Raw genomic sequence first — 56,756 nt, 5'->3', positions numbered from 1 at the left:
TCCTGCACCATCCCGGCATACAGACCGGACATCAGCGCCGGTACCCGATTGGCCGCGCTGAGAATGGCGGCGCACAGTACCGGATTACGTTTATGCGGCATGGTTGAGGAGCCGCCGCGCCCTGCCGCCTGAGGTTCGCTGATCTCCCCTACCTCGCTCTGCATCAGCAGCGACATATCCCGCGCCAGCTTGCCCAGCGTCCCGGTCAGGCCGGCATACCAGCCTGCCAGCTCGGTAAGCCTGTCGCGCTGAGCATGCCATGGCGTGGCGCTACGCGGCAAATTCAGCGCCTCGGACAGTGCCTGCTCGACCTGCTCGCCTTTATCGCCCAGCGAGGCCAGCGTGCCTGCCGCCCCGCCAAACTGCAGCGCCAGTACCCGCGTCTGCATCGCCCTGAGGCGTTGTCGATCGCGTACCAGGGCGTCCAGCGTGCCTGCCAGCTTCAGCCCAAGGGTAACGGGCAAGGCATGTTGCAACCACGTGCGTCCGACCATCAGCGTTTTGCTGTGCCGTTCGCACTGCGCGCTCAGCACGGCAATCAGCCGATCCAACAGCGTAGCCGTACCGCTGAGCGCCGCGCGCAGTTGCAGCATCAGTCCGCTGTCGATTGCGTCCTGGCTGGTTGCGCCCCAGTGGACATAGCGCGCCGCCTCGGGCGATCGGGCAGCCACCAAAGCGGTCAATTGTTTGACGAGGGGAATCGCCAGGTTGCCGGCCAGCCCTGCGGCCTGGGTCAGCGCAGCGGCATCGATCGCGTCGGCACGGCAGCAGTCCTGAATGATCTGCGCAGATTCGCGGTCCATCAGCCCCGCACTGGCAAGCGCCTGTGCCAGGCCAGCTTCAAAATCCAGCATCCCCTGCAGCAGCGCCGTATCGCTGAAGCCCTCACTGAGAGGAGAAGCCATAAACATGGCGCGGTAAAGAGACATTAATTATACCCGTTCCAGAATAAGTGCGATTCCCTGCCCGACACCGACGCACATGGTGCAGAGTGCGTAACGTCCTCCGGTGCGCCGCAGGTGATAGGCCGCGGTCATGGTCAGCCTGCCACCGGATGCGCCGAGCGGATGGCCCAGCGCTATTGCGCCGCCGTTAGGGTTCACCTGCGCGGCATCGTCGGCCAGCCCGAGCGCCCGCGTCACGGCCAGCGCCTGGGCAGCAAACGCTTCATTTAATTCGATTACGTCCATTTGTGCCAGCGTCAGGCCACTCTGGGCCAGCACTTTGCGTACCGCAGGTACGGGACCATAACCCATGATACGCGGTTCAACGCCGCAGGCAGCCATCGCGACCACACGCACCAGCGGCGTGAGGCCGTGGGCGGCAACCGCGTTTTCACTGGCGAGTAATAAGGCGCAGGCCCCGTCATTGATGCCCGAGGCGTTGCCTGCCGTCACGCTGCCGTCCGGCGTCACGACGCCTTTTAATCCCGCCAGCGCCGCCAGGGAGGTACTGCGCGGATGCTCATCGCAGGCAACAGTGATAGCTTCACCTTTGCGCTGCGGGAGAGTGACGGTCATCAGCTCGTCACTGAACAGGCCCATCTCCTGCGCACGCGCGGTACGAAGCTGGCTGCGTAACGCAAAGGCATCCTGATCGGCGCGGCTGATAGCAAAATCGCGTGCCACGTTTTCCGCCGTTTCCGGCATGGTTTCAACGCCAAAGCGGGCGCGCATCTGCGGGTTGATGAAACGCCATCCCATGGTGGTGTCTTCCATTTTCAGGCTGCGACTAAACGCGCTTTCTGCTTTCCCGGTCACGAAGGGCGCGCGCGACATACTCTCTACGCCGCCTGCGATCATGACCTCGGCTTCGCCGCATTTTATTGCCCTGGCCGCCATGCCGATGGCATCCAGCCCCGAACCGCAAAGACGATTGATCGTCGTGCCAGGCACGCTGGACGGCAGCCCGGCCAGTAACAGGGCCATACGCGCCACGTTACGATTGTCTTCGCCTGCCTGATTGGCGCAGCCATAGATCACATCATCGATCGCCTGCGCGACAGAAGCAGGCTGACGGGCAAGCAGCGCCGCCAGCGGTAAGGCCGCCAAATCGTCTGCCCGAATTCCCGCGAGCGCGCCGCCATAACGGCCAAATGGCGTGCGGAGCGCATCACAAATAAAAGCCTGTTGCATTCGCGGTTCCTCAGGCGGTGGTCGCCAGTTCAGGTTGCAGTAAACGCACCGGCGTGACCGCCTGGAGCGCCTCGAAACTCAGCCCGGGGCAGCACTCGACCACCAGCGGACCGTCCGGCGTAATATCAATCACGGCCATATCCGTATAGATCCGGCTGACGCACCCCAGCCCGGTGAGCGGATAGCTGCACTGCTTCACCAGCTTGCATTCCCCTTTTTTCGTCAGGTAGTCCATCATCACGTAAACCTTGCGCGCGCCAATGGCGAGATCCATGGCGCCGCCGACAGCAGGAATTGCATCCTGCGCACCGGTACTCCAGTTCGCCAGATCGCCGCTGACGGATACCTGGTACGCGCCCATGACGCAGATATCCAGATGCCCGCCACGCATCATGGCAAAGGAGTCGCCATGATGGAAAAAGCAGCCGCCCGGCAGCAGGGTTACCAGCTCTTTCCCGGCATTGATCAGCTCCGGATCGGCGTCTTCCGGCGCAGGCGCTGGCCCCATGCCGAGCAGTCCGTTTTCGCTGTGCAAAAAGATTTCTTTGTCCGCAGGCAGATAGTTCGCAATGCGGGTCGGCAGGCCAATCCCCAGGTTAACGTAAGCCCCTTCCGGAATATCGCGCGCCACGCGCTGTGCCAGTTGGTCACGGGTGAGTTTTTGCATTGCCGACTCCTCAGGCTGAAACGGTCAGGGTAACGGGATGGGGAACGCACACCAGGCGCTGGACAAAAATGCCCGGCGTGACGACGTTTTCAGGATCGAGCTGGCCCAGCGGCACCAGCTCTGCTACCTGGGCAATGGTCGTGGTGGCGGCCATCGCCATCACGGGGCCAAAATTCCGCGCCGCTTTGCGGTACACCAGGTTGCCCCAGCGGTCGCCCTGATGAGCTTTGATAAGCGCGAAATCGGCTTTGAGCGGTTTTTCGAACACGTAATGGCGGCCATCGATTTCCCGCGTTTCCTTGCCTTCCGCCAGCGGCGTGCCAAAGGCGGTGGGGGTGAAAATGCCGCCTAAACCGCTGCCAGCGGCCTGCATCCTGGCGGCAAGGTTGCCCTGCGGCACCAGCTCCAGTTCAATCTCTCCACGACGATAGCGCTCATCGAACACCCAGGAGTCAACCTGACGCGGAAATGAACAAATCATTTTATCAACGCGGCCTGCCTTAAGCAGCGCGGCCAGGCCGCTGTCACCGTTGCCAGCGTTATTGCTGATCACCGTCAGCCCGCGAGCGCCGCTTTCGATCAACGCATCGATCAGTTCCAGCGGCTGACCGGCAGGTCCAAATCCGCCAATCATGATGCTGGCCCCGTCCGGGATGACCGCCACGGCCTCTGCCAGTGTTGCCACACTTTTATTGATCATTAGCTGTTCCTTTAGACCGGCATCAGCCGGTTAGTAGTGAATAGCCAAAAAGTAGATCGCTCTGTGAGTGCAAACAATACCGGTTATCGAAATAGTGTGCGATTATCGGTCACTGGCAAAACCAAATGGCACAATGTGATCGTTCGCACAGTTGCAGGACGATCCTGTTAATCTCGGGAGAAAAGCATGATGGATGACGATCAGACGCTGCGCGGCAGCAGCGATCCCTGGAAAGGGGATCCGAACTTTATGGCTTCACTGGCGCGTGGGCTGGAGGTCTTGCAGGCATTCACCCCACAGCGACGCGTGATGTCCGTGTCGCAAATCAGTCAGCGCACCGGTATTCCGCGCGCAGCCGTGCGGCGCTGTCTGTACACCCTGAGTAAGCTGGGTTTTGTCTACGCCGAAGATGGTAAAAACTTTGAACTGCGTCCGCGCGTGCTCACTCTGGGTCATAACTGGCTGGGCGCCACGCCGCTCGCCAGCGCCTCACAGCCGGTTTTACGCCAGCTGAGCCAGACGCTGAACGAGTCCTGCTCAATGGCGGTGCTGGACGGGGATGACATTCTCTATATCGCCCGCGCGTCCGCGTCGCGCATCATGACGATCGACCTGCATATCGGCAGTCGTCTGCCCGCCAGTACCACCTCCATGGGCAGAGTGCTGCTGAGTGGGCTTGCCGCTGAGCCATTGAACGACTATCTGGCGCGGCTGACCCAGTTGCGTTATACCAGCCACACGCTGGTCAGCAGCAGCGCACTGCGTGAAGAACTGACCCGCGTCCGGCAGCAGGGTTACGCCATTAACGATCAGGAACTGGAAATCGGTCTGCGTTCGCTTGCCGTGCCGCTTTGTGGCGCGGACGGACGCATCGTGGCCGCTCTGAACGTCGGCGTCCATGCCGGACAGGTTTCTGCGGATACGCTGCGTCAACACCATTTGCCGCTACTGCAGGAGGCCGCACGGGAAATCTCCCTGTTGCTGCGCGAATAATCTGTTTTGCCCCTCAACGTCATCGCCGAATTCGTGCTAACGTGAAGGCTCAGGTGCAAGCGGCAAGGCAGGGAGTTCATGACCACAAAAAAAATTGATACCACACTCGTCAGCGCAGGACGCGATAAACGTTATACCCAGGGTTCGGTGAATGCGGTCATTCAGCGAGCCTCGTCGCTGGTTTTCGATACCGTTGCGGAGAAAAAACGCGCGACCGCAGGGCGGGCAAAGGGCGAACTGTTTTATGGTCGTCGTGGCACGCTGACCCACTTTGCCTTGCAGGACGCCATGACAGAGCTGGAAGGCGGCGCGGGCTGTGTGCTGTATCCTTGCGGCGCCGCAGCGGTCTCTAACGCTATTCTGGCGTTTGTTGAAGCAGGCGATCATGTGCTGATGAGCGGCGCGGTGTATGAACCAACCCAGGATTTCTGCACCAAAATCCTTGCTAAACTTCAGGTCTCCACCACCTGGTTTGATCACGGCATCGGCGATGCGATCGCCACCCTGATTCAGCCCAACACGCGCGTGGTGTTCCTGGAGTCGCCCGCCTCCATCACAATGGAAGTGCAGGACGTCCCCGCCATTGTGGCGGCGGTGCGCGCAAAAGCACCGGACGCGATTATTATGATCGACAACACCTGGGCGGCGGGCGTGCTGTTTCGTCCTCTTGCGCTGGGCGTGGATATTTCGATTCAGGCTGGCACCAAATACCTGATTGGTCACAGCGATGCCATGATTGGGACCGCCGTCGCCAATGCCCGCTGCTGGGATCAACTGCGCGAGAACAGCTACCTGATGGGGCAGATGGTGGATGCCGATACCGCCTACATGGCCAGCCGGGGGTTACGTACGCTGGGCGTACGTCTGCGGCAGCATGAAGAAAGTGCACTTCAGGTCGCGGAATGGCTGGCCGCCCGCCCGGAGGTCGCCAGAGTGAATCATCCGGCGCTGCCCTCATGCCCCGGTCACGCCTTCTGGCAACGCGACTTCAGCGGCAGCAGCGGATTATTTTCGTTTGTGCTGAAGGAAAAACTGAGCCGCGAGCAGTTAGCGATGTATCTTGATCATTTTCAGCACTTTAGCATGGCGTACTCATGGGGCGGTTATGAGTCGCTGATTTTAGCCAGTCAACCCGAAGAGCTGGCGGCTATTCGCCCGGCGGGCGGCGTTGATTTCAGCGGTACGCTGGTACGGCTGCACATCGGTCTGGAACATGTGGATGATTTACTGGTTGATCTTGAAGCGGGTTTTACACGCCTGACGCGCTAAAAGAGTAAACCTGATATAAACCAGATACAGACCCGTGTGATATATCGACAGGCCACAGCCAGATAGATGTTAAAATTCTCTTAATATAAAAGTGTTCAGCGAGCAGAAGAACCCCCGCAGGTTAAGGTTGTCGCCCACTCTGGGGCAGGCGACAACCAAGAGGTCAGGCCGATCTGAACACTATAATTCAGCATGATTGTGACGTAATGGGATAGCTAATGGGTGTTTTACATGAGATTGTGCACGCGCTTTGGCATCAAGACTTCGCCGCGCTGGCCAATCCGGAAGTGGTATGGATCGTCTACAGCGTGATGTTTATGACGCTATTCCTGGAAAATGGTTTACTGCCCGCCTCTTTTCTGCCCGGCGACAGTCTGCTGCTGCTGGCTGGCGCGATGGTAGCCAAAGGCGTGATGGATTTTTTCCCCACGCTTTTGATCCTGACCACCGCCGCCAGTCTGGGCTGCTGGCTCAGTTACCTGCAAGGCCGCTGGCTGGGTAATACCCGACTGGTTAAGAGCTGGCTGATGCAGCTTCCGGCACAATATCACCAACGCGCATGGAATATGTTTAATCGTCATGGCCTGATGGCGCTGCTGGTGGGACGTTTTCTGGCCTTTATTCGTACCATTTTGCCAACAATGGCGGGCATTTCCGGCCTGAAGAACAGCCGTTTTCAGCTGTTTAACTGGCTGAGCGGTCTGCTGTGGGTGGGCATTGTGGTGACGCTGGGTTACGGCATCAGCCAGGTGCCGTTTATTAAACGGCACGAAGATCAGGTCATGGCTGTCCTGATGGTATTACCGATGGTGCTGCTGGTCGTCGGGCTGGTTGGCAGTATCGTGGTTATCTGGAAAAAACGTCGTCAAAGAGCCTGACCACGCGTGCGTCAGGCGGGCGGTTCGGCCACCGTCTGACGCACCCGATTCACTTCCTCACCCGGCGTCACGCCAAAGTAGCGCTTAAACTCCCGCGAAAACTGCGACGGACTCTCATAACCGACGCGCACCGCCGCGACGCTGGCTTTCAGGCCATCCTGCAGCATCAGTAAACGCGCCTGATGCAGGCGATAACGCTTGAGATACTGCAGCGGCGACGTCTGCGTCACCGCTTTGAAATTATGATGAAACGCTGAGACACTCATGTTCACCTCTGCCGCCAGCGTGTCCACGCTGAGGTTGTCGGCATAGTGATTCTCTATACGGCGCAGTGCCCGGGCAATCTGGCTGAACTGCGTCTGACGACTCACCAGTGACAGCAGTGCCCCCCCAATCGGCCCGGTCAGCACATAGTAAAGAATTTCCCGCACAATCTGTGGCCCCAGCACCCTTGCATCACGAGGCTGGGTCATCACATCCAGCAGGCGTTCTGCCGCACACAGCATCGGCTCCGTGAGAAAGGCAGAGTGAATGCCCGAGGTCAACGGCTGAGGCTGAAACCCTTCGTCATCACCGATGTCCATCAGCAAATCCTGCAGGCTGGCCGTATCCACGCGCAGGCACATCCCGGCCAGAGGCTGCTCGGGTGACGCCCAGGTTTCACATTCGACCGGGAGCGGCACGGTGAGCATCAGGTATTTTGTGGCGTCGTACTGAAAAACCGTACTGCCCAGGTAACCGGTTTTGCTGCCCTGAAACAAAATGACAATGCCGGGCTGATACATAATGGGCTCACGCGGTCGGTGCTGCCCCGCATAAATCAGTGAGACATTTTCCACCGGACACAGCTGTTCGCGTCCGTTCGTCATCAGCGTGACCACCTGTTGAGCCAGCCGCTGACACAGTAAGTCGTGGGGCATCATCACTCCTGAAAATAAAAAGCGCAGTTTGCCGCGCGCCAGGTTAAATCGCCAGCAAAATGGAGAATCAGGCAAGAAGTTTACAGGATCAGGCAGGGTTATCCTCGCCTATTCGCAGGCAGCCTGAAAATTGTTAGCTAGACTTAAGCACAGCGAAGATTCCCTGGTTTACTGCAAATGTAAGGAGCAGGATATGGCAGACCAACCTATTATCAAACTGCACGACGGTAACATGATGCCACAGCTTGGACTTGGCGTGTGGCAAGCCAGCATGGAAGATGCGCGCAACGCCGTGCTGAAAGCGCTGGACGTTGGCTATCGTTCAATTGATACCGCCGCCGCGTACAAAAACGAAGAAGCGATTGGTCAGGCGTTACAGGAAACCGATGTCGCGCGTGAGGATATTTTTATCACCACTAAACTGTGGAATGCTGACCAGCAAAATGTCCAGCAGGCACTGGAAACCAGTCTGCAAAAACTGAAGCTGGAGCAGGTAGATCTGTATCTGATGCACTGGCCGTGCCCGGAGAAAGATCAGTATGTTGACGCCTGGAAGAACATGATTGCGATGCAGCAACAAGGCTTGGTCAAAAGCATCGGCGTCTGTAACTTCAACCAGCCGCACCTGAAACGTCTGCTGGAAGAAACCGGTGTAACCCCGGTGATCAACCAGATCGAGCTGCATCCGATGCTGCAACAGCGCACGCTGCATGCCTGGAACGCCATGCACCAGATTCAGACCGAGTCCTGGAGTCCCCTGGCTCAGGGCGGCGAAGGCGTATTCGATCAGGAAATCATCAAGTCTCTGGCCAAAAAATACGGTAAGACGCCGGCGCAAATCGTTATCCGCTGGCATCTGGACAGCGGGCTGGTGGTTATCCCGAAATCCGTCACGCCGGCACGCATCGAAGAAAACTTCAATGTGTTCGATTTCCGCCTGGATAAGGCAGAAATGAGTGAGATTGCCCAGCTTGATACCGGTAAGCGTTTAGGTCCTGACCCGGATACGTTTAACGGCTAATACGGGCGCATCGGACCCGATGCACGCCTCGTGCAGGCCTCTCCTCCGGGAGGGGCTTTTTTACGGTTAGCGCCCACGCAAAATGTTAAACGTCCTTAAAATGTATGACAAAACGCATAATAATTACGCAACGCCTTTCTGGGCAGTGCGCGGCGCCGGGCAAAAAAACCCTTTCCTGACCGAAATCCCCCTGTCTTTCCGCTCTGTTAAATCAAATTTTTTGCGCTGAACGCTGACACCTTAATCCCGCCCTGCATTTTGTCTTTTAAATCAAAAACTTAAAATTCTAATCACCTCACCTTACCTTGTTATAACAGGTAAAATTTTGCAACACACCGAAGCCGCTCCGCTTTTGTGAAAACGACGTTGTGCAGGTAATACTGTTTTCTGTCACACCTGTCGCGTGATCCCGGCTACCACCATTGAACGTCATTTCACGGTTTTCAGAACGTTAAGCGACTTAACCAGGGAGCGTATCATGTCGGTTATCAATACCAATATCGTGTCGTTGATCGTTCAAAACGATCTGTATAACTCTCAAAATGCTTTATCGACCGCCATTGAGCGCCTGTCTTCAGGTTTGCGCATTAACAGTGCGAAAGATGATGCGGCGGGAATGGCGATTGCTAATCGTTTGACCTCAAACATCAACGGCATGACGGTAGCGGGCAGGAATGCCAATGATGCGATTTCGCTATCACAAACCGCTGAAGGGGCGCTCTCCACGATTAACGACAATCTGCAACGCATACGTGACCTGACGGTGCAGGCGCAAAATGGCAGCAACTCCGCTGCGGATATCGACTCTATTCAGACAGAAGTGAATCAGCGAATGGAGGAGATTAACCGTATTACCGCACAAACGAATTTTAACGGCATTAGTATGCTGAATACCGGATCGGGCTCTGCTGCGTATCGCTTTCAGGTCGGTGCGGAAGACGGCGAAACGATCACGATCGAGCTGGATGCCAGCGACAGCTATAACCTTCTGAAAGCGGGTACCACCGGCTCAACACTTAATATCCGGCAAATGACCTCAGGAGATACCGTAAATGGCGTGGCCCGTACGGTTGCGGCAGAAGGCTTTGACGTTTTAAAAGGGGATGTTACCGGCGGAGCAAGTGGAACCGCGACAGACGGTACGCCTTTGGCCGATCTCGATCGGGCGATTAAATCCGTTGATAGTCAGCGTAGTATGCTGGGTGCCTATGAGAACCGCTTTCAGTCGGTTATCGCCAACCTGAACAATATGGTCACAAACCTTACCTCTGCCCGTAGCAGGATAGAGGACGTGGACTACGCTGCGGAGGTATCGGCGATGTCACAGGCGCAGATTTTACAGCAGGCCGGTACCGCCATGCTGGCCCAGGCAAATCAGATGCCCCAACTGATGTTGCAGCTTCTGCGCTAGCCAAACGCAAAAGCTGAAAGCCCTGCCCGGCACAGTCTGCTCCGTTATGCCGTGGCAGGCTGCACCAGCAGCTGACCTGCCGTTCCCCGATCCGCCAGCTCCAGCGTCTGACTGTAATAGACAAACGGGAAATGGTCTGAAGAGCTTTGGGTAAAGTTGACCAGCAGTTCGACCTCGCCGTCCACCCAGACGGTGTCTTTCCAGCCCCGGTCTTCCCCCATCGACTGCGCACCGTTCACGCTCTTAATGAGGAACATTACGCCCTGAATATGCAACGATTGCGGACGATCGGCACGGATAATCCAGCGCTCAAATGTGCCCTGCTGCGCGGTGGTATCAATGCGGTTCATATCCCACACGGCACCGTTGATGCCGGGCATACTGTCGCCAATACGAAACTCCCGGGTACGCACCGAAGCGCCGTCCAGAATCTGATCGGCCAGTAAACGCATTGGCAGGTTATCCGTCACCAGCGGCAGCAGGCCAGTGGGGCGAAGCGTGAGCACCAGCGTTGAGGTCAAAATCGTCGAAGGCTCGAAGAAACCGCGCAGGCGATCCATGATGCCAGCCGCGGTGCCCGCCGTAATGGAGACCTCATCCCCTTGCGACATATCCACCAGAACTTCGCGCCGCTCACCGGGAGCCAGCGTTAACCGCTGTACCGCTACCGGAGACGGTAAAAAACCCTGATCGCTGGCGATGACCGTAAACGGTCGGTTATCACTGATGCTGAGTTCGTAATGTCGGGCATTGGAGGCATTGAGCAACCGCAGGCGCACCCAGCCGCGTGATACCTCAATAAACGGATTGCGTACGCCATTAACCAGCAGCGTATCGCCCAGGAAACCGCCGTCAGCGGGTGGGTCATAAACCGGTGTCGCAAAGTTATCCAGCCGCTTGTCCTGAATGATCAGCGGAAAGTCATCCACGCCATAGTGTTTTGGCAACGGAAGCTGCTTACTGAGGTCGTCCTCGATCAGCCACATGCCCGCCAGGCCGTTATAGACGTGCGGTGCCATGCGGTTTGGCGTGTTCGCGTGATACCAGCAGGTGGCGGCGTTCTGACGAATCGGTAACACCGGTGCCCAGTCGACGCCCGCTGACATCATCCGCGGCGCGCCGCCCATCAGTGCCCCTGGCACCTGCAGGCCGCTGACGGTCATCGAAACCGGTTCATTGAGGCGGTTGCTGTAGATCAGTTTGACATCATCGCCGCTGTAAACACGGACAGTTGGCCCAAGGTACATGCCATTGATGCCCCAGACCGGCACCTTGTTATTGTCACCGTTAAACGACCAGTGGCTGCGCTGTAAGGTCAGAAACAGCGGCTGACCCCGGCGGGATTCGATCAACGGCGGAACGGGAAGCGGCGTGTCACCACGCAAGGAAGCGGCACGTGCCGCATGCGGCATTACCGTGGCACTGAGCGCCACACCGGCAGAAAGCTGGATAAACTGACGTCTGCTGAAAGACATGAAATTTCAGACCTTTTACGCGTGGCGCTGAAACGCCAACCCTGTTTTTATTGCTGTCATTGCTGTGCTGCTTTCACGGCGAGCGACGCAGGACGTCACTCGCCGTGGGGCATCCATGCAGAATAGTCCGACAACGGATTTGCCGGTTAGATTTTACCGTTTTTTTCGCGTTCTTCGACTTCGGCGTTAAGCTCTTCCAGCTTCGCCGCCATCAGTTCACGACAGTGGGTAGCCAGTTTGCGCACAGACGACGACTCAAATTGTTTGACGTCTACCGGCGGCAGCATTTCCACAATCACCAGGCCGTTTTTCAGGCGGTTGAGGTTAATTTTATTGTGCGTATTGGACACCACAATCGGAATGATCGGGACGCCGGCCGCCACCGCAGCGTGAAACGCACCGGTTTTAAACGGTAATAATCCCCGCCCGCGACTGCGCGTACCTTCAGGAAACATCCAGAACGAAATCCGTTTTTTATTGAACTGCTCAACCAACTCGCCAATGGTGCCGTGTGCTTTGGCCCGGTTGTCACGGTCAATCAGCAGATTACCGGTCAGCCAGTAAAGCTGACCAAAGAACGGTATCCACAGCAGGCTTTTTTTCCCCACGGTCACGGTGGTGGGCTGCACAATTTTAGCGGCCGTCACCATATCGTAGTTGTTCTGGTGATTAGCGATATAAATCGCATTACCGTAATTATCCGCGCCCTCTGGGCGACGAAGTTCAACCTTCAGACCGAACAGCGTCGATAATTTGCCAAACAGATGACCAAAGGTGGCGACGTGACGCGGATTACGCGGCGAGAACAGACACCAGATGCAGCCAAATACACAGACCAGAATCGAATAAATTACCACAATAATCGTGCGTAATATCAGTAACATAGCTTCCTCAATGTAACACGGCTGGCGATGAACCAGCCGGATGAATTACGCGTCGCTGTCAGCGCTGTCAGGACGTGCCGGGGCATCCAGTTCGACCCGATCAATTTTTTGCAGACCGCGCGGTAACAGCGTGCCACGGCGACCCCGATCGGCACGGAATTTCTGCAACTCTTCACTGCGCAGCAACAGCTTGCGTTTACCGACGTGCAGCGTAATCGCGCTGCCTGGTGGCAGAATCATGAGCCAGGCCAGTTTATCCGTGCCCGCTGCGGCATCTGCCGACGGAATCGAGATAATCTTGTTGCCCTTGCCTTTCGACATTTGCGGCAACTCGCCGACCGGGAACATCAACATCCTGCCCGCCTGAGTGATCGCTAACAGCATGTCGTCTTCATGATGCACAGCCATCGGCGTCATGACGCGCGCATTCTCCGGCAGAGTCAGCAGCGCTTTGCCCGCACGGTTGCGCGAAATCAGATCGTTGAAGGTGCAGATAAAGCCATATCCGGCATCCGAAGCCATTAGCAGGCGCTGCTCTTCCGGCTCCATCAATACCTGTTCAACAACTGCACCCGGTGGTGGCGTCAGTTTACCGGTCAGTGGCTCGCCCTGGCCGCGTGCCGACGGCAGCGAGGTGGGGTCCAGCGTATAGCTGCGACCCGTGGAATCGATAAAGGCCACAGGCTGATTACTCTTGCCGCGTGCCGCCGCCAGGAAGCTGTCACCGGCTTTATAGCTCAGGCCCGCCGGGTCGATATCATGTCCTTTGGCGCTGCGCACCCAGCCCATCTGCGACAGAACAATCGTAACCGGCTCAGACGGAACCAGCTCGGTTTCGCTGAGCGCTTTGGCTTCTTCACGTTCACGCAGAGGCGAACGGCGATCATCACCAAAACTGTTGCTGTCTGCCTGCAGCTCTTTTTTCAGCAGCGTATTCATTTTGCGTTCAGAGGCCAGCGTCGCCTGCAGCTGATCGCGCTCTTTTTCCAGTTCGCTTTGCTCACCGCGAATCTTCATCTCTTCCAGCTTCGCCAAATGGCGCAGCTTGAGTTCAAGAATCGCTTCGGCCTGGGTTTCACTGATCTCAAAGCGCGACATCAGCACTGGCTTTGGTTCGTCCTCGGTACGGATGATGTGAATGACTTCATCAATATTAAGGAAGGCCACCAGCAAACCGTCCAGGATATGCAGACGGCGCAGCACGCGTTCTAAACGATGATTCAGACGGCGACGAACAGTATCGCGACGGAACACCAGCCATTCAGACAGGATTTCCAGCAGGTTTTTCACGGCCGGACGGTTATCCAGTCCGATCATATTCAGGTTGATACGGTAGCTTTTTTCCAGATCGGTCGTGGCGAACAGGTGGTTCATAACCTGATCCAGATCGACACGGTTTGACCGGGGCACAATCACCAGGCGAGTCGGGTTTTCGTGATCGGACTCATCACGTAAATCCTCGACCATTGGCAGCTTTTTATTGCGCATCTGGCTGGCAATCTGCTCCAGTACCCGGGCACCGGACACCTGGTGCGGCAGCGCGGTGATCACCACCTCGCCGTCCTCTTTTTTCCACACCGCACGCTGGCGAATCGAGCCGCGCCCGTTCTGATAGATTTTACGAATCTCGTCGCGTGGCGTAATGATTTCGGCTTCGGTCGGGAAATCCGGCCCTTGCACAATCTCCAGCAGCGCATCCAGGCTGGTTTTCGGATCGTCAATCAGGGCGATAGCGGCCTGCGCCACTTCGCGCAGGTTATGCGGCGGAATATCGGTTGCCATGCCCACCGCGATCCCAGTGGTGCCGTTCAGCAGAATGTTTGGCAGGCGCGCCGGCAACATCTTCGGCTCCTGCATCGTGCCGTCAAAGTTTGGCACCCAGTCTGCCGTGCCCTGCCCCAGCTCACCCAGCAGCACTTCGGCATACTTCGACAGGCGAGACTCGGTATAACGCATGGCGGCGAAAGATTTAGGATCGTCAGGTGCCCCCCAGTTTCCCTGGCCATCGACCAGCGGATAACGGTAGGAGAACGGCTGTGCCATCAACACCATGGCTTCGTAACAGGCGCTGTCACCATGAGGATGGTATTTACCCAGCACGTCACCCACGGTACGGGCCGATTTTTTAAATTTGGCGGTGGCGTTAAGCCCCAGCTCCGACATGGCATATACAATGCGGCGCTGGACGGGTTTCAGGCCGTCGCCAATGTAAGGCAACGCACGGTCCATGATGACGTACATGGAGTAGTTTAAGTACGCATTCTCAGTAAACGTATGCAGGGCAAGACGCTCTGCACCATCCTGCGTCAATTCGCTCATTAAGTCCTCATCCTCACATCGTGACCCGCAACGGCGGATCACCCGGCGGTTGTTTGGCGAGGATAGTACCTTATTCGTGGGTATTAGTCACAGTCCTGGAGCGGGCTGGTCACTCTTTTTTCCCTGTTTTCCGGTCGCCGAAAAAACCACACCGGTAAAAATCCCCGTGCGCTTATTTTTAATAGTTTGTGACCTTCCTCGCAATTAATTATCAGCTTATTTATAGCGTATTAATCCTGTCCCGTTCCCGGGACAACATTTAGTATTGTTGCTTTTTCTTTCACCCCCTAAATTCAATTTCAGCGACATATGCCGGTTTTATTTTATGCCCTGGTTGGATTTAACGAATTGCCACTTAAGCACCGCTAACGAAATAATAGACAGGTGACTGAATGCAAAATCTGACTTCACGACAACACCGATTACTGAAATTACTGTTACAGGCGGGCACGCCGCTGGCGTTAGCGCAATTAGCCCAACAGTTAACCGTTTCTGAAAAAAGTATTTATCGCGATTTACAAAGTCTGGAACCCTGGCTGCATGGCTGGCAGGCGCAACTGGTGAAGCTGCCTGGCCGCTGTGTGGCGCTGGAAACACACGATCATGAACAGCGGCTGCGCTTGCAGCAGCATGTTGCCAGCGACGATAACTGGTCTGCGGGCTTAAGCAACAATGCGCGGCGGGTAAAAATCCTGTCCCAGTTGCTACGAGACGCGCCACGTGAAACCTCGATCAGTAAGTTATCTGAACGTTATTTCATCAGTCACGCTTCGATTGTTAATGACCTCAAGGTGATTGAAGAGTGGTTGCAGCCGCTGGAGCTGGAGCTGGTCCGTAGCCAGAGCGGCACGCATGTGGCAGGCAGCGAACAGGCACTGCGCCAGGCCATGGTTTTGCTGATTAACGACGTTATGCAGCATAACACGGGCAGCAATATGGCCCTGCCGCGGCTCGACCCCGGCAGTTATCAGGCGCTGATCCACTATTTTGGCGAAGAGGACGTAGCCTTTGTGCAGCGCTTACTGCAGCAAATGGAGCAGCAGCTTGGCTACCCTTTGAGCGATGCGTATTACCTCAATCTGTCCACCCATATTCTGATCATGATTCACCGTATGGCGCAGGGCAAAGCCTTGTCCCTGCCGCTGGCTCTGAGCGCGTCAGAAATGGACAACCGCATTCTGAAGATTGCCCGCCAGATGGTAGTACAGATTGAACAGCGGCTGGGGCAATCCGCGCCCGCAGATGAAGTGGGATTTATTTATCAATATATTATTTCATCAGGCATTGTAGTCGAAGAACGCGGCAGCCACATGCTATCGCACTCTCCTTTTTCAAATGCAGCATCGCGCAATATTACGCTCGAATTAATTCATTGCTTTTCCGCATTCATCCAAAAGGATCTGTCGACCGATTCTTTATTATTTGAAGGTTTGCTATTCCATATTAAGCCGCTACTTAACCGGCTTAAATATCATATTACGATTCGCAATCCCTTACTCGATGACATAAGAGCGGAATTACAGGATATTTTCACGCTGACCCAACGCGCCATGCAGGTAACGGCCGAGCGGTTTCATTATGGGCCAATCGCTGACGATGAGATCGGTTATCTGTGCGTGCATTTTCAGGCCGCGCTTGAACGGCAAATCGCCCATAAACGTATTTTGCTGGTGTGTTCCAGCGGCGTCGGCACGTCGCATTTGCTGAAAAGTCGCATCCTGCGCGCCTTTCCGGACTGGATTATCGTGGGCGTTATTTCGGCCAGCACGCTGGACGACTTTTGTCAGCAGGAGCCGGTGGATCTGGTCATCTCCACCATTCATCTCGATATCAGCACCTTGCCCACCGTGTATGTTACTGCGTTTTTTAACGACGACGATATTCGCCGGGTGACGGACGCCATGATTGGTCGCCAACTGCCACAGGCCGCAACGCGCGCACTGGCAGAACATTAACTGAATGAGGTCTGATTAATGGACATTTCTCGCATTCTCACGCCACGCCGCGTCAATCTCAATCTGCAGGCCAGCAGCAAAGAAGCGGCCATTATCGAACTGACGGAGTTGCTGTTCAGTGACGGTGCCATTAGCGATAAAGAGGCCTTTATCCGTGATGTCTGGCTACGCGAGGCGGAGGGATCGACCGGGTTTGAGAATCATATCGCCATTCCTCACGGTAAGTCCTCCGCCGTTAAGCAAACCACGCTGGCCATCGGGCGCAGCCAGCAGGATATCCCCTGGGAGACGCTGGATGGCAGCAAGGTGCGCTGCATCATCCTGTTTGCCGTGCGGCTGGAAGATCAAAACACGACCCATATTCGCCTGCTGTCACAGGTGGCCAGTGCGCTGGCCGATGATGAGGTGATTGCGCAGCTGCTGGTGGAAAACGATCCCAGCGAAATCATTCGGCTGTTTAGTCAGTACGCCGAAACCGACCTCTGTTAACCCTGGAATCCGAGGTAATCATGAACATTGTCTGTGTTGCCGCCTGTACGGCGGGCATCGCGCATACCTACATTGCGCGTGAAAAAATGATCAAAGGCGCTCACGCCCTTGGCCACACCATCCATGTGGAAACGCAGGGCACCATCGGGACAGAAAACGCCCTGGATGCCGAAACGATAGCGGCAGCCGACGTGGTGATCCTGGCGGTGGACGTGAAGATCACCGGCGAGGAACGTTTTCGTGGCAAACCGATCGTGCGGGTGAAAACCGAAGTGGTGATCAAGTCGCCCATCAAGTTTCTGGAAAAAGTGGCGGATTCACTGGCGCGTGCCTGAGGAGATCCACAATGAACGCTAACAAAAGCCAGTACGGGCAAGCGATCAAAGGCCATCTGTTAACCGGGATCTCCTGGATGATCCCGCTGATTGTCGCCGCCGGGATCTGCATTGCGCTGGGTCAGGTGATTGGCGGGCCCGATGTGGGTAAACATCCCGGTACGATCGCCTGGATGCTGAACCAGATCGGTGGCTGGGGCATGGGCTTAATCGTCCCGTTGATCAGTGCGGCTATCGCTTACTCGATTGCCGACAGGCCGGGCTTCGCGCCGGGTTTAATCGTCGGGTTTATATGCGGACAGATTGGCACCGGCTTTATCGGCGGCATCCTGGGTGGCTTCCTGGTGGGTTACACGGTGATTTTGCTGCGGCGCAGTATCCGGTTGCCACAGTCGATGCAGGGGCTGATGCCGATCATGGTCTTGCCCGTACTGAGCACCATCATTGCCGGGCTGCTCATGATGACGTTTATCGGTCAGCCCATTGTCTGGCTGCAAAAGGCGCTGATCGCCCTGCTGGAATCAATGCAGGGGGGCTCTAAGTTCATCATGGGGGCGATTCTGGGGGCGATGGCGACCTTTGACTTCGGCGGGCCGGTCAATAAAACCATGTCGCTGTTTGCGGATGGCATGCTGGTGGACGGCATTTACGGGCCGGAAGCGGTCAAATTTGCCGGTTCGATGATCCCGCCCTTTGGCATCACGCTCTCCTGGCTGCTCACGCGCCATAAGTACACCCGCGCGGAAAAAGAAGCCCTGAAAGCGGCCTTCCCGATGGGGATCTGCATGATCACCGAAGGTGTGATCCCCATTGCCGCACGCGATCTGTTCCGGGTCGTCGGGAGTTGTGTGGTTGCCTCAGCCGTTGCTGGTGGCCTGATCATGGTCTGGGGCGTGGAAGCGCCGGTGCCTCACGGCGGCATGTTTGTCGTACCGCTGTTCACCAAACCCGGGTTGTTCTGCCTGGCGCTTGGTATCGGCACCACGATCTGTGGCGTCATGCTTTCGCTGCTGAAAAAGCCCGTCACTGAAGCCGACGAAGAGTTTGACGACGTGGAAGATCACACCGTTCGCGACGACGACATTAAATTCACACTGGAATAAGGAGTGAGTATGTACGCGGCAATGAACGACCTGATAAGCCAGGCTGCGCAGAAAAAATATGCCGTTCTGGCCATCAATTGCTTCAACCTGGAAAGTGCCCGGGCGGCGGTTAAGGCGGCGGAGCAGCAGCGTGCGCCCCTGATACTGAATGTGTATCAAGGCCATAGCCGTCATTTTCCGCCAGCCATCGCGGTGCCGCTGGTGCAGGCGCTGGCGGCGGAGGCCAGCGTACCAATCGCGCTGGCGCTCGATCATGGCAAGGCCTTTCCGCTGATTGGCCAGGCCTTTCGCGCAGGCTTTACCGGGCTGATGATCGATGCTTCGGCGGAGCCGCTGGCCGAAAACATTCGTCAGACGGCCCGCGTGGTCGACATGGCCCACACCGCCGGGGTTTGCGTCGAAGGCGAACTGGGCCATATCGCCGATGCGCCCACCTACGCGCTGGCCGACGCGGCGGTCAAAATGACCCAGGTGGCGGATGTCCTGCCGTTTCTTGAGCAGACCCATATCGATCTGCTCGCGGTTTCGGTTGGCACCGCGCATGGGCTTTATCCCGCTGGGGTGCAGCCGACAATCGATTTCCAGCGTCTGGCAGACCTGCACGCGGCCTCATCGCGCCCGCTGGCGCTTCACGGCGGCAGTGGCACGCCAGCGGACGATATTCGGCGCGTCAGTCAGCACGGCGTCGCCAAGATTAACGTTGGCGCGGCGGTATTTGAAGCCGGTAAACAGGCGCTGCACCAGGCGCTTAAACACCCTCCCACCACCGAACTGCCGGACTTACTCGCCCTGATGGAGTCCGCCTGTTGTGAAGTCGTCAGTGACTATCTGAGCTGGTCTGGCTCCGCCCGTCAGGCCTGATGGCTTTCTGCTGTAACCCGGTGCGCGTCTCTGAACGTCAGCGCAGGGCAACCCTTTGTCATAAAACAAGCTGAGGAAGATTTAACATGTTGATTTCTATGAAAGAGATGTTAAGACCCACCCGTCAACATCGCTTTGCGATTGGCGCCTTCAATGTCGCTGACAGCTGTTTTATCCGCGCGGTCGTGGAAGAAGCCGAAGCCACTCAAACCCCGGCCATTATCTCGATTCATCCCAGTGAACTGGAATTCGTCACCGATGCATTTTTTGGCTATGTGCGGGAGCGCACACTGAAAAGCAGCGTGCCGTTTACGCTGCACCTGGATCACGGTGCATCGGTGGCCCATGTGCTGCGCGCTATTCAGTGCGGTTTCACGTCGGTGATGATTGACGGTTCCCTGCTGCCTTACGAAGAAAACGTGGCGCTGACGAAAGAGGTGGTGAAGCTGGCCCATGCGGTGGGCGTGTCGGTTGAGGGCGAACTGGGGACGATTGGCGATACCGGGACGACCGTGGAAGGCGGCGTGAGCAAAGTGATCTACACCGACCCGGCTCAGGCCGAAGACTTTGTGCAGCGAACCGGCGTGGATACCTTAGCGGTCGCCATCGGCACCGCGCATGGTATCTATCCCAAAGATATGAAACCGGAATTGCAAATGCATATCCTGCGCGACATTTCACAGCGCGTTTCCATTCCACTGGTGCTGCATGGCGGCTCGGCGAATCCCGATGCCGAAGTGGCCGAGGCGGTGACGCTGGGCGTGGGTAAAATCAACATCTCCAGCGACATGAAATATGCCTATTTCCAGAAAGTGCGTGAAGTGTTAACCCGTGAAACCTGGTGGGATCCGAACGTAATTTATCCCGAAGCGATTGAGGCGGCAAAAGCGGTCATTCGCTACAAGATGAATTTGTTTGGTGGGCTGGGTAAAGCGTCGTTGTATTAAGCATCTTCGCTTTTTTGATTCAGATAACCGCACCGTGGCGTTTCAAAGCCATCTGACAGAAAGTCGGAGCAGGCAATCCGCAGCGCTGAACAGAGCGATAAAGCCAGGATTAGCCCGCAGGACGCGGGCAAAAAACGGAGCCGGTACAGGCTGTATCGTCTCCGTCAGTCCGTCAGTCCGTCAGGCTGAAGCGCGACGTGAAGGCAACCGCGACAGCGACGTGAGGACGCCCGCTCAGAAACCCTGTCGGATGGCGTGTACAGCGCTGCAAAAAAACTGAGCGCACAAAACATGATTACTTCATCACGCCCATCCACTGCTGCGCAATCTTCGCATATTCTCCCGTGGCCGTGCTCAGGTGTAGCCACTGATCGACATACTGTTTCCAGCTCATATCATCACGCGGAAGCATATAGGCCTTCTCGCCATACTGAAGCGGTTTATCCGGATTGAGTGCGCACAGGGAAGGGAAGCGTTTTTGCTGATACAGCGCCTCTGAGGCATCGGTAATCATCACATCGGCTTTGTTATCCACCAACTGCTGGAAAATGGTGACGTTATCGTGAAACAGCGTTAACGCCGCCTGAGGAAGATAACTGTGCACAAAGGCTTCGTTCGTCCCGCCCGCGGGTTCGATTAACCGGACGCCGGGTTTATTTAACTGGTCAACCGTCTGATACTTCGTTTTATCCGCGCAGCGCACCAGCGGAATTTTGCCGTCCACGCCAAACGGCTGAGCAAACCAGGCCGTTTGCTGGCGCTTCAGCGTAACCGATACGCCACCCAGTGCGATATCACACTGTTTCGCTAAAAAGTCCTGCATCAGGGTTTTCCAGGTGGTAGGTACCCATTGCACTTTCGCTCCCAGTGACGCCGCCAGCGACTCCGCCATGCTGATATCCAGCCCTTCATAGTGGCCATCGGGTTTCAGAAAGCTGTAGGGCTTGTAGTCCCCGGTCGTACACACTTTCAGGGTTTTGGTGTTGAGCACGCTGTCCAGACGTGACTGGGCCTGAGCACCGCCAGCCACCAGCAGTAAAGTCATTATGAGTGTTTTCTTCATCATTCTTTTTTTTCAGAGGTGAGTTTGCGCCGTTATGGTGACATAACCTTACGGGTTATTGCGCTAATCGCAAAAGTGTTGTGATCATTCTCGCATTTTTCTCCCGCGCGTCGCGGCCTAAGCTACTCCCCATAAACGCATACGGGAGACACGCTTAATGAGCAACATTTTAATTATCGATGGTGGTAAAACTTTCGCCCATTCTAAAGGTGAACTGAATCATACGCTGACCGACGTGGCCGCCAGCCAGTTGCGCGATCTGGGCCATGAGGTGACCGTTACCGTCGCCGACAGTGACTATGTTGTGGCAGATGAGATCCAAAAATATCTCGACAGCGATGTCGTGATTTATCAGATGCCAGGCTGGTGGATGGGCGAACCCTGGACCGTGAAACGTTATATTGACGAAGTCTTTACGGAAGGCCACGGCAAGCTGTATGCCAGTGATGGTCGCACACGTTCAGACAGCGAGAAAAAATACGGTTCTGGCGGCCTGCTTCAGGGCAAAAAATATATGCTTTCCCTGACCTGGAACGCTCCGCTGGAAGCCTTTACCGATCCTGAGCAATTCTTCGAAGGCGTCGGCGTGGATGGCCTGTACCTGCATTTTCACAAGGCTAATCAGTTCCTGGGAATGGAAGCCTTACCGACGTTCATCTGTAACGACGTGATCAAGCAGCCTGATGTGCCGCGGGATATTGCTCGTTATCGGGCGCATCTCAGCGAAATTTTTGCTTAAATAGACTTTCCCCCCGAAAGAGGAAACGTGAATGTTAACCGTCGTTGCTGAAATTTGTGTGAAGCCAGGCTACCGTCAGAAAGTACTGGAGGCGTTTCATCAGGTGATCCCGACCGTGCTGGAAGAAGAAGGCTGCCATCAGTACAGCGCGCTGGTCGATCATCAGGCGCAGGTGCCGTGGAAACACAACTCACCCGATTCGATTTTCATGCTGGAGCAGTGGGAAACCCTGCGTCATCTCGACCAGCATCAGCAAATGCCGCATATGGAAGCCCATCGCGCTGCCATTAAAGAATACGTGACAGACGTAAAAATTCTGGTGCTGGAACCCGGCCAGTAATTTCTGCAACGCTGACACGAAAAAGCCCCGGTACAGGCCGGGGCTTTTTGCAGCGGGTAACCGACTCAGACTTCGATATCGGCCTTGTCGCCTTTTTCCTGTAACCAGTTGCGGCGATCTTCAGAACGCTTCTTCGCCAGCAGCATGTCCATCGTCCGCAGCGTCTGCTCAATATCGTCGTCACTGACGGTAAGCTGAACCAGACGGCGGGTATTCGGATCGAGCGTGGTTTCACGTAACTGAAGCGGGTTCATTTCACCCAGACCTTTAAAGCGCTGAACGTTCGGTTTGCCCTTCTTACGCTTTAACTGCTCCAGTACGCCCTCTTTCTCGTCTTCATCCAGCGCGTAATACACTTCTTTGCCCAGATCGATACGATAAAGCGGCGGCATCGCTACATAAACGTGGCCGTTTTTCACCAGCGTGCGGAAGTGCTTCACGAACAGCGCGCAGAGCAGCGTGGCAATGTGCAGCCCATCTGAGTCGGCATCGGCGAGAATACAGATCTTACCGTAGCGCAGCTGCGTCAGATCTTCGCTGTCGGGATCGATACCGATCGCCACAGAGATATCGTGCACCTCTTGTGAGGCCAGCACTTCATCCGACGAGACTTCCCAGGTGTTCAGGATCTTGCCTTTAAGCGGCATGATCGCCTGGTATTCGCGGTCGCGTGCCTGCTTGGCTGAACCGCCCGCCGAATCCCCTTCCACCAGGAACAGTTCGGTTTTATTCAGATCCTGTGCTGTACAGTCTGCCAGTTTTCCGGGCAACGCCGGGCCGCTGGTCAGCTTTTTACGCACGACCTTCTTCGCCGCGCGCATCCGGCGCTGGGCGCTGGAAATCGCCAGCTCTGCCAGCTGTTCTGCCGCCTGCACGTTCTGGTTCAGCCACAGGCTGAAGGCATCTTTGACCACGGCTGACACGAAGGCGGCGCACTGGCGTGAAGATAAGCGCTCTTTGGTTTGACCGGCAAACTGTGGATCCTGCATTTTCACCGACAGCACATAGGCACAGCGATCCCAGATATCCTCGGCGGACAGCTTCACGCCACGCGGCAGGATATTGCGGTATTCGCAAAACTCACGCATGGCGTCCAGCAGGCCCTGGCGCAGACCATTAACGTGTGTCCCACCCTGCATGGTCGGGATCAGGTTCACATAGCTTTCGGTCAACAGCTCACCGCCTTCCGGCAGCCACAGTAACGCCCAGTCCACCGCTTCGATATCGCCTGCAAAGGCACCCACAAACGGTTTTTCCGGCAGCGTCGGCAGGCCGTTTACGGCTTCACACAGATAATCTGTCAGGCCATCTTCGTAACACCAGCGCTGCTCGGTATTGTTGAGCTTGTCTTTAAAGACGATTTCGACACCCGGACACAACACGGCTTTCGCTTTCAGCAGGTGAGATAAGCGGGAAACCGAGAAACGCGGGCTGTCAAAGAAGTGTTCGTCCGGCCAGAAATGGACGCTGGTGCCGGTGTTGCGTTTGGCAACCGTGCCGGTGACGGTCAGATCCTGCACCTTTTCACCATTTTCAAAGGCGATAGTGTAGATCTCGCCGTTACGGCGCACATTCACTTCAACGCGTTTGGACAGGGCATTAACCACCGAAATCCCGACGCCGTGCAGGCCACCGGAAAACTGGTAGTTTTTATTGGAAAATTTACCGCCCGCGTGCAGCCGGCACAAAATGAGTTCAACAGCCGGAACGCCTTCTTCCGGGTGGATGTCCACCGGCATGCCGCGCCCGTCGTCGATGACTTCCAGCGACTGATCGGCATGCAAAATCACCTCTACCCGTTTGGCATGGCCCGCCAGTGCCTCATCGACGCTGTTATCAATGACTTCCTGACCCAGGTGGTTAGGGCGCGTCGTATCGGTATACATTCCCGGGCGACGGCGAACCGGCTCAAGGCCAGTCAGGACCTCAATGTCACCCGCATTATAGCTTGATTGACTCATGGTAACTGTCTGATTAGATGAAGAAAATGGTTGCGATTTCCACGTTGCTCAAGCGTGATTCAGGCCCAGAAAGTCCAGAATTTGCGGGAAATGGCGCTCGAATCCAGTAAATGCATGATTTCCGCCCTCTTCAACCGTATGACGGCACGCGCTGTAATAGTCGAGTGCCTGGCGGTAGTCGAGCACTTCATCGCCGGTTTGTTGCAGCAACCACAATAAATCAGGCGCTTCCAGCGGATCAACTTGCATCACTTTCAGATCGTAAATGTGGCGAGACTCTAACACATATTGCTGACCGGTGTAGGGATTCTGATTTTCACCCAAAAAATCCACCAGCAACTCAAACGGGCGAACGGCGGGATTGACCACCACCGCCGGCAGCATAAAACATTGTGACAGCCAGGTGGCGTAGTAGCCGCCCAGCGAAGAACCGACGAGGCCCAGCTGTCGTCCGCTGTGGCTGAGCACAATATCTTCCAGCATAGCTGCCGCATCCGCAGGAAACGTGGGCAACTGCGGTACAATCATCTCGATATCGGGATGATGCTGGCTCAGCCACTGTTTAAACAACGTCGCTTTTGCTGAACGCGGTGAGCTGTTAAAGCCGTGCAGATAAAGCAGCGCCTTCATCCGTTAATATCCTTCAGCATCCAGATCGGGGCGAAAAGCCTGTGTGGTGAGTCGGTTGACTTCGGTCTCAAGCTGACCGTCATTGTGCAGCGTAAACCAGCGCCAGCCGGGCGCAACGGTATCGATGGTAAAGCTGGTACAGTGCGGTTTGAACTGCACGCAGGTCGACGGCGTTGCCAGCACACGGCGGCCCTGCCAGGGTACATCCATTTCCTGATGAATATGGCCGCAGACCAGCGTTTTTGCCAGCGGATAGTGCTGCAACACGGCGTCTAACTGATGCGGATTGCGCAGGCTGTGTTGATCAAGCCAGGTGCAGCCCGACGCTAAAGGATGATGGTGCAACAGCACCAGCGTATGGCGCTGCGGATAACGGGCAAGCGTGGTATTCAGCCACTCAAGCTGGTAGTCACTTAACATGCCATGGGGCACGCCGAAGACCTGGCTGTCCAGCAGAACAACCTGCCAGTGCTCGCCTAACAGCACATGCTTATGCGCGTTAATGCCGGCCTCTGCCAGCGTATCGACCATCGCAGGTTGAAAATCATGATTCCCCGGCAGCCAGACGCAAGGTTTAGGCAGGCGCGAAATGCCCTCAACAAAATGCTGATAGGCTTCGACTGAGTGATCCTGAGAGAGATCGCCGGTGGCAACGATAAGATCATAATCACGCTGCTGCGCGATGATCGCATCCAGTACCGCGTCATAACTGGCCCAGGTATTCACCCCCAGCAGGGATTCGTGTTTTCCTGCGAACAAATGCGTGTCCGTTACTTGCAGAATCCGAACCTCAGATTCTGTTGTCGCAGGAAGAGTTAGCAGGCTATCCAAAGCGTTTCCTTCGTCTCTACGCCATTCAGTGCATTATACGCATCAGCAAACCGGTACTGCCATCGCGCCGTGCGTCAGGCAATAACGTAACCAGTCAGCAAGAAACTGATTGATTTGATGCTTCTCATCACGCTGATTCATTTTTTTATTCGGATAATCATAACGTGCTTTGAACCGATAGATCTGCTGTGTCGAACACACTTCAGCCACCATCGCGTCATGATACAGCCTGACAGACATTGACGGCAGGCTCCAGTAACTTACGGCTGGGGCCGTCTGACGGATATCGACCAGGGTAGTATAACGCGTTGATTCCTCAACGGTTACCTGGTAGCGGGCGCCACTCACCTGATAGATCACCGATGCGCCTGCTGCGTCATCACGTGGTAGCAGACGACGTAACTGGGCGAAATTGGTTTCGCACAGCCTCATCATCTCGGGGAAATCAGGGATATAGCGCTGTTTCATTTTTGCGTCCACTCTTCTCGAAGTTTTTTATGGTGCAGTGCCAGCCATTGCAAGGCGATGACAGATGCCGCGTTATCAATAATCCCCTGTTCCACCCAGTGGTAAGCCTGTTCACGACTGACCACATGGACAAGAATATCCTCATTCTCTTCCTCCAGACCATGGCATCCTTTTGCCTGGCTGGCATCCACTTCTCCGACCATTACCGATAACCGTTCGCTGGTGCCGCCGGGGCTGGCCAGGTAGTTCAGCACCGGTTTGACCCGGCCAACCGTCAGATCCGCTTCTTCGACGGCTTCACGGCGCACCACCTGCTCCGGGGTTTCACCCGGTTCAATAATGCCTGCCACCATTTCCAGCAGCCAGGGCGTGGGACTGCAATCGAAAGCCGGGATGCGGATCTGTTCAATCAGCACCACTTCATCACGGACGGGATCATAAGGTAGCAGCACAGCGGCATGACCGCGCTCAAAAACTTCACGCGTCACTTCCCGGCTCATTTGGCCATTAAACAACCGATGACGAAAGCGATAACGCACAATGGAAAAAAAACCCTCGTACGCGGTTTCTCGTGCAATAATTTCTACATCATTTTTTGTGAAAGTCACAGGTGATGTTTTATTGTCCTTCATCATTAAGTTCCTTATGCAGATTGGGATAACACAGATAAAACACAAGCCCAGATGCCATCCAAAGGGTTATTACTGAGTTATTTACCTGAAACACACAAATATGGCACGTTCAGCCACCTTATCTCACAGTTGCCCTCTGCTAGAATCTGCGATAATTTTTGGCTTACAGGCGGCACAGTCACTGCGATTTGCTGCAACAAAAGGAATGCAAATGAAAAAACTGCTCCCATTTTTTATTGGGCTGAGCCTGGGCGGTTTCAGCTTCGCCAGCCAGGCGGAAAACCTGCTTCAGGTTTACCAGCAAGCGCGTTTAAGCAACCCTGATCTGCGTAGCTCTGCGGCGACGCGTGATGCGGCGTTCGAGAAAATTAACGAAGCGCGCAGTCCTTTATTACCCCAACTGGGTTTGGGTGCAGACTATACCTACGCAAACGGCTACCGTGATAGTAGCGGTATTCACTCCAATACCACCAGTGGCTCGCTGCAATTGACGCAAACCATTTTCGATATGTCAAAATGGCGTGCGCTGACGCTGCAGGAAAAAGCAGCCGGTATTCAGGATGTGACCTACCAGGTCGCCCAGCAGGATCTGATTCTGAACACCGCGACGGCCTACTTCAATGTGCTGAAAGCCATTGATACGCTTTCTTACGTCGAAGCGCAGAAGATGTCGATTTATCGCGAACTGGATCAAACGACCCAGCGCTTCAACGTGGGCCTGGTCGCCATCACCGACGTGCAGAACGCCCGCGCGCAGTACGACAGTGTCCTGGCGAATGAAGTGACCGCGCGTAATGACCTGGACAACGCAGTGGAGTCTCTGCGTCAGATTACCGGTATGGATTACCTGGCGCTGGCGTCGCTGGATATTGATCGCTTCAAAACCACTAAACCTGAAGCGGTTAACTCGCTGCTTAAGCAGGCTGAAAGCCGCAACCTGAACCTGCTTTCTGCCCGTCTGAACCAGGACTTAGCCCGTGAGCAAATCCGTTCAGCGGAGGCGGGCCATTTACCGACGCTGGATCTGACCGCCTCGACTGGCCTGTCCAACAGCAAATACGGCGGAAGCCGTGCTGAGCAAAATGCCAGCTCGACAGATTCCATCACCGGCAACAACAAAGTGGGCCTGAGCTTTACCCTGCCGCTTTACAGCGGTGGCAGCGTGACCTCGCAGGTGAAACAGGCGCAATACAACTTTGTCAGCGCCAGTGAGCAGCTGGAAGCCGCGCACCGTTCAGCCGTGCAGACCGTGCGCTCGTCTTACAACAACGTCAATGCGTCAGCAAGTAGCATTGCCGCTTACAAACAAGCCGTGGTATCCGCGCAAAGTTCATTAGACGCGATGGAAGCCGGTTACCAGGTGGGAACCCGTACCATCGTTGACGTGCTGAATGCGACATCAACGCTTTATAACGCTAAGCAGCAGTTGTCGGATGCGCGTTACAGCTATCTGATTAACCAGTTGAATATCAGCTATGCCCTGGGCACGCTGAACGAGCAGAGTTTGGGTGTGCTTAACAGTCAGTTAGGTAAAGAAATCTCAACCTCGCCGGAAACGGTTCAGCCACAAAATGTACAGCAGGTGCTGGGTGAAGATCACATCTCCACTTCCGAAACGGCACCAGCACCGGCCCCCGTACATAAGGCCGCACATAAGAGCAGCCGTAATCCGTTCAGTCACTAAGCCTGTTGCGGGCTGCTTTGCGGCCCGCCTCTCTGCAAAACGTATAACTACGTAAAGATCCCCGTCCTGCCTGGCCGTTAGCTTCATTTCTCACCACTCATCCCCTATTCTATGCACTACCTTTGGGCACAGGATATTTATAATGAAACGGACTAAAACGATCCGCTATGCCGCCTTTCGTAAGAGCTGGCAAGCAAGACACTTAACGCCTGTTGCTATCGCTGTTTCAGCGGTATTTATGCTGGCAGGTTGTGAGCAAAACGACGAAACCGTCACCCTTTATCAAAACGCGGACGACTGTTCAAAAGCCAATCCGGGACAAAGTGCGCAGTGCACCACCGCGTTTAACAACGCGAAAAAGGAAGCTGAACGCACCGCGCCAAAATATGCGACACGTGAAGACTGTGTCGCCGAATTTGGTGAAAACCAGTGCCAGCAGGCACCGGCACAGGCGGGCACAGGCAGTACGAATGCCGAAGCGCAGCAAAGTGGCAGCTTCTGGATGCCGTTAATGGCAGGCTACATGATGGGGCGCATGATGGGCGGTGGCGCGGGCTTTGCCCAGCAACCGTTGTTCTCACCGAAAACCCCCAACAGCCCGGCAAACGGTCAGTTTGTGGATGCCTCTGGCCGTAACTACGGTAATGCCACCCCAGGTAAAACCATGAACGTGCCCAAAACTGCCCTGGCGCAGAAACCGACCACCACCTCCACCATCACACGTGGTGGTTTTGGCGAAACGGTTGCGAAACAAAACGCGATGCAGCGCAGCAGTGCTTCCGGCACCTCCAGTCGTTCGCTGGGAGGCTAATACCGTTTATGCAACGTATCGCGATTTCTGAGCGTCCGGGCTGGCGGGAAAAAGCCACAGAGTTTGGTTTTCGTTTTCACACCATGCACGGTGAGCCCTACTGGTGCGAAGATGCTTACTATCAGTTTACCCTGGCGCAAATCGACTATCTGGAGGAGGTGACCGCCGAACTTCATCAGATGTGTCTGCAGGTGGTGGAAAAAGTGGTAAACAGTGAAGCCCTGCTTACCCGGTTCCGTATTCCAAAACACACCTGGGATTTTGTGCGTGACTCGTGGAATCAGCGTCAGCCTTCACTTTATTCCCGTCTCGATCTGGCGTGGGATGGCCGAGGCGATGCCAAACTGCTGGAAAACAACGCCGATACACCGACCTCGCTGTATGAAGCGGCGTTTTTCCAGTGGCAGTGGCTGGAAGACCAGCTGAATGCGGGCCAGTTGCCGCCTGGCAGCGACCAGTTTAACAGCCTGCAGGAAAAGCTTATCGATCGCTTCACGGTGCTGCATCAGCAGCACGGCTTTAACTGGCTGCACTTTGCCTGCTGCCGGGATACCGAGGAAGATCGCGGCACGGTGCAATACCTGCAGGACTGCGCCACGGAAGCCGGCTTACCCAGCGAATTTCTCTATATTGATGAGATAGGACTGGGTGAGAAAGGCCAGTTTACTGACCCGCACGATCAGGTGATCAGTAATCTGTTTAAGCTTTACCCGTGGGAATTTATGCTGCGCGAAATGTTTTCGACCAAGCTGGCGGATGCGGGCGTGCGGTGGCTTGAACCCGCCTGGAAAAGCATTCTGTCAAACAAAGCGTTATTGCCAATGCTGTGGCAGATGTTTCCCAATCATCCCAACCTGCTGCCTGCCTGGTTTGCTGAAGACGACGTGCCGCCTATGGACAAGTATGTGGTCAAACCGCTGTTCTCCCGCGAAGGCGCTAACATTCGTATCGTGGAAAACGGCAAAGAGATCGCCCGGGTGGATGGTCCATACGGCGAAGAAGGCATGATTGTGCAGCAGTTCCATCCGCTGCCAAAATTTGGTGACAGTTATACGCTGATTGGCAGTTGGCTCATCGACGATCAACCGGCCGGGATTGGCCTGCGGGAAGATCGGGAGTTGATCACGCAGGATCTGTCGCGTTTCTATCCGCACGCCTTTATTGAATAGCCTTTTAGCTCCAGGCCAGTTCGCTGGCCTGTCTTGCGCGTTAACCGACCTGTACCGACAACATACTGATTGCGCCCATCTCCATACCTTCCACCGGAACGGTCACAGGCTCATCTGCGTGACGGGAGCCCAGCACATACAGCAATGGCAGGAAATGTTCCGGCGTCGGGTTGGATAAGGCCGCATCCGGATGCTGCATAAAACTCACCAACGGATGTGCATCCGCCTCGGCCTGCACCGCCAGATTGTCCCGCACGAAGTTATTGAACCCCGTGGCCCAACTGTAAGCTTCGCCACCGCCCCAGAGAACTTTACGCAGGTTGTGCACCACGTTACCGCTGGCGACGATCATCACGCCGCGATCGCGCAGCGCAGACAGCTTTCTTCCCATCCCGAAATGCCAGGCGGCGGGCTTGCCGCTGTCGATACTGAGCTGGACGACCGGGATATCTGCGTCGGGATACATCTTAATCAGCACGCCCCACGAGCCATGATCCAATCCCCATGCGTGATCCAGATGAACCGGCACCGGGGATAACCGTTCCGCAATCTCTTCCGCCAGTGCGGGTGAGCCCGGCGCGGAATAACGGATATCAAAAAGCGCCTGAGGAAAGCCGCCAAAATCGTGAATAGTGCGTGGATTGTCCATCGCCGTCACAGCAGTTCCCTGTGTGTACCAGTGAGCCGAAACCGCCAGAATCGCACGTGGCCGTGGCAGGGTTTCACCGGCTTTACGCCAGGCAGCGGTATAGCGGTTTTCTTCTAAGGCATTCATTGGGCTGCCGTGTCCCAAAAACAGCGCCGGCATGCGAACCTGACTCATAGTGATCCTTGATGTGTTCATTCTGTGAACACCACGATACGCTTTTTACCGGCGTGATCACGCGGATAAGCATGATGTTCTCTGTCAGAAATTTTGAATAAAAATGGCAGGGACTGAGGAAGCACACAGACAGGACAAGGCGAGACGATCAGGCCAGAGAACTGGCCTGATTAAGACGAAAACTAGCTGGCCTGACGCGTTTCGTGTTCGCGACGGTAGGCTACCAAATCTTCGATGGTGACGACGGGCATGGCGTGTTGTTTCGCGAACACGATCACTTCCGGCGCATGCGCCATGGAACCGTCGTCGTTGGTCAGTTCACACAGAACGCCTGCCGGCTTGAAGCCTGCCAGCGTCACCAGATCGATAGTGGCTTCGGTGTGGCCACCGCGCGTCAGAACGCCGCCATCATGGGCACGCAGCGGGAAGACGTGACCCGGACGGTTTAAATCTTCAGGTTTTGCGTCATCGGCAATCGCGGCACGGATAGTGGTGATACGATCCTGAGCAGATACGCCGGTGGTTACGCCTTTTGCCGCTTCAATCGTCACGGTGAAACCGGTGCCGTAGGCGCTGGTGTTGTTTTCCACCATCATCGGCAGCGCCAGCTGCTGGCGACGCTCTTCAGTCAGGCACAGACAAACGATACCGCTGCCGTGACGAATGGTTAACGCCATCTGCTCCACGGTCATGGTTTCCGCGGCGAAAATCATGTCACCTTCGTTTTCGCGATTCTCATCGTCGAGAACCATAACACCACGGCCTTCGCGTAAGGCTGCAATAGCACGTTCTACACGCTGTTTCGGCGTGCCAAATTCAGAAAGTAGAGTCTGATTCATGGTAATAAAACCTTATAAATGTGTTGGGTTACCAGAATCAGGGCAAGCTTAGGAGTGACGTCGTAAAGACGTAGCAATGACGCAAAACAGACATAATGCCTGACAGATGTCGTTACCCTCTCCCATCCGGACTTTAACCGTCGGCCCCGGAATTACACCGGATCTGCTGACCTTCACCATTACAGCGAAGCGCTCGCGGGCTTTCAGCCTGGGCTGATTTACCGCCGGTGGGGAATTTCGCCCCGCCCTGAGAATAAGCGTTTTAACTATAACGTTTCCCCGTCAGGGCAGCAATCCACAAAGCCATTATTGCTTTAGCTTTTTTTGCGCTATGGATTTCAGGTTTAACCTTTTCAATTCAGGCATTACACTTAAGTGACTCTAGCGTTGGTAAAATGCTGCCACAGCAACCCGTAACCAGGAAATCATCATGATCGACACGAAAAAAATTGAACAAATTGCCCGTCAGGTTCATGACGCGCTGCCGAAGGGAGTTCGTGAATTTGGCGATGATGTTGAAAAGAAAATACGGCAGACTCTGCAGGCCCAGCTGACCCGCATGGATCTGGTCAACCGTGAAGAGTTTGATGTACAGACTCAGGTTTTACTGCGTACGCGGGAAAAACTGGCGGCGCTGGAACAACGTCTGGCCCAGCTGGAAAGCAAAGGAACCGGGACCGCATCGTCTGCACCCGCGGTGCCCACCACGCCAGGCCCGGCACCGGCGATTGTCCCGGCGGCGAACCCTGCGGATAAATCCGGCGAGTGATGCTGGCTGGCGGGAGCCTGCGCTCCCGCCATCACGACTCAGTTGCCGCGAATGGTTTTAATGATATTGGTGGTTGAAATGCCATCTTCAAAGTTCAGCACCCGCACGTCACCGCCATTCGCCCAGACTTCCTTACTGCCTGCAATGTCTTCCGGCTTGTAATCCCCGCCTTTCACCAGTAAATCCGGTAATATGCTGGCGATCAAACGCTGCGGCGTATCTTCTTCAAACAGCACTACCCAGTCTACGGCTTCCAGTGCACCCAGCACGATCATCCGGTTTTCCTGCGGATTCACCGGACGGCTGTCGCCTTTAAGACGTTTCGTCGACGCATCGCTGTTTACCGCCACAATCAGGCGATCGCCCAGTTTACGGGCGTTTGCGAGGTAGGAAACATGACCGGCATGCAGGATGTCGAAGACGCCATTGGTCATGACCACTTTTTCGCCGCGCTGACGGGCCATAGCGACGGCCTCTTTCAGTTCCGCTTCGGTCATGATGCCAAAACCGCGCTCCGGACGGGCATGAATGGCGTTTTCGAGCTCCACGATGCTGACGGTTGAGGTTCCCAGTTTACCCACCACCACACCGGCTGCCGCGTTGGCCAGGAAACAGGCTTCTTCCAGCGAATCCCCCGCCGCCAGAGCAGCAGCAAGCACACCAATCACCGTATCCCCGGCGCCGGTAACGTCAAACACTTCCTGTGCCTGCGTGGGCAAGTGCAGCGGCGCTTTCCCCGGCTGTAGCAGCGACATGCCATTCTCAGAACGCGTGACCAGCAGCGCGGAAAGGTCGCAATCGGCAATCAGTTTCATGCCGCGTTCAACAATTTCCTGCTCCGTCCTGCATTTACCGACAACAGCTTCAAATTCCGACAGGTTGGGCGTCAGCAGCGTCGCGCCGCGATAGCGGGCAAAATCGGTGCCTTTCGGATCGATCAGGACGGGCACACTGGCTTCACGCGCCAGAGTGATCATCTGCTGAACGCTGTCGAGCGCCCCTTTGCCGTAATCCGACAGCACCACCGCGCCACTGCTGGCCAGCGACTGGCGCATTTTTTCGTGCATCGGTGCGGCATCAACCTGCTCAAAACCTTCTTCAAAATCCAGGCGGATAAGCTGCTGGTTGCGGGACAGCACACGCAGTTTGGTGATCGTCGGATGGCTTTTTAACGTGACAAAATCGCAGTCAACACGAACGTCCTTCAGCGTTTTACTCAGGACCTGAGCCGCATCGTCCTCACCGGTCAGCCCGATCAACCGAGAACCGGCACCCAGCGCAGCAATATTCATCGCCACGTTAGCGGCGCCGCCAGGGCGTTCTTCAACGGTCTCCACTTTCACCACCGGCACCGGGGCTTCAGGGGAAATACGGCTGGTAGGGCCATACCAGTAACGATCCAACATGACATCGCCAACGACCAGTACCGAAGCCTGGCCGAACGCGGGCAGAGTAACTTTCATTCCAGACACTCCAGACTGCATTCAAAATAGTGCGCGGATGATAGCACAGTTGCTATCAGCATCACGCCGTGAGAGATTCTGCTGACTGCAACCACCGCTGCCAGCTGGCGTTGACCGACGCTCTTTCCTGCGCAAAGGCATCCGGTTCGACGTGTCCCGGCAGCGCCTGCAGCGCCAGATGGTGCAAGGCATCGCGCAGCGTGACATAGGCATGGGTTAACGCCGCCGCTTCGTCGTCTGCCATTTTTTGATGGTTTGCCATCAGTTCAAAGATCCGCACATTGTCCGACCAGCGCGTTAAGGCAGGCTCTGCTGCGGCATAGCGCAGTACCAGATATTGGGCAATAAACTCGATATCGGTAATGCCGCCTTCGTCGGTTTTGATCTCCCAGCGCCCTTTATGCTTATTGCTCAGATGCGCGCGCATTTTATCACGCATCTCCCTGACCTCGGTTTGCAACGCCGCCGGTTCACGGGGCAGGCAGAGAATCGCCCGGCGAATGGCGTTGAAACGTTCGCTCAGGGCGGGCTCACCGAAGACAACCCGGGCACGCACCAGCGCCTGATGTTCCCATGTCCAGGCTTCGTTACGTTGATAGTCATCAAAAGCGTCGAACGTGCTGACCAGCATGCCCGCCGCACCGGAAGGACGCAGGCGCGCATCCACTTCGTACAAAATCCCGGATGAGGTGCGGGTGCTAAACAGGTGCATGATGCGCTGGGCCAGCCGCAGATAAAACTGTCGGCCGTCAATGCTGCGTTCGCCCTGGGTCACCGCGTCCAGCGGGCAGTCGTGCAGAAAAACCAGATCAAGATCGGAGCTGTAACCCAGCTCCCATCCACCCAGCTTGCCATAGCCCAGCACGGTAAAGCCCCGCTCGTGCTCCTGCACCAGATGCGAAGGCCGACCGTAACGTTGCACCATCATATTCCAGGCCTGTTGCACCACCGATTCAATGATGGCTTCGGCCAGCCAGGTTAAGTGATCGCTCACTTTCATCACTGGCAATGTCCCTGCAATGTCGGCTGCCGCGATGCGTAACATCTGCGCCTGTTTAAACTGGCGTAACGCTTCAAGCTGTTGCTCTTCATCATCGGCGGGAATGCGCATCAGGTACTGGCGCAGTTCATCACGATAGGCATCCGTCGCGGTGGGCTGATACAGCGTGGCGGGATCGAGAAGCTCATCCAGCAGCAGCGGATAATGCGCCAGCTGGCTTGCCACCATCGGCGAGGCTGCACACAGACGGATCAGGTGCCGCAGGGCTCCGTGATATTCCGTCAGCAGCTCCAGATAGGTACTGCGCGTCAGCACGCTGAGCAGCAGCGGTGCCAGCCGGCTAAAGGTGACGGCCGCATCGCTGCGCAGACAGACTTCGCTCAGCAGGCGCGGCATCAGCTGATCCAGTGCCTGACGACCGCGCGGACCAATGGAACGGCGGCTGATATCCTGACGAAACGCTTCCAGTGACTGATTGAGCGCCTGACAGTGTTCCGCGTCCAGTTGAGGAACCAGCGGGGCCAGCTCGCTGTCTTCCAGACTGTCCTGCCAGAGCATATTAAAATCGGCCAGCTCCGGTTGATCGCCAACATCCGGCGAATCTTCACCAATCAGCTCGTCAAAGATTGCCCGCACGGCGGCCATGTGCGTATCCAGTTTTGCGCTAAGTTCTGACCAGTCCTGACACTGCATCGCCCAGGCCAGTCGGGCGCGGTGCAGGGCATCTTCCGGCAGCGTTTGCGTTTGTTCATCGGCCAGGCTTTGCAGCAGGTTTTCCAGCCGCCGCAAAAACAGGTAGGCCTCGCGCAGTGCAGCAACCTGCTCCGGTGGCAGTAAGCCCAGGGATTCAATGGCGGAAAGCGTGGGCAGCAAGGCTCTGAGCTGAAGCGAGCGCTCACGTCCACCGCGAATCAGTTGAAAGACCTGGACGATAAACTCCGTTTCGCGGATGCCGCCCGCCCCCAGCTTAATGTTATTTTTCAGGCCACGGCGGCGCACTTCACGTGAGATCATCGCCTTCATGTTACGTAACGACTGAATCACGCTGAAATCAATATAGCGGCGATAGACAAACGGCCGCAGCATCTGCTGCAACTCCTGGCTCCAGCGATCCTGATCATCGCCCATCAGTCGGGCTTTCACCATGGCATAGCGTTCCCAGTCGCGCCCCTGCTCCTGGTAATAATCTTCCAGCGCGGCAAAGCTCATCACCAGCGGCCCACTGTCGCCAAAGGGCCGTAAACGCATATCCACCCGGTAAACAAACCCGTCCGCGGTGGGCTGATCGAGCACCTTGATCAGGCGCTGCCCCATACGGGTAAAAAATTGCGCATTGTCGAGTTCACGCCGACCGCCACGGGTACTGCCGTTCTCGGGCCAGACAAAAATTAAATCGATATCAGAGGAGAAATTCAGCTCGCCGCCGCCCAGTTTTCCCATGCCCAGGATCAGCAGCGGCTGAGGCTCACCCGCGGCATTACACGGCGTGCCAAACTCACGACAGCAGTCCTGATAAACCCAGTCACGCGCCGCACTGATCAGGACCTCCGCCAGTACACTCAGCTGTTGCAACGTCTGTTCTGTGCTGGCGTGATGCAGGCACTGCATCCAGGCAATGCGCACCAGCATCCGACGCCGAAACAGGCGCAGCACGCGCATCAGACTGGCTTCGCTGTCTGCCGCCGCCATGTCACCACTCAGCCACTGCGCGTAGTGCCGCCACTCTTCAGGCTGAGGCGAGCGGTCAGCGATCGCCTGCCACCAGTCCGGGTTCTGCTGCAGGTTGTCGAGCACGAAATCGCTGAAGGCCAGACCGGCAAGCTGCTCTTCCGTAAGAGCAGAACCGGTAAGACCTGACTGTTCGACCGCCCGCTCGGCCTGAGTACGCAATACGGTAGGTAAGGCTGGCAACATGTTCTCTCCCTGATAGCGTGCTGTTAGATTCAGCGCGGCGAGCCGCTGGTTAACCAGAACGGCGGTTGTTTCATTGCCTGCGCGGTTAAGCCGTCTAAGCTGACGTGCTGCTTTTCGTGTATGGCGCGCTGTAGCTGCTGCCACGGGGCCAGCCAGCGCTCTACCGCGTCCGGCGAGTAAGCGCCCGCCAGCAAATGAACGGCCAGTAATTGTCGATCGAGACGCGTGGCTTTGTCCTGATATTCATTCGCCTGATGAATGGTGGCAAAGGTTTCTTTCAGATCGGCATTAATGCGGCCCAGCATGATATCGCCGAAGCGCTTGAAGGAACCTTGCAGCTTGGCTTGCCCCTTCTGATCAATCCACGGCGTCCATTGTGCCTCAGCCAGCCAGTGAGTAAGTGCTAACTGGGTTTCTACGGAGCGAGTAGAGAAGCAGAAGCTGTCTGCATCCACGTCTTCATTCAGCAGCGTTTCTTCCAGCGTCGTCAGCTTCTGACGCAGATCGCTACTGGCCTTACGCGGCACTAACGCACCAAAGAGCGCAAAGGCCTGGCGCAGCACGTCCAGCGCTTCACGTACTGATTCCCGCGCGCGCTTATTGCCCCGTAACCACACTTCTTCATGATATTGCCAGTGCTCCAGGCCAGCGGCCATTGCCGCCACCATGCCAGCTTCCACCGTCGCCTTCGGTCCGGCTTTCAAAAGCGGAAAAGCACGTAATTCACGTGGAAGGTTACCTTTCGCCAGCTGATAGCCGCGTGCCGCTTTGCTCAGGCTGCCCATACGCAGGTCGCCCACGGCAATCAGTTGCTGCGCAAACGCCAGCATATCGCTGCGCTCACCGCTTTTTAACTCCAGTTCGACTTCTGACAGCGCTTCCTGATGCTCACCGGCCGCGACCTCGCCTTTATCGAACGCGATTTCCACTTCGCTCTTACCTGCCGTCACCAGCCAGATTTCACGGTCAAAATGCGTGCTGAACAGCGGGTTCAGGCGCTGCTGTAAGGCCGCGATATCCGTTCCCTCTGGCCAGATGTCGGCGGGCAGGCGGCTGATATCCAGCGTAGGTTCCGTCAGGTCAACGTTGTATTCGCCGCGCTGATGTAAACCGCCCAGCGTACTGCCGGCCGTTTTCAGCGTCATTTCGTAACGCTGGTCCACGCCGCGAATACGTAAGCCCATGTTCCACCGACGTAACTGGTTATCGTCGGTTTCAAAATAGATATTGGTCAGCTGGCGCGCTGCCTGATGCTGATGCGGAAAAGCCGCCAGCTTCTCTGCCAGTTTCCCGGCAGCGTTGGGTTTTGCAATGAACTTAAGCTCAATCTCGATGGTCATATTTTTTTATTCACTACGTCGCTGGCACTTGAGGATATATTCCCTGCCCGTTTAAGGTTATCTTCTGCTGCATCCACTGAGCCGAAAATGCGGGTTTTCAGGCGAAGAGTAATGCACAGAAGCCTTGCTGTCTCTGGTTTCTTTCTGCTTTCGCTCGCCTTTTCGCACTGTTATGAGACCAGGATAGTTCTCATTCAGATTTATGCGAAGCCTCTACAGACTGTGCCGGTAAATTATCTTTATTTTTAAACAAAACGAAATCGAATGAAAAAAATCACACTTGCTGGAATCACTTTGCTGGCCCTCAGCGCCCTTACACCTGCTCATGCCGATCAAAAACGCTATGTTTCTGACGAATTATCCACCTGGGTTCGCAGCGGCCCCGGCGACCAGTTTCGCCTGCTCGGTAAGCTGAACGCGGGTGAACAGGTCGAACTGCTACAAACCAATGACGCCACCAAATATGGCCAGGTGCGCGATGCGGAAGGCCGCACCGTCTGGATTCCCCTGTCGCAGTTGAGTGAAAATCCCAGCCTGCGCACCCGGGTGCCTCAGTTAGAACAACAGGTTAAAGATCTGACAGCTAAGTTAGCGAACATTGACAACAGCTGGAACCAGCGCACGGCCGAGATGCAGAATAAAGTGGCCAGCAGCGACAGCGTCATCAATGGGCTGAAAGAGCAAAATCAGAAGCTGAAGAACGAACTGATCGTGGCCCAGAAGAAGGTCAATGCCGCTAACGTTCAGCTGGATGACAAACAGCGCACGATCATCATGCAGTGGTTTATGTACGGTGGCGGCGTGCTCGGCGTGGGCCTGCTGCTGGGTCTGTTGCTGCCGCATATGGTGCCGCGTCGCAAGAAAAACGATCGCTGGATGAACTAACCTTTTCCACCGCTCGCTGCAAAAGGGGATCGCAAGATGCCCCTTTTGGCCTGTCTGCAATATGTCGAATTTGTGTAACAATAAGGATTGTGCCCGTCTGAATTCAGGTGCAGGACGCCCGCAGACGCGCAGGTCGCTTATTTATCTCTGGAGTGGTGCGTGAAGACGTTTCTTGTTGGCGGTGCGGTACGTGATGCGTTGTTGAAATTGCCGGTTAAAGACAAAGACTGGGTGGTCGTGGGCGCAACGCCAGAAAGCATGCTGGAACAGGGCTATCATCAGGTGGGCCGCGATTTTCCGGTGTTTCTGCATCCTGACAGCCGCGAAGAATATGCACTGGCGCGCACCGAACGCAAAAACGGCAAAGGCTATACCGGTTTTACCACCTGGTCGGCCCCGGACGTCACCCTGGAGCAGGATTTACAACGCCGCGATCTGACGATCAACGCCATCGCCCGCGATGAAAACGGCACGCTCTATGATCCCTACCAGGGGCAACAGGATATTGCTGACCGACTGCTGCGCCACGTTTCAGAAGCCTTTAGTGAAGATCCGCTGCGCGTGCTGCGCGTGGCGCGGTTTGCTGCGCGCTTTGCCCACCTTAACTTTCGCATTGCCGATGAAACCCAGGCGCTGATGCGGCAAATGGTCGAGAGCGGCGAGCTGGCCGATCTTACCGCTGAGCGCGTGTGGAAAGAGACCGAAAAAGCGCTGTCCTCGCATAATCCTCAGGTCTATTTTCAGGTGCTGCGTGACTGCGGTGCCCTGAAGGTGCTGTTCCCGGAAATCGATAACCTTTATGGCATCCCCGCCCCCGCCAGATGGCATCCTGAAATTGACACGGGCGTGCATACGCTGATGGCATTGACGCTGTCCGCCGCCTTAAGTGAGGCCATTGATGTACGTTTTGCCACGCTGTTTCACGATGTAGGCAAAGCGTTAACGCCCGTTGAAAAGTGGCCCAGCCATCGCGGTCATGGCCCCGCCGGCGTGCCGCTGGTTGCCGCACTCTGTGAGCGTTTGCGCGTGCCGAATGCCATTCGCGATTTAGCCCTGCTGGTAACCGAATTCCACGACACGATGCACACCATTGAGCAGTTGCCTTCTGAGGCGATTGTGGCGTTATTTGACCGTCTCGACGCCTGGCGTAAACCTGAACGCGTGCATCAACTGGCGCTGTGTAGCGAAGCCGATGCCCGTGGGCGCGGTGGGCTCGCCAGCATGCCGTATCCACAGGGCGACTATCTGCGGCGCGCATTTGCGCGGGCGCAGGCCGTGTCATCGAAAGCGGTGGTTGAGGCGGGCTTTAAAGGGAGTGCGGTGCGGGAAGAGCTGACGCGGCGCCGCATCGACGCCGTTGCCGAAGGCAGAGGTTAACGCGGCCAGTGACCTGGCCGCGTTGGGTTTACGTGAACAGCATGTAAACCGCAGCCGCTACGATAAAGCGGTAGACCGCAAACGATACGAAAGAGATGCGTTTGATCAGCTCCAGGAACACTTTGATCGCAATCATCGCGACGACAAAGGCAGTGATAAAACCCACTGCAAACATCGGGAAGTCGGCCATGCTCAGGAAGCCCAGGCTCTTATACAGATCCAGCCCGGTCGCCCCCATCATCATCGGTACGGCGAGGATAAAGGAGAACTCGGACGCCGCATAGCGACTCACGCCCATCAGCATTCCGCCTGAAATCGTGGCACCTGAACGCGAGAAGCCCGGCCACAGCGCCAGACACTGGAAGCAGCCGATCATAAACGCCTGACGATAGGTAATGTCATCCACGCCAACGGATTTTGGCTGTTTTGGCTTCAGGAATTCCGCCGCTAACAGCAGCAAACCGCCGACCACCAGCGCATACATAACATTTATCGGATTAAACAGCGTTTTAATTTGATCGTGTAAGACCAGCCCTATCACGACAGCAGGAATCATGCCCAGCAGGATATGAATCAGCGTTAAGCGACCGGTTCCTGTCCCTTCGTGTTTGACTTCGCCAAAGTGGATGCCGATCAGGCCAAACAAACGCCGCCAAAACATCACGACTACCGCCAGAATGGAGCCTAGCTGAATCACGACTTCAAAGGTTTCGGCTTTGTCACCCTCAAAGCCAAGCAAATGCCCCACTATAATCATGTGCCCGGTGGAAGAGACCGGTAAAAACTCGGTCAGCCCTTCTACCACGCCCAGGATTGCAGCTACCCACAGCTGATGAATATCTGCCATCAATGTATTTCCTCTGTCCGTTTTAAAACCATGAAAAAGGCGCTAGCAGTCGCGCTATCGCCTTGAATCTTATCTGCTTCAGTCTGAGTAAAACCTTAAGGTTAACTACCGTTGAGTTTTTGCTAACGAAACGGTATCTGCTGAGACAGACCATAATTTGGTTTGGTTTCATTGTGATGGCAATCACATCATCACTATTTAGGAATAGTCCCGCGCTCAATTCGCACGCCAACCTGCGCGGCCTGCGCTACAGCGCCCGGTTTTGCTACCTTTATACGCACACCGGGCGAATTGAAACGGTTCATCAACAGATCCGCAATTTCTTCGGCAACGCGTTCGACCAGTGCAAAACGTCCGCCCGTCAGATGTGTCAGAATCGCCTCAGAGACGTCAGCGTAGCTCAGACAATCCTTAACATTGTCACTGGCGGCCGCCTGGCGGTTATCCCAGGCCATTTCGATATCGATCACCAGCTTCTGCTGAATCCCCTGCTCCCAGTCGTAAACGCCAATTGTAGTGAAGACGGTGAGTTGTTCTATAAAGACGATATCCATGACGGTGCTCTCTGTTTTTGGCCAGGCCGGATACCACTTCCGGCAGATTGTGCGTATTATCCATAGTTGACGTGATCAAAACGACCCCAAAGGAAACGGGACGGTGTTATGAGTGCTTTCGCGCTTGGTATGATTATTTTCGCGTATCTGTGTGGGTCCATCTCCAGTGCGATTCTGGTATGCAAACTCGCCGGGCTACCCGATCCCCGCACCCACGGTTCAGGCAACCCGGGTGCCACCAATGTGCTGCGCCTTGGCGGCAAAGCGGCGGCAGCAACGGTGCTGGTATTCGATATTCTGAAAGGTATGGTGCCTGTCTGGCTGGCGTACCTGCTTCATGTGCCCCCGCTCTATCTGGGCTTAACCGCCATTGCCGCCTGTCTGGGCCATATTTATCCGGTGTTTTTCCGCTTCAGGGGTGGGAAAGGCGTGGCGACCGCGTTTGGTGCTATTGCGCCTATCGGCTGGGATCTGACCGGGCTGATGACCGGCACCTGGCTCTTGACCGTGCTGCTCAGCGGCTACTCATCGCTTGGGGCGATTGTCAGCGCCCTGATTGCGCCGTTCTATGTCTGGTGGTTTAAACCGCAGTTTACGTTCCCGGTTTCCATGCTCTCCTGCCTGATTTTGCTGCGGCATCATGACAACATCCAACGTCTGTGGCGTCGTCAGGAAAGTAAAATCTGGAAGCGCAAAAAGAAACAGTAAGCGTAAAAAAAGCCGGTTGACCGGCTTTTTTCTGTCAGATGGCAGGCAGTTCGGCCAGCGGCCAGCGCGGCCTGACGCTTACGCCCAGCTCTCCCCGCGTACCGCCTTTCAGACGCACCATGCCCGCGTAGGCAATCATGGCACCGTTATCGGTGCAAAATTCAGGACGGGCATAAAACACCTCACCACCGCGCTTCTGCATCATGACCGCCATTTGCTCGCGCAGCGTACGGTTGGCACTCACGCCGCCCGCAATCACCAGCCGCTTAAAGCCGATTTCATCCAGGGCGCGTTTGCATTTGATGGCCAGCGTATCCACCACCGCATCTTCAAACGCACGGGCGATGTCGGCACGGGTTTGCGCGTCATCGTCATGGCCACGAATGGTATTCGCCGCAAAGGTCTTCAGGCCCGAGAAACTGAAATCCAGCCCCGGACGATCGGTCATGGGACGCGGGAACGTGAAGCGTCCAGCCGTGCCCTGCTGCGCCATTTTCGACAGCATGGGACCGCCGGGATAATCCAGCCCCAGCAATTTGGCGGTTTTATCGAAGGCTTCGCCTGCGGCATCGTCAATTGACTCGCCAAGCAGTACATATTCACCAATGCCGGTAACGCTGATCAGCTGCGTGTGGCCGCCAGAAACCAGCAAGGCCACAAACGGGAAGGCGGGTGGATTGTCTTCCAGCATCGGCGCCAGCAGATGGCCTTCCATATGATGCACGGGCACCGCAGGCACCTTCCACGCAAAGGCCAGCGCGCGCCCAATCGTCGCGCCCACCAGCAGCGCGCCGACCAGGCCCGGACCCGCCGTATAGGCCACCGCATCAATCTGCTGCGGCGCTAAACCCGCCTGTTTCAGCGCCGCCTGAATCAGGGGCACCGTTTTACGTACGTGATCGCGCGAAGCCAGTTCCGGTACCACGCCGCCGTAATCGGCATGCAGTTTTACCTGGCTGTAGAGCTGGTTCGCGACTAAGCCAGCCTCGTCATCATAGATTGCGATGCCGGTTTCATCGCACGATGTTTCAATACCCAGAATTCGCATTGCTTCACCTCATTCTTGCGGCGCGCAGTTTAGCATAGCCACTGTGCAAAAAGAGGACTCAATCCACGCAAAAAGTCATTTTCTGCTGCCTAAAGAGTGCGCTATACTCCCGCCCCTGGAAAAAACCGGCAGCCGCACAGGCACACGCTCCTGTTGGTTCTTAATTATCCATGGTGCTTTACAAGCCGACGCGAGTTGGAGTAAAATGCTGCACCATTTTGAAATGTGCTGGCGCCGCAGTCAGCAGAAAAACCGAATTTTATTGAGGTGAGAGTTACATGCCGGTAATTAAAGTACGTGAAAACGAGCCGTTCGACGTAGCACTGCGTCGCTTTAAGCGTTCTTGCGAGAAAGCAGGCGTTCTGGCTGAAGTTCGTCGTCGTGAGTTTTATGAAAAACCAACGACCGAGCGTAAGCGCGCTAAAGCATCTGCAGTTAAGCGTCATGCCAAAAAACTGGCTCGCGAAAACGCACGCCGCACTCGTCTGTACTAATATCCCGGAGGTTCGCCTCCACAGCGTGATAAACGCAGACCGAGTCAAGTAAAAGGCCGTGCTTTCCGAAAGGAAGCGCGGCTTGTTGTCGTTTATGAGCTGAAAAAACGGGGCTTATGGCAGGACGAATTCCACGCGTATTTATCAATGACTTACTTGCCCGCACGGACATCGTGGAGTTGATCGATGCTCGCGTAAAGCTGAAAAAGCAGGGAAAGAATTATCATGCGTGCTGTCCTTTTCATAATGAGAAAACCCCCTCTTTTACCGTAAATGGCGAAAAACAGTTTTATCACTGTTTTGGTTGTGGTGCGCACGGTAATGCCATCGACTTTCTGATGAACTACGATCGTCTGGAGTTTGTTGAAAGTATCGAAGAGTTAGCCACTTCTCACGGGTTAGATGTCCCTTACGAAGCGGGTAATGGGCCCAGCCCGATGGAACGCCATCAGCGCCAGAGCCTGTACCAACTGATGGACAACCTTAACGGTTTTTATCAGCAGAGTTTGCAACAATCCAGTGCCCAGTCAGCGCGCGATTATCTTCAACATCGCGGCCTGAGCGCCGATATCATTAATCATTTCGCGATAGGTTATGCCCCCGCCGGTTGGGACAATGTTCTCAAACGCTTTGGTAAGCAGCCGGAAGATCGCGAGTCATTAATGGAAGCGGGCATGCTGGTCAGTAATGACAAAGGCCGGGTTTACGATCGCTTTCGCGAGCGCGTGATGTTTCCCATCCGCGATAAGCGAGGCCGCGTTATCGGCTTTGGCGGCCGCGTGCTGGGTAATGATACGCCGAAGTATCTGAACTCGCCCGAAACGCCTGTTTTTCATAAAGGTCGTCAGCTGTATGGCCTGTATGAAGCCTTAAAAAATCATCCTGAACCGAAACGCCTGTTAGTGGTGGAAGGCTATATGGATGTCGTTGCCCTGGCGCAATACGGCGTGGACTACGCGGTTGCCTCACTGGGTACATCGACCACGGCTGAACATATTCAGTTGCTGTTTCGCAGTACGGATAACGTGATTTGCTGTTACGACGGCGATCGCGCCGGACGTGAAGCCGCCTGGCGAGCGCTTGAAACCGCATTGCCTTACATGAATGACGGTCGTCAACTACGCTTTATGTTTTTACCTGACGGCGAAGACCCGGATACGTTGGTTCGCAAAGAAGGTAAAGCCGCATTCGAAGCGAGGATGGAGCAGGCTATGCCGCTCTCTTCGTTTTTGTTCGACAGCCTGTTGCCGCAGGTCGATTTAAGCTCTCGTGACGGCAAAGCGCGTTTAAGTACACTGGCATTGCCACTGATCACGCAGATTCCCGGTGAAACGTTACGCATTTATCTGCGTCAGGAGCTGGGAAACAAACTCGGTATTCTGGATGATGCGCAGCTTGAAAAGCTGATGCCTAAACAGGCACAGGGCGCAAGCGCACCGGTTGCTCCGCCGCTGAAACGCACCACAATGCGCGTTCTGGTGGCGTTGCTGATTCAGAATCCACAACTGGCAAGTCTGGTCCCTGCACTGGATGGGCTGGCCGAGTCAAAAATAGCCGGTTTACCGCTATTTATTGAATTAGTGAAGCGCTGTAACGAGAATCCTGGATTGACCACCGGTCAGCTACTAGAGTTATATCGCGGAACAAATTTTAGCCAAACGCTTGAAACACTGGCCGTGTGGAACCACATGATAGTGGATGAAGAGAGCGAAGCGGTGTTCCAGGATTCCCTGGCCAGTATTTATGACGCGGCTCTGGAAGAACGACTGGAGTTCCTGATTGCGCGAGAACGCACCCATGGACTCAGCACCGACGAACGTCGCGAGCTCTGGACACTGAGCCAGGCCTTCGCGAAAAAGTAACAGGTTACCCTACCTGCTGCTGTCCGTAACCGGAGCGGCAGGTTTAGTTATTCAGGGCGAAGCAGGTTTTGCCGCGGTAAGCGAACCGTTACCTCCGCTATGTGAGGATGACGATTACCGTCAGTGGCAAAAACGTTGTGAAAGCCAGCTTCCGCCCTCGGGCTATTGGCGTTGAAGCAGGTTTTGCCGCTGAAAGCGCGCAGTCACCGGAGCGTACTGATGTACGTGAGGATGACGAGCACTGTCAGAGGCAAAAATGGCGAGTAAGCCAGCTTCCGCCCTCGGGCCGTCGGCGTCGAAGCAAATTTTATCGCTGAAAGCGCGCAGTCACCGGAGCGTACTGATGTACGTGAGGATGACGAGCACTGTCAGAGGCAAAATGGCGAGTAAGCCAGCTTCCGCCCTCGGGCCGTCGGCGTCGAAGCAAGTTTTGTCGCTGAAAGCGCGCAGTCACCGGAGCGTACTGATGTACGTGAGGATGACGAGCACTGTCAGAGGCAAAAATGGCGAGTAAGCCAGGCCCGACATAAAATTTGCGGCTTAAGTGCCGATTACTAATGGGCAAAGCCCAGGCCGCGACGAAGGCAGCGGCGAGAACGAAATGCCTTCAATGTTATTGTTGGCTCGCTGCCGACCGACACCAATCTAATTAACAGAAGTGTGGATACCGTCTTATGGAGCAAAACCCGCAGTCACAGCTCAAGCTTCTTGTCACCCGTGGTAAGGAGCAAGGCTATCTGACCTATGCTGAGGTCAATGACCATCTGCCGGAAGATATCGTCGACTCCGATCAGATCGAAGACATCATCCAGATGATTAACGACATGGGCATCCAGGTGGTTGAAGAAGCCCCGGACGCCGACGATCTGATGCTGAATGAAAACAGCTCCGATACTGACGAAGATGCCGCGGAAGCTGCCGCTCAGGTATTATCCAGCGTTGAATCTGAAATTGGCCGCACCACCGACCCGGTTCGCATGTACATGCGTGAAATGGGTACCGTTGAACTGCTGACCCGCGAAGGCGAAATCGACATCGCGAAGCGTATTGAAGACGGTATCAACCAGGTTCAGTGTTCCGTTGCTGAATATCCGGAAGCCATTACCTACCTGCTGGATCAGTACGATCGTGTTGAAGCCGGTGAGTCGCGTCTGTCAGACCTTATCACTGGCTTTGTCGATCCTAACGCAGAAGAAGACCTGGCACCGACCGCCACCCACGTCGGTTCTGAGTTGTCCGAAGAAGATCGTAATGACGACGACGATGACGACGAAGAGAGCGACGAGGACAGCTCTGACGACGATAACTCTATCGACCCGGAACTGGCGCGCGAGAAGTTCTCTGACCTGCGTACGCAATACGAAACGACGCGCGATGTGATCAAGAGCAAAGGACGCAGCCATGCGGCCTCTGTCGCTGAGATCCAGAACCTGTCGGACGTCTTCAAACAGTTCCGCCTGGTACCGAAGCAGTTCGACTACCTGGTGAACAACATGCGCGAAATGATGGAACGTGTCCGTACCCAGGAGCGTTTGATCATGAAGCTGTGTATTGAAGTGTGCAAAATGCCGAAGAAAAACTTCATTACGCTGTTCACCGGTAACGAGACCAACGAGAGCTGGTTCAAAGCCGCACTGGCGATGAACAAGCCATGGTCTGAAAAACTGCTGGACGTGCAGGATGACGTGATGCGTTCGCTGCAGAAGCTGGCACAGATTGAAGAAGAAACCGGCCTGACCATCGAGCAGGTGAAAGACATTAACCGTCGTATGTCGATCGGTGAAGCGAAAGCCCGCCGCGCGAAGAAAGAAATGGTTGAAGCTAACCTGCGTCTGGTGATTTCAATCGCCAAGAAATACACCAACCGTGGTCTGCAGTTCCTGGATCTGATTCAGGAAGGTAACATCGGTCTGATGAAAGCGGTTGATAAGTTTGAATACCGTCGCGGCTACAAGTTCTCGACCTACGCCACATGGTGGATTCGTCAGGCGATTACCCGTTCTATCGCTGACCAGGCGCGTACCATCCGTATTCCGGTGCATATGATTGAGACCATCAACAAACTCAACCGTATTTCGCGCCAGATGCTGCAGGAGATGGGCCGTGAGCCGACGCCAGAAGAACTGGCTGAGCGCATGCTGATGCCAGAAGATAAGATCCGCAAGGTGTTGAAGATTGCCAAAGAGCCTATCTCTATGGAGACGCCGATTGGTGATGATGAAGATTCACATCTGGGTGATTTTATCGAAGACACCACGCTGGAGCTTCCGCTAGACTCTGCGACCTCTGAGAGCCTGCGTTCTGCGACCCACGACGTGCTGGCTGGCCTGACCGCGCGTGAAGCCAAAGTGCTGCGCATGCGTTTCGGTATCGATATGAACACCGACCACACGTTAGAAGAAGTGGGCAAACAGTTTGACGTTACCCGTGAGCGTATTCGTCAGATTGAAGCGAAAGCCCTGCGTAAACTGCGCCACCCGAGCCGCTCGGAAGTGCTGCGTAGCTTCCTCGACGACTAAGTCCCTTAAAACCCCGGTTCGCCGGGGTTTTTTATGTCTGCTGCCCTGCCCTTTTCCCGCAAACCGCCACCATTAACGCCGCAGCTGTAACGCCTCGTACATCTGGCGATATAGCGCCACCATCTCTTCCAGTGAGGCCCGGTTTAATCCGCTGGGATTCGGCAACACCCACACCTGGGTTTTCCCCATGTAGATCGGCTGCTCGCCCCATTCCACTTTGCTCTGACGAAACGCGCGTTTAAAGGCATCTTTGCCCAGGATAGCCAGCGCGGCAGGCTGATAGCATAGAACCTTGTCCATCAGCCGCTGACCGCCATCACGTAGCTCATCACTGGCCAGTTCATTTGCCTGGATGGTCGGGCGCTCGACCAGCATCGTAATACCACAGCCGGTCTCCAGTAAGCGCTGCTCCTCTTCCGGCTTCAGTTGCTGTACCGTAAACCCTGCCAGGTGAATCACCTTCCAGAAACGATTGCCCGGATGGGCAAAATGATAGCCGGTGTGCGCGGTCGACTGACCGGGATTGATGCCGCAGAAGAGGACGTTCAGGTCCGGTGCAATGATATCGGTGATGTTGTGTTCGCTCATGAGGCCTCCTGGCTTTGCGCTGCGTCCTGGCCGCTCACGCAAAGAATCCGTATTCGTCATAATCTTGCCAGTGGTTAACGCTTATTTGCGGAGCAATGTCGTGATCGCGGCAGTCTTTCCTACTGTTAAGCCCAATAAGACAATCGCGCTTCACCGCGCATGTGATGACGCTGCGTATCAGCGTAGCGTTTTTGGCGGTTTTATCATAGTTATCAGCAAGTAAAACATTGCTGCTTATTTCAGCAACCAGCCGAACAACGCTGGATTGCCCCGAACAGATACTTTATAATCCCCGCTCCATTGGCCCCTTAGCTCAGTGGTTAGAGCAGGCGACTCATAATCGCTTGGTCGCTGGTTCAAACCCAGCAGGGGCCACCAAATAAAACAAGGAGTTAGATGAGAAATCATCTAACTCCTTTTTCTTTGGATGCAATTTGGGTCAGGTAATGGGTCAGGTAAGGAATTGCCTCCCTGCCCTCTTCATCTCGCTGCCAGCATCCCTGGATAGTGCTTCGCCACGATATCATTCATCTTTTCTGTAAGATCGTACCGCTTAAAAGTGATGTGCGCCGTTCCCTTCTGGAAGTAACGAATGCTGAAAAACTCATCTTCATAAACATCCTTCGACGGATTGTCCCGAATATGATCCATCAACCGTGTAGTGACATCGCCACGGTTGTCAGGTATAGGTTTACCATCCAGCAGGAGCAGCATTCTTTCCAGGTCTGCCAGTTGATTTCGCCGCCAGCCCCAGTTCAAATTAAATCCCCAGCGATTGTAATTCACCAGATTGTTGACGATGATCTTTTTACCGAAGCTGCAGGGACTATTGGTTTTGTAATCCCAAGACAGGCCTTTGAAGACGTTGATGATCCCGCGTTCGAATACGTCCATTTTGTTCAGATGTAGCTGCTCAAAAGTACTGAGGATATTCGCCTCACTGATTACAGGAAGGTCGTCATCCTCAAGGTTCTTATGCCACTGGTCGCGAGCCTGCGCATCCATCAAGGCCATCATGCCTGACTTCAGCATCAAATCGCGCCAGATGCTGCGATCTATAATGCGGGTGACAGCAGGCATCGCTTTATCAGCCTTCTCAGTTAGCCAGCTATCGTAGCGGTGCCCGGATTTCATCGCCCAGTCTTGCGCTGCGCCACCACCGATTTCTGAGGTCAGCCGTGAAATAGCATCAAGCTGCTGAATGAGTTGTTCGATCTGTTTAAGTGCAGAATCGCGCCCAGTAACTACACGTTCGATACTGGTCGAAAGAATGAGCTCATTGTGTTCCGTCAACACGTCGGGTTCTGTTTGCATCGTTAATCGTCCATAAAAGCAAACACGCCTGCCGGGAGTGGCAGGCGCATTATGCGATGAATAAAAAGAGTGGAAAGTGCAGAGGTAAAAATCAGGAAAGAGGCTCGAAGAATTTAAGTATTTATTAATCCGGTAGCTCGCCTGGCTCGGAGAATATCGATAGCGGTCAGGAATGGCGTCTGCTCCTGCCAGGTGAATCCCTTACGGTCGATGCGTACCAGTTCATAACGTTCCACCAGAAAATTAACAGAATCGGCGAGCGTGATTCCTGCATCAATATGCTCCTTAATGGCCGTGTTGTCATGGAATGGCGTGTCGTTAAGCGTCAGGCCGTAATGGTGCTCCAGCAGATACGTTAACAATTGCTGCCATACCTGTACGGGCGATAGGCGTGACGAAACCGGCACCGTGGCCGGTACAGTTGAAATGTGCATGAGTAGAATCCTGAGAAAAGAAGAAGAGAGAAGGTGTTACGGGGTCGGATAAATAGAAATGTAAACGTAGCCGCAGCTACCACGGGTATCAGCTATACAGGTTAAACTCGCAAGTTGGATGTTCACCTGACGTTGCTGATGTGGATTTAGTTCGCCAGCACGCAGCATTTCTTCCAGTTGTTCTACAAACAGCGGGAAAGCCAGATCTAATTTCTTCAGGTGTATCGGACTAAAGCTCCCCGTAAAACCAGCCCTGTCAGCAAGGTAATGCAGCCAGTTGCCCTCCTGTACCAGCCTTGCGCCAAAGCGGGGGGTAATATCACTTTGCAGTCCCCATTGGGGAGAATCAGATAACGACATAAAAGTTTCCTTTTGTTGATATTTTGCCGGACTTACAGCCAACCGCGCTCTGCAAATGACATCACGTCATCCCCTACCACGAGGTGATCCAGCACACGTACTTCGACCAAGGCCAGTGCATTCACTACCCGCTTTGTGATGTGCCGATCTGCTTGGCTGGGCTCCGTTTCGCCGGAAGGATGGTTGTGGGCCAGAATGACCGCAGCGGCGTTATGGCGTAGAGCCGCTTTGACCACTTCGCGGGGATGTACCTCCGTATGGCTGAGCGTGCCGGTAAACAGCGTTTCACGCTCCAGCAAACGATGCTGATTATCGAGGTACAGGACGATAAAGATTTCCCGCTCAAGGCCCGCCATTTGTAGCTGCAGCCAGGTTTTAGTGAAGCAGGTTGAGGTAAATGACTCTCCCGGCTGGCGCTGATATTTCTCCAGTAGACGCAGGGCGCGACGGATAATGCGTTGTTCGTTAACCGGAAAAACGGGAGATAATGCGATTTCGGACATCACAGTTCCTTAAAACATAATGCCCCGCCGGTTTATTGGCAGGGCATGAAAGATAATAAAAAGGTTCATGAGGCAAGCTGCAGCATATTCTCAGCCATCTCCCACAGAGCACGGTTAAGCTTCACATCACCGTCGATACCTTTAACAGCACGAGTATGGGCACGTTTGCCTTTGGTGGTTCGTCCAGACAGACCACCTTTAATCAGGTTTTCCTGAATGCGCTGATAAGTGGTCCACAGGTCGTTACTTTCATCCTGCCAGCGGCGCGGGGATAGGATTTGCGATTCCGTCACCGGCTGATGCTCTTCACCAAAGCGATAGGTTAATGCCGCTTTCGCCATCGCCTGCTGTGCTGGCGGAGTTAACATTAGCGACTGCATAGCATCGCGTTTCTCTTCTACGCGGTCAAATATTCCCAGCACTTCGTAAGCCCCTTCAATGACTTTCTCCACCACGTTGCCTTTATGAGGTACACGAAACTCACCAAAACTCTCACCGCAAATTAGTCCATTCTGGCAGACTGAACGAAATAATCCCGGCAACATCTGATAACTGCTCGAACCATCATGGCTGTTGAGCAGAATAATTTCCGGAACTTGCTTGCCAGTGATTTGGCCCTCACGACGAAGACGCAGCATGTGTTTGGTGTGTTCGCGTTTGCTCTGGTCGCGCACTCGGGTCTGGCAGGCAAAGAACGGCTGGAAACCTTCACGTTGCAGATTATCGAGCAGGGTTATTGTCGGGATATAAGTGTATCGGTCGCTGCGGGACTCATGCTTTTCTTCACTGAATACGCTGGGCACATAATGTGCCAGTTCGTCGTGAGTTAATGGGCGGTCGAGGCGTACAACATTAACCGCACCAAAGCGGCTGGCTAATCGGATCATGATTAATTCCTTTTTTGGCGATGAAAAACGAAAAGGCCATGCTTCCCGAAGGAGGCATGGCCTGATGTTGTTGCGAGTCTGAGGTCTGGCAGTTTTAAGTCTAAGCCAGTTATGATGCCTTATTCACAGCAACCGATACTGACAGTGGCTGATAATACTGAGGGTCGAAAACGGACAGTGGCAGCCTGGTCTGATGGCCGTTGCGCTCTTCGGTCGCCTTCATGATTTCAATAGCGCTGACGTTTTCGACACATTCATGCTCAAGAAAAGCTTCCTGAGAACGAGTAGAATCGCTGTCGCCAAAGGGGGCTACGTCCATTGTTGCCGTCGCCAGCGTGTTGCCCGCCTTGTCTTTCAGCCCCAGCGAAACAGACAGCGGGCCAAAACCCACACCGCTACCACCATTATCCAGACGGAACTGATACACACAGATATTACCGGGAGTCCACACGGTATCGGTATTGCGGATACTGATAAAGCGTTGTTCATCTGCGTAAGCAGATGAGAGATGGCACAGCATTAAAACGACAATGGCAGGTAAGATTTTAGCCAATCGGCTGACGAGTGGCATGATTTTGCTGTAAGTAGGTTTTGCCCATACCCTTCCTATTGTGAAAGAAGGTATATCTATATCTTTCTGACAATCCTTTTCCATCGTTCTTTTCCTTCAGTGGCATTTGGGACGTGGCTTTTGGGAAGTGCTCAGCAGTTGCCTGTGCGACGACACAATTCCGCTAAGCTTTGCTGTGCGACCCATTGCTGTAGTTTCCGATCCTCTTCCGAGCGCTTAGCCGCCAATGTGGCTTGCTGCTGTTTATTTACACAATTATCTGGCATCACCATAATGACTTTTGGGGCTATCTGTTGTCTGACTTTTGCAATCTTAGCCTTTAGAACAGCATCCGTATCTTGGGGTGCAGACCAATCGGGGTATATAAGAGCATCGATAGCCTTATCACGTACCGAAGCCTGGTTATCAATAACGGCAAAGTAGCAGCCTTCCCCTTTATCATCTCCCTGATAAACCGTTTCAATGTCGTTGTAGGTTTCACCGACAGGATTCAGTTTTAGTTGACGAATAGTGTGGGTTTTCTTATCGGCAAGGAAAATTGCACCACCACCACGGGTACGTAGCAAAAACTGCTTCGTCCACGGGTAGTTATCAATAACATTGGCCTGGTAGAGCATATTGTGCAGCGTATTGGCATCCATGCCATCAGCTGCTTTCCAGCCGTCAGCCTGCATGTACTCCCAGGCTTTGACAGAGCCGACGATATTGCCAGCGTCAGCCGGAAAAACTGCACTCAGACAAATGCTGGTAGCCAGCAATGTAGTGGTAAGTAATTTCATCGTGGTTATTCCTTCTGAGGTATAAGCCCGCCGGCAGTTGCGACAAGCAATGAATGGAAAAAGCGAAAGTGGGGTAAAGCCTGAAGAAAATCCGGGTGAGAGAGGATATCGCGCATCGCTATATCAGGAGCGAAGCTGCCGTTGTGGAGCGTGACTGCACGAATATCCGTCAAGGGAAATACTGCGATCCGGGTCTGATGCTCGCCTGTCAGATACCACTCGCCGTCACGCAGAACCAGCCGATAGGGAGCGAGGCCTGTACAGCGGCAACCGTTACCGAGCAGCGTCACCTTTCGATGTTCTGATACCGCGCTCACCAACCGAGTGAATACGCCTGATTCTGGGGATGAAACCTGAGCTGTTCCCTGCCAGATAAGGCAAGGAGACTCTCCTGATCCGCTCAACAGTGAACTGACCAGATGGTTATCCATATCAGGAAACAGAGCTTCAACGCCTGACTGACGGGCAAATTTCATCACCGCTAACTCTCTCTGGCGGCTACCGGATAGCAAGCGGCATCGGCCTTTGCGATACTCCAGATCCAGATACATCAGACGTTCCCGAAAGTCCCGGCGTAGAGTTCGAACCGACACACCAAATTCAGTTGCCAGCGCTCGTAAATCCAGTGTTTCTCCAGCCACCAGGCGGCTGATAATTAACGACAGTCGGACGGCAAGCCGATCATGACGACGTTCAACCTGAACCATGCGGCAGGTTCTCCAGTGATATAATTAACTGAAAATAAAACGGTTATTCTAACGAGGGGGAGGGACAGGGAATGGACACCAGAAGACGTATTTTTTACAGTTGCCAAAATCAACCGTGACGGGGCGTAAAGGGAAAACTGTCGAAATTCAGCAGATTATAAAACATTAGAACGGACAGGGTATGTCCCGACGATAATCGCAGGTTAGTCAGCTCAGAAGAAAATCCAGTCCCAAACGGCACGAGCGACCGATACTACGGTATCACGTACAGCCTGGATAATTGTCCGAACCGGGGCCGGTATCAGGGGAATGCTACTTACCGTATCCAACACCGAACCGACTGTTTCACTAAAATCGTCACGGGCTTTTTTATTAACGCCATCAGTACGAAGTGTCCCACTGAGTTGTACCACCACGGGACTACTGGCCTCGCGTGGCAGGCACTTAATCATCTGCTCTGCCATCGCCCGTACTCCTGACTGCAGCCGGACCGACACCGTACACACGGGATGCACGGGCTGGAACAGTTCATGCAACAGACAGATTTTGCGGCTGATATTTTGTTTCTGCTCTGTCGATAAGTGACCGCCACCGCTGGTGGGCTCAGTCTTGTCCGACTGGCTGATAACAAACAACACCTTATGCCGGTAAGCCTCACCAATCACCTGATGATAAAAGTGTTCATCCACCGCCAGTGCCCGATCATCAGCCTTAATTAGCCACAGCACCAGGTCGAGCCGGGGAAGTTGTTCGCGGTACAGCGCAGTATATTCATTATCGCGAACACCACTTTCGCCCACGCCAGGCAGGTCCACGATGGTCATAAAGCGTTCACCGACTTGCAGACGAAATTGCAAAGGCTCACGGGTGCATGCCGCCACATCGCTGACCGGCGATACCTCGCCAGCAAACAGGGCATTGCACAGACTGGACTTACCAGCTCCGGTTTTACCCATAATGCCAATTACCGGCTCGTAATTTGTTAGGTGATTGATCTGATACAGGATCCGTTCTGATATCCACTCAGGTAATGCATTAAGTGCCCCCTGAAAAGATTGCAATCTTTTCTTATTATTCATGATATCTCCTGAGACAAAAGAAGCGAAAACAGAAAGTTCGTCTTATTTCACTGTAATGGTGGTATGTTCAGTGAAATAATATATATCTGAGAACTTTTACAATATGGGGGACTGCTTTGAGTGAAAATTGACTTAAATGTGTGCATTTATTGCTTGTTGTAAATAGCCATACCAGCTACAGCTCTGTAATCACAAACGAGCTATGTCACAACAGAATTCGGTTAATAGTGACAGAGATATTCCTCAGGATGAATGTTAACTGGCCTTCATGCGATAAAGGCCAGTTAATTAATTTTGACGTCTGTTGCTAACGGGGTAACTTTAGCCTCCTACTGAAGTTTAGCCAGGAAGTTGTTTGCTCCAATTAGTCAAAATATCTTCGGCTAAAATCTTCACATCTTC

Annotated in this window: 56 protein-coding genes, 1 tRNA gene and 1 riboswitch (2 of these 58 running past the window's edge); of the genes, 24 read left to right on the top strand and 33 right to left on the bottom strand. The window is 54.8% G+C overall.

The window, feature by feature from the left end:
- The 4 genes in view from GC087_RS04020 to GC087_RS04005 are tightly spaced (at most 10 nt apart) and all read right to left on the bottom strand, a layout consistent with a single transcriptional unit that may run on beyond the window.
- Positions 1-929 carry the 5' portion of a 3-carboxy-cis,cis-muconate cycloisomerase gene (locus tag GC087_RS04020; RefSeq protein WP_033739785.1) on the bottom strand. 412 nt of this gene lie to the left of the window's left edge, so only the first 929 of its 1,341 coding nucleotides appear in the window; its start codon is at positions 927-929; its stop codon lies off the left edge, out of view.
- Between the two features lie 3 nt (positions 930-932).
- The gene (gene pcaF, locus GC087_RS04015; RefSeq protein WP_039342167.1) at positions 933-2,135 is read right to left on the bottom strand and encodes a 3-oxoadipyl-CoA thiolase; all 1,203 of its coding nucleotides are present in this window, start codon (positions 2,133-2,135) and stop codon (positions 933-935) included.
- Between the two features lie 10 nt (positions 2,136-2,145).
- Positions 2,146-2,802: a 3-oxoacid CoA-transferase subunit B gene (locus GC087_RS04010; protein ID WP_033739788.1), complete on the bottom strand. Its 657-nt coding sequence runs from the start codon at positions 2,800-2,802 to the stop codon at positions 2,146-2,148.
- Positions 2,803-2,812: 10 nt separating this feature from the next.
- Positions 2,813-3,502 carry a 3-oxoacid CoA-transferase subunit A gene (locus GC087_RS04005; RefSeq protein ID WP_054633141.1) on the bottom strand — a complete coding sequence of 230 codons (690 nt, stop codon included), beginning with the start codon at positions 3,500-3,502 and terminating at the stop codon, positions 2,813-2,815.
- 186 nt (positions 3,503-3,688) lie between these two features.
- Between GC087_RS04005 and GC087_RS04000 the strand changes: the two genes are divergently transcribed.
- The 3 genes from GC087_RS04000 (at position 3,689) to GC087_RS03990 (ending at position 6,642) form a co-directional block, all read left to right on the top strand.
- Positions 3,689-4,495 (top strand): IclR family transcriptional regulator domain-containing protein, encoded by an 807-nt coding sequence (locus tag GC087_RS04000; RefSeq protein WP_039342159.1) that lies wholly within the window; start codon positions 3,689-3,691, stop codon positions 4,493-4,495.
- 78 nt (positions 4,496-4,573) lie between these two features.
- Positions 4,574-5,764: a cystathionine beta-lyase gene (gene metC / locus GC087_RS03995; protein ID WP_058702272.1), complete on the top strand. Its 1,191-nt coding sequence runs from the start codon at positions 4,574-4,576 to the stop codon at positions 5,762-5,764.
- 218 nt (positions 5,765-5,982) lie between these two features.
- The gene (locus tag GC087_RS03990) at positions 5,983-6,642 is read left to right on the top strand and encodes a DedA family protein (RefSeq protein ID WP_006118175.1); all 660 of its coding nucleotides are present in this window, start codon (positions 5,983-5,985) and stop codon (positions 6,640-6,642) included.
- A gap of 11 nt (positions 6,643-6,653) precedes the next feature.
- On the opposite strand, the gene GC087_RS03985 is transcribed toward GC087_RS03990, so the two are convergent.
- A complete protein-coding gene (locus GC087_RS03985; RefSeq protein ID WP_033739797.1) occupies positions 6,654-7,562 on the bottom strand; it encodes an AraC family transcriptional regulator in 909 nt (302 codons plus the stop codon).
- 193 nt (positions 7,563-7,755) lie between these two features.
- Here GC087_RS03985 and dkgA point away from each other — a divergent pair, with 193 nt between their 5' ends.
- Both dkgA and GC087_RS03975 read left to right on the top strand, forming a co-directional pair.
- Entirely contained in the window at positions 7,756-8,583 is an 828-nt protein-coding gene (dkgA, locus tag GC087_RS03980) for a 2,5-didehydrogluconate reductase DkgA (protein ID WP_006118176.1), read from the top strand.
- Between the two features lie 478 nt (positions 8,584-9,061).
- Positions 9,062-9,994, top strand: coding sequence for a flagellin N-terminal helical domain-containing protein (locus tag GC087_RS03975; protein ID WP_058708794.1), 933 nt, complete (start codon positions 9,062-9,064; stop codon positions 9,992-9,994).
- 44 nt (positions 9,995-10,038) lie between these two features.
- Here GC087_RS03975 and ftsP read toward each other — a convergent pair whose 3' ends face one another.
- The 3 genes from ftsP to parC form a co-directional block, all read right to left on the bottom strand.
- Entirely contained in the window at positions 10,039-11,469 is a 1,431-nt protein-coding gene (gene ftsP, locus GC087_RS03970; protein ID WP_324029727.1) for a cell division protein FtsP, read from the bottom strand.
- Between the two features lie 146 nt (positions 11,470-11,615).
- On the bottom strand, positions 11,616-12,353 hold the full coding sequence (locus GC087_RS03965; protein WP_039342149.1) for a 1-acylglycerol-3-phosphate O-acyltransferase: 738 nt from the start codon (positions 12,351-12,353) through the stop codon (positions 11,616-11,618).
- Positions 12,354-12,398: 45 nt separating this feature from the next.
- Entirely contained in the window at positions 12,399-14,672 is a 2,274-nt protein-coding gene (gene parC / locus GC087_RS03960) for a DNA topoisomerase IV subunit A (protein ID WP_033739803.1), read from the bottom strand.
- 392 nt (positions 14,673-15,064) lie between these two features.
- On the opposite strand from parC, the gene GC087_RS03955 reads away from it, so the two are divergent.
- The 6 genes from GC087_RS03955 (at position 15,065) to GC087_RS03930 (ending at position 20,362) form a co-directional block, all read left to right on the top strand.
- The gene (locus GC087_RS03955; protein WP_058708792.1) at positions 15,065-16,627 is read left to right on the top strand and encodes a BglG family transcription antiterminator; all 1,563 of its coding nucleotides are present in this window, start codon (positions 15,065-15,067) and stop codon (positions 16,625-16,627) included.
- Positions 16,628-16,645: 18 nt separating this feature from the next.
- Positions 16,646-17,116, top strand: a complete 471-nt coding sequence (locus GC087_RS03950; RefSeq protein WP_033739808.1) for a PTS sugar transporter subunit IIA — start codon at positions 16,646-16,648, stop codon at positions 17,114-17,116.
- A gap of 20 nt (positions 17,117-17,136) precedes the next feature.
- The gene (locus GC087_RS03945; RefSeq protein ID WP_006118182.1) at positions 17,137-17,451 is read left to right on the top strand and encodes a PTS fructose transporter subunit IIB; all 315 of its coding nucleotides are present in this window, start codon (positions 17,137-17,139) and stop codon (positions 17,449-17,451) included.
- Between the two features lie 11 nt (positions 17,452-17,462).
- On the top strand, positions 17,463-18,554 hold the full coding sequence (locus tag GC087_RS03940) for a PTS fructose transporter subunit IIC (RefSeq protein WP_054633136.1): 1,092 nt from the start codon (positions 17,463-17,465) through the stop codon (positions 18,552-18,554).
- 9 nt (positions 18,555-18,563) lie between these two features.
- A complete protein-coding gene (locus tag GC087_RS03935; protein ID WP_033739812.1) occupies positions 18,564-19,415 on the top strand; it encodes a class II fructose-bisphosphate aldolase in 852 nt (283 codons plus the stop codon).
- Positions 19,416-19,501: 86 nt separating this feature from the next.
- Positions 19,502-20,362 carry a ketose-bisphosphate aldolase gene (locus GC087_RS03930; protein ID WP_006118185.1) on the top strand — a complete coding sequence of 287 codons (861 nt, stop codon included), beginning with the start codon at positions 19,502-19,504 and terminating at the stop codon, positions 20,360-20,362.
- A gap of 295 nt (positions 20,363-20,657) precedes the next feature.
- Here the strand turns inward: GC087_RS03930 and GC087_RS03925 are convergent, their stop codons facing one another.
- Positions 20,658-21,407, bottom strand: coding sequence for a transporter substrate-binding domain-containing protein (locus GC087_RS03925; RefSeq protein ID WP_416383427.1), 750 nt, complete (start codon positions 21,405-21,407; stop codon positions 20,658-20,660).
- A gap of 175 nt (positions 21,408-21,582) precedes the next feature.
- Here GC087_RS03925 and GC087_RS03920 point away from each other — a divergent pair, with 175 nt between their 5' ends.
- Positions 21,583-22,164: an NAD(P)H-dependent oxidoreductase gene (locus GC087_RS03920; protein ID WP_033739814.1), complete on the top strand. Its 582-nt coding sequence runs from the start codon at positions 21,583-21,585 to the stop codon at positions 22,162-22,164.
- 31 nt (positions 22,165-22,195) lie between these two features.
- On the top strand, positions 22,196-22,504 hold the full coding sequence (locus tag GC087_RS03915) for a putative quinol monooxygenase (RefSeq protein WP_033739815.1): 309 nt from the start codon (positions 22,196-22,198) through the stop codon (positions 22,502-22,504).
- A 65-nt stretch (positions 22,505-22,569) separates the two neighbouring features.
- On the opposite strand, the gene parE is transcribed toward GC087_RS03915, so the two are convergent.
- From parE to nudF, 5 genes are read right to left on the bottom strand one after another with little or no spacing between them, the layout of a single operon-like run.
- Positions 22,570-24,465, bottom strand: coding sequence for a DNA topoisomerase IV subunit B (gene parE, locus GC087_RS03910; RefSeq protein ID WP_006118187.1), 1,896 nt, complete (start codon positions 24,463-24,465; stop codon positions 22,570-22,572).
- Between the two features lie 48 nt (positions 24,466-24,513).
- Positions 24,514-25,095 carry an esterase YqiA gene (gene yqiA / locus GC087_RS03905; protein ID WP_033739817.1) on the bottom strand — a complete coding sequence of 194 codons (582 nt, stop codon included), beginning with the start codon at positions 25,093-25,095 and terminating at the stop codon, positions 24,514-24,516.
- A 3-nt stretch (positions 25,096-25,098) separates the two neighbouring features.
- Positions 25,099-25,926, bottom strand: a complete 828-nt coding sequence (gene cpdA, locus GC087_RS03900; protein WP_006118190.1) for a 3',5'-cyclic-AMP phosphodiesterase — start codon at positions 25,924-25,926, stop codon at positions 25,099-25,101.
- A gap of 42 nt (positions 25,927-25,968) precedes the next feature.
- Positions 25,969-26,394 carry a DUF1249 family protein gene (locus GC087_RS03895; protein WP_006118191.1) on the bottom strand — a complete coding sequence of 142 codons (426 nt, stop codon included), beginning with the start codon at positions 26,392-26,394 and terminating at the stop codon, positions 25,969-25,971.
- A complete protein-coding gene (gene nudF / locus GC087_RS03890) occupies positions 26,391-27,026 on the bottom strand; it encodes an ADP-ribose diphosphatase (protein ID WP_033739821.1) in 636 nt (211 codons plus the stop codon). Before nudF ends, GC087_RS03895 begins: the two co-directional genes overlap by 4 nt.
- A 211-nt stretch (positions 27,027-27,237) precedes the next feature.
- Here nudF and tolC point away from each other — a divergent pair, with 211 nt between their 5' ends.
- The 3 genes from tolC to GC087_RS03875 all read left to right on the top strand — a co-directional run bounded on the left by tolC (position 27,238) and on the right by GC087_RS03875 (position 30,690).
- Positions 27,238-28,710 (top strand): outer membrane channel protein TolC, encoded by a 1,473-nt coding sequence (gene tolC, locus GC087_RS03885; RefSeq protein ID WP_006118193.1) that lies wholly within the window; start codon positions 27,238-27,240, stop codon positions 28,708-28,710.
- Between the two features lie 142 nt (positions 28,711-28,852).
- On the top strand, positions 28,853-29,521 hold the full coding sequence (locus tag GC087_RS03880; RefSeq protein WP_058702275.1) for a DUF1190 family protein: 669 nt from the start codon (positions 28,853-28,855) through the stop codon (positions 29,519-29,521).
- An 8-nt stretch (positions 29,522-29,529) separates the two neighbouring features.
- The gene (locus GC087_RS03875) at positions 29,530-30,690 is read left to right on the top strand and encodes a glutathionylspermidine synthase family protein (RefSeq protein WP_324029722.1); all 1,161 of its coding nucleotides are present in this window, start codon (positions 29,530-29,532) and stop codon (positions 30,688-30,690) included.
- A 40-nt stretch (positions 30,691-30,730) separates the two neighbouring features.
- On the opposite strand, the gene ygiD is transcribed toward GC087_RS03875, so the two are convergent.
- Both ygiD and ribB read right to left on the bottom strand, forming a co-directional pair.
- Positions 30,731-31,513 carry a 4,5-DOPA-extradiol-dioxygenase gene (gene ygiD, locus GC087_RS03870; RefSeq protein ID WP_058702276.1) on the bottom strand — a complete coding sequence of 261 codons (783 nt, stop codon included), beginning with the start codon at positions 31,511-31,513 and terminating at the stop codon, positions 30,731-30,733.
- A 182-nt stretch (positions 31,514-31,695) separates the two neighbouring features.
- The gene (gene ribB, locus GC087_RS03865) at positions 31,696-32,352 is read right to left on the bottom strand and encodes a 3,4-dihydroxy-2-butanone-4-phosphate synthase (RefSeq protein WP_324029720.1); all 657 of its coding nucleotides are present in this window, start codon (positions 32,350-32,352) and stop codon (positions 31,696-31,698) included.
- 110 nt (positions 32,353-32,462) lie between these two features.
- Positions 32,463-32,611, bottom strand: a riboswitch (FMN riboswitch).
- A 171-nt stretch (positions 32,612-32,782) separates the two neighbouring features.
- Here ribB and ubiK point away from each other — a divergent pair.
- Positions 32,783-33,121, top strand: a complete 339-nt coding sequence (ubiK, locus tag GC087_RS03860; RefSeq protein WP_006118198.1) for a ubiquinone biosynthesis accessory factor UbiK — start codon at positions 32,783-32,785, stop codon at positions 33,119-33,121.
- Positions 33,122-33,159: 38 nt separating this feature from the next.
- Here the strand turns inward: ubiK and hldE are convergent, their stop codons facing one another.
- The 3 genes from hldE to GC087_RS03845 form a co-directional block, all read right to left on the bottom strand.
- Positions 33,160-34,584 (bottom strand): bifunctional D-glycero-beta-D-manno-heptose-7-phosphate kinase/D-glycero-beta-D-manno-heptose 1-phosphate adenylyltransferase HldE, encoded by a 1,425-nt coding sequence (hldE, locus tag GC087_RS03855; protein ID WP_033739825.1) that lies wholly within the window; start codon positions 34,582-34,584, stop codon positions 33,160-33,162.
- A 61-nt stretch (positions 34,585-34,645) separates the two neighbouring features.
- The gene (gene glnE / locus GC087_RS03850; RefSeq protein WP_033739826.1) at positions 34,646-37,498 is read right to left on the bottom strand and encodes a bifunctional [glutamate--ammonia ligase]-adenylyl-L-tyrosine phosphorylase/[glutamate--ammonia-ligase] adenylyltransferase; all 2,853 of its coding nucleotides are present in this window, start codon (positions 37,496-37,498) and stop codon (positions 34,646-34,648) included.
- Between the two features lie 29 nt (positions 37,499-37,527).
- Entirely contained in the window at positions 37,528-38,838 is a 1,311-nt protein-coding gene (locus GC087_RS03845) for a CYTH domain-containing protein (RefSeq protein WP_058702278.1), read from the bottom strand.
- 264 nt (positions 38,839-39,102) lie between these two features.
- Between GC087_RS03845 and GC087_RS03840 the strand changes: the two genes are divergently transcribed.
- A complete protein-coding gene (locus GC087_RS03840) occupies positions 39,103-39,723 on the top strand; it encodes a TIGR04211 family SH3 domain-containing protein (protein ID WP_006118202.1) in 621 nt (206 codons plus the stop codon).
- 159 nt (positions 39,724-39,882) lie between these two features.
- Entirely contained in the window at positions 39,883-41,100 is a 1,218-nt protein-coding gene (locus tag GC087_RS03835) for a multifunctional CCA addition/repair protein (RefSeq protein WP_006118203.1), read from the top strand.
- A gap of 28 nt (positions 41,101-41,128) precedes the next feature.
- Here the strand turns inward: GC087_RS03835 and bacA are convergent, their stop codons facing one another.
- Both bacA and folB read right to left on the bottom strand, forming a co-directional pair.
- Positions 41,129-41,947 (bottom strand): undecaprenyl-diphosphate phosphatase, encoded by an 819-nt coding sequence (gene bacA / locus GC087_RS03830; RefSeq protein WP_054633121.1) that lies wholly within the window; start codon positions 41,945-41,947, stop codon positions 41,129-41,131.
- A 194-nt stretch (positions 41,948-42,141) separates the two neighbouring features.
- A complete protein-coding gene (gene folB, locus GC087_RS03825) occupies positions 42,142-42,501 on the bottom strand; it encodes a bifunctional dihydroneopterin aldolase/7,8-dihydroneopterin epimerase (protein ID WP_058702280.1) in 360 nt (119 codons plus the stop codon).
- 108 nt (positions 42,502-42,609) lie between these two features.
- Here folB and plsY point away from each other — a divergent pair, with 108 nt between their 5' ends.
- Positions 42,610-43,209 carry a glycerol-3-phosphate 1-O-acyltransferase PlsY gene (gene plsY / locus GC087_RS03820; RefSeq protein WP_006118206.1) on the top strand — a complete coding sequence of 200 codons (600 nt, stop codon included), beginning with the start codon at positions 42,610-42,612 and terminating at the stop codon, positions 43,207-43,209.
- 34 nt (positions 43,210-43,243) lie between these two features.
- Here the strand turns inward: plsY and tsaD are convergent, their stop codons facing one another.
- The gene (tsaD, locus tag GC087_RS03815; RefSeq protein ID WP_058702281.1) at positions 43,244-44,257 is read right to left on the bottom strand and encodes a tRNA (adenosine(37)-N6)-threonylcarbamoyltransferase complex transferase subunit TsaD; all 1,014 of its coding nucleotides are present in this window, start codon (positions 44,255-44,257) and stop codon (positions 43,244-43,246) included.
- A 278-nt stretch (positions 44,258-44,535) separates the two neighbouring features.
- Here tsaD and rpsU point away from each other — a divergent pair, with 278 nt between their 5' ends.
- From rpsU to rpoD, 3 genes are all read left to right on the top strand, one after another.
- The gene (gene rpsU, locus GC087_RS03810; protein WP_001144069.1) at positions 44,536-44,751 is read left to right on the top strand and encodes a 30S ribosomal protein S21; all 216 of its coding nucleotides are present in this window, start codon (positions 44,536-44,538) and stop codon (positions 44,749-44,751) included.
- Between the two features lie 116 nt (positions 44,752-44,867).
- Positions 44,868-46,613, top strand: a complete 1,746-nt coding sequence (gene dnaG / locus GC087_RS03805; RefSeq protein ID WP_033739835.1) for a DNA primase — start codon at positions 44,868-44,870, stop codon at positions 46,611-46,613.
- 674 nt (positions 46,614-47,287) lie between these two features.
- Positions 47,288-49,132 (top strand): RNA polymerase sigma factor RpoD, encoded by a 1,845-nt coding sequence (gene rpoD, locus GC087_RS03800; protein ID WP_324029717.1) that lies wholly within the window; start codon positions 47,288-47,290, stop codon positions 49,130-49,132.
- Positions 49,133-49,204: 72 nt separating this feature from the next.
- Here rpoD and mug read toward each other — a convergent pair whose 3' ends face one another.
- Positions 49,205-49,720 carry a G/U mismatch-specific DNA glycosylase gene (mug, locus tag GC087_RS03795; RefSeq protein ID WP_006118211.1) on the bottom strand — a complete coding sequence of 172 codons (516 nt, stop codon included), beginning with the start codon at positions 49,718-49,720 and terminating at the stop codon, positions 49,205-49,207.
- A gap of 302 nt (positions 49,721-50,022) precedes the next feature.
- Between mug and GC087_RS03790 the strand changes: the two genes are divergently transcribed.
- Positions 50,023-50,098: transfer RNA gene (locus tag GC087_RS03790), tRNA-Ile, on the top strand.
- Positions 50,099-50,200: 102 nt separating this feature from the next.
- Here GC087_RS03790 and GC087_RS03785 read toward each other — a convergent pair.
- The 10 genes from GC087_RS03785 to GC087_RS03740 form a co-directional block, all read right to left on the bottom strand.
- Positions 50,201-51,034 (bottom strand): DUF4942 domain-containing protein, encoded by an 834-nt coding sequence (locus GC087_RS03785; protein WP_324029715.1) that lies wholly within the window; start codon positions 51,032-51,034, stop codon positions 50,201-50,203.
- Positions 51,035-51,147: 113 nt separating this feature from the next.
- Positions 51,148-51,468 carry a TA system toxin CbtA family protein gene (locus GC087_RS03780; protein WP_324029713.1) on the bottom strand — a complete coding sequence of 107 codons (321 nt, stop codon included), beginning with the start codon at positions 51,466-51,468 and terminating at the stop codon, positions 51,148-51,150.
- Between the two features lie 36 nt (positions 51,469-51,504).
- On the bottom strand, positions 51,505-51,828 hold the full coding sequence (locus GC087_RS03775; RefSeq protein WP_324029712.1) for a type IV toxin-antitoxin system YeeU family antitoxin: 324 nt from the start codon (positions 51,826-51,828) through the stop codon (positions 51,505-51,507).
- Positions 51,829-51,860: 32 nt separating this feature from the next.
- Positions 51,861-52,331 (bottom strand): RadC family protein, encoded by a 471-nt coding sequence (gene radC / locus GC087_RS03770; RefSeq protein ID WP_324029711.1) that lies wholly within the window; start codon positions 52,329-52,331, stop codon positions 51,861-51,863.
- A gap of 65 nt (positions 52,332-52,396) precedes the next feature.
- Positions 52,397-53,218, bottom strand: coding sequence for a DUF932 domain-containing protein (locus GC087_RS03765; protein ID WP_324029709.1), 822 nt, complete (start codon positions 53,216-53,218; stop codon positions 52,397-52,399).
- 109 nt (positions 53,219-53,327) lie between these two features.
- Positions 53,328-53,789: an IrmA family protein gene (locus GC087_RS03760; RefSeq protein ID WP_324030574.1), complete on the bottom strand. Its 462-nt coding sequence runs from the start codon at positions 53,787-53,789 to the stop codon at positions 53,328-53,330.
- Positions 53,790-53,920: 131 nt separating this feature from the next.
- Positions 53,921-54,568, bottom strand: coding sequence for a hypothetical protein (locus GC087_RS03755; protein WP_324029707.1), 648 nt, complete (start codon positions 54,566-54,568; stop codon positions 53,921-53,923).
- A 5-nt stretch (positions 54,569-54,573) separates the two neighbouring features.
- The gene (locus tag GC087_RS03750) at positions 54,574-55,275 is read right to left on the bottom strand and encodes a WYL domain-containing protein (protein WP_284156281.1); all 702 of its coding nucleotides are present in this window, start codon (positions 55,273-55,275) and stop codon (positions 54,574-54,576) included.
- A 212-nt stretch (positions 55,276-55,487) separates the two neighbouring features.
- A complete protein-coding gene (locus GC087_RS03745) occupies positions 55,488-56,354 on the bottom strand; it encodes a GTPase family protein (RefSeq protein WP_324029704.1) in 867 nt (288 codons plus the stop codon).
- A 339-nt stretch (positions 56,355-56,693) separates the two neighbouring features.
- Positions 56,694-56,756 carry the end of an Eco57I restriction-modification methylase domain-containing protein gene (locus tag GC087_RS03740; protein WP_324029702.1) on the bottom strand. The gene runs 3,141 nt beyond the window's last position, so the window shows 63 of its 3,204 coding nt (coding positions 3,142-3,204); the start codon falls outside the window, past its right edge; the stop codon is at positions 56,694-56,696.

This window comes from Pantoea sp. JZ2, assembly GCF_035191405.1.
Lineage (GTDB): Bacteria > Pseudomonadota > Gammaproteobacteria > Enterobacterales > Enterobacteriaceae > Pantoea > Pantoea stewartii.
The sequence above is the reverse complement of the archived record's forward strand: the minus strand, read 5'-3'. Positions and strand labels throughout refer to the sequence as shown.

Bases quoted from the DNA above. Each gene is read 5' to 3' on its own strand.
- GC087_RS03745 (WP_324029704.1), bottom strand. From the start codon at position 56,354: ATGAATAATAAGAAAAGATTGCAATCTTTTCAGGGGGCACTTAATGCA.
- GC087_RS03925 (WP_416383427.1), bottom strand. From the start codon at position 21,407: ATGACTTTACTGCTGGTGGCTGGCGGTGCTCAGGCCCAGTCACGTCTG.
- dnaG (WP_033739835.1), top strand. From the start codon at position 44,868: ATGGCAGGACGAATTCCACGCGTATTTATCAATGACTTACTTGCCCGC.
- GC087_RS03750 (WP_284156281.1), bottom strand. From the start codon at position 55,275: ATGGTTCAGGTTGAACGTCGTCATGATCGGCTTGCCGTCCGACTGTCG.
- nudF (WP_033739821.1), bottom strand. From the start codon at position 27,026: ATGAAGGACAATAAAACATCACCTGTGACTTTCACAAAAAATGATGTA.
- GC087_RS03930 (WP_006118185.1), top strand. From the start codon at position 19,502: ATGTTGATTTCTATGAAAGAGATGTTAAGACCCACCCGTCAACATCGC.
- GC087_RS03985 (WP_033739797.1), bottom strand. From the start codon at position 7,562: ATGCCCCACGACTTACTGTGTCAGCGGCTGGCTCAACAGGTGGTCACG.
- GC087_RS03915 (WP_033739815.1), top strand. From the start codon at position 22,196: ATGTTAACCGTCGTTGCTGAAATTTGTGTGAAGCCAGGCTACCGTCAG.
- GC087_RS03950 (WP_033739808.1), top strand. From the start codon at position 16,646: ATGGACATTTCTCGCATTCTCACGCCACGCCGCGTCAATCTCAATCTG.
- GC087_RS03785 (WP_324029715.1), bottom strand. From the start codon at position 51,034: ATGCAAACAGAACCCGACGTGTTGACGGAACACAATGAGCTCATTCTT.
- GC087_RS03840 (WP_006118202.1), top strand. From the start codon at position 39,103: ATGAAAAAAATCACACTTGCTGGAATCACTTTGCTGGCCCTCAGCGCC.
- GC087_RS03955 (WP_058708792.1), top strand. From the start codon at position 15,065: ATGCAAAATCTGACTTCACGACAACACCGATTACTGAAATTACTGTTA.
- GC087_RS03935 (WP_033739812.1), top strand. From the start codon at position 18,564: ATGTACGCGGCAATGAACGACCTGATAAGCCAGGCTGCGCAGAAAAAA.
- GC087_RS03880 (WP_058702275.1), top strand. From the start codon at position 28,853: ATGAAACGGACTAAAACGATCCGCTATGCCGCCTTTCGTAAGAGCTGG.
- ribB (WP_324029720.1), bottom strand. From the start codon at position 32,352: ATGAATCAGACTCTACTTTCTGAATTTGGCACGCCGAAACAGCGTGTA.
- hldE (WP_033739825.1), bottom strand. From the start codon at position 34,584: ATGAAAGTTACTCTGCCCGCGTTCGGCCAGGCTTCGGTACTGGTCGTT.
- GC087_RS03780 (WP_324029713.1), bottom strand. From the start codon at position 51,468: ATGCACATTTCAACTGTACCGGCCACGGTGCCGGTTTCGTCACGCCTA.
- ubiK (WP_006118198.1), top strand. From the start codon at position 32,783: ATGATCGACACGAAAAAAATTGAACAAATTGCCCGTCAGGTTCATGAC.
- dkgA (WP_006118176.1), top strand. From the start codon at position 7,756: ATGGCAGACCAACCTATTATCAAACTGCACGACGGTAACATGATGCCA.
- GC087_RS03875 (WP_324029722.1), top strand. From the start codon at position 29,530: ATGCAACGTATCGCGATTTCTGAGCGTCCGGGCTGGCGGGAAAAAGCC.
- GC087_RS03775 (WP_324029712.1), bottom strand. From the start codon at position 51,828: ATGTCGTTATCTGATTCTCCCCAATGGGGACTGCAAAGTGATATTACC.
- ftsP (WP_324029727.1), bottom strand. From the start codon at position 11,469: ATGTCTTTCAGCAGACGTCAGTTTATCCAGCTTTCTGCCGGTGTGGCG.
- glnE (WP_033739826.1), bottom strand. From the start codon at position 37,498: ATGTTGCCAGCCTTACCTACCGTATTGCGTACTCAGGCCGAGCGGGCG.
- rpoD (WP_324029717.1), top strand. From the start codon at position 47,288: ATGGAGCAAAACCCGCAGTCACAGCTCAAGCTTCTTGTCACCCGTGGT.
- tolC (WP_006118193.1), top strand. From the start codon at position 27,238: ATGAAAAAACTGCTCCCATTTTTTATTGGGCTGAGCCTGGGCGGTTTC.
- GC087_RS03990 (WP_006118175.1), top strand. From the start codon at position 5,983: ATGGGTGTTTTACATGAGATTGTGCACGCGCTTTGGCATCAAGACTTC.
- GC087_RS03760 (WP_324030574.1), bottom strand. From the start codon at position 53,789: ATGCCACTCGTCAGCCGATTGGCTAAAATCTTACCTGCCATTGTCGTT.
- parC (WP_033739803.1), bottom strand. From the start codon at position 14,672: ATGAGCGAATTGACGCAGGATGGTGCAGAGCGTCTTGCCCTGCATACG.
- GC087_RS03765 (WP_324029709.1), bottom strand. From the start codon at position 53,218: ATGATCCGATTAGCCAGCCGCTTTGGTGCGGTTAATGTTGTACGCCTC.
- GC087_RS04005 (WP_054633141.1), bottom strand. From the start codon at position 3,502: ATGATCAATAAAAGTGTGGCAACACTGGCAGAGGCCGTGGCGGTCATC.
- GC087_RS03965 (WP_039342149.1), bottom strand. From the start codon at position 12,353: ATGTTACTGATATTACGCACGATTATTGTGGTAATTTATTCGATTCTG.
- GC087_RS03845 (WP_058702278.1), bottom strand. From the start codon at position 38,838: ATGACCATCGAGATTGAGCTTAAGTTCATTGCAAAACCCAACGCTGCC.
- GC087_RS03940 (WP_054633136.1), top strand. From the start codon at position 17,463: ATGAACGCTAACAAAAGCCAGTACGGGCAAGCGATCAAAGGCCATCTG.
- GC087_RS03975 (WP_058708794.1), top strand. From the start codon at position 9,062: ATGTCGGTTATCAATACCAATATCGTGTCGTTGATCGTTCAAAACGAT.
- ygiD (WP_058702276.1), bottom strand. From the start codon at position 31,513: ATGAGTCAGGTTCGCATGCCGGCGCTGTTTTTGGGACACGGCAGCCCA.
- rpsU (WP_001144069.1), top strand. From the start codon at position 44,536: ATGCCGGTAATTAAAGTACGTGAAAACGAGCCGTTCGACGTAGCACTG.
- GC087_RS03945 (WP_006118182.1), top strand. From the start codon at position 17,137: ATGAACATTGTCTGTGTTGCCGCCTGTACGGCGGGCATCGCGCATACC.
- yqiA (WP_033739817.1), bottom strand. From the start codon at position 25,095: ATGAAGGCGCTGCTTTATCTGCACGGCTTTAACAGCTCACCGCGTTCA.
- folB (WP_058702280.1), bottom strand. From the start codon at position 42,501: ATGGATATCGTCTTTATAGAACAACTCACCGTCTTCACTACAATTGGC.
- tsaD (WP_058702281.1), bottom strand. From the start codon at position 44,257: ATGCGAATTCTGGGTATTGAAACATCGTGCGATGAAACCGGCATCGCA.
- pcaF (WP_039342167.1), bottom strand. From the start codon at position 2,135: ATGCAACAGGCTTTTATTTGTGATGCGCTCCGCACGCCATTTGGCCGT.
- radC (WP_324029711.1), bottom strand. From the start codon at position 52,331: ATGTCCGAAATCGCATTATCTCCCGTTTTTCCGGTTAACGAACAACGC.
- plsY (WP_006118206.1), top strand. From the start codon at position 42,610: ATGAGTGCTTTCGCGCTTGGTATGATTATTTTCGCGTATCTGTGTGGG.
- metC (WP_058702272.1), top strand. From the start codon at position 4,574: ATGACCACAAAAAAAATTGATACCACACTCGTCAGCGCAGGACGCGAT.
- GC087_RS04000 (WP_039342159.1), top strand. From the start codon at position 3,689: ATGATGGATGACGATCAGACGCTGCGCGGCAGCAGCGATCCCTGGAAA.
- GC087_RS04010 (WP_033739788.1), bottom strand. From the start codon at position 2,802: ATGCAAAAACTCACCCGTGACCAACTGGCACAGCGCGTGGCGCGCGAT.
- bacA (WP_054633121.1), bottom strand. From the start codon at position 41,947: ATGGCAGATATTCATCAGCTGTGGGTAGCTGCAATCCTGGGCGTGGTA.
- GC087_RS03895 (WP_006118191.1), bottom strand. From the start codon at position 26,394: ATGAAACAGCGCTATATCCCTGATTTCCCCGAGATGATGAGGCTGTGC.
- parE (WP_006118187.1), bottom strand. From the start codon at position 24,465: ATGAGTCAATCAAGCTATAATGCGGGTGACATTGAGGTCCTGACTGGC.
- GC087_RS03755 (WP_324029707.1), bottom strand. From the start codon at position 54,568: ATGAAATTACTTACCACTACATTGCTGGCTACCAGCATTTGTCTGAGT.
- mug (WP_006118211.1), bottom strand. From the start codon at position 49,720: ATGAGCGAACACAACATCACCGATATCATTGCACCGGACCTGAACGTC.
- GC087_RS03920 (WP_033739814.1), top strand. From the start codon at position 21,583: ATGAGCAACATTTTAATTATCGATGGTGGTAAAACTTTCGCCCATTCT.